At 65.9% G+C, this 56,190-nt stretch carries 54 protein-coding genes (2 of these 54 cut by a window edge); 26 read left to right on the top strand and 28 right to left on the bottom strand.

The annotated features are described in order from the left end of the window. The 8 genes from BMZ97_RS11875 to ald form a co-directional block, all read right to left on the bottom strand. Positions 1–308 carry the beginning of an ArsR/SmtB family transcription factor gene (locus BMZ97_RS11875; RefSeq protein ID WP_092169323.1) on the bottom strand. 724 nt of this gene lie to the left of the window's left edge, so the window shows 308 of its 1,032 coding nt (coding positions 1–308); it begins with the start codon at positions 306–308; the stop codon falls past the left edge of the window. Positions 309–327: 19 nt separating this feature from the next. After that, positions 328–1,863: an arabinosylfuranosidase ArfA gene (locus tag BMZ97_RS11870; RefSeq protein ID WP_092169320.1), complete on the bottom strand. Its 1,536-nt coding sequence runs from the start codon at positions 1,861–1,863 to the stop codon at positions 328–330. Beyond that, on the bottom strand, positions 1,860–2,705 hold the full coding sequence (locus BMZ97_RS11865) for an ABC transporter ATP-binding protein (protein ID WP_092169317.1): 846 nt from the start codon (positions 2,703–2,705) through the stop codon (positions 1,860–1,862). The genes BMZ97_RS11870 and BMZ97_RS11865 overlap by 4 nt, the downstream gene beginning before the upstream one ends. Beyond that, positions 2,702–3,712, bottom strand: a complete 1,011-nt coding sequence (locus BMZ97_RS11860) for an ABC transporter ATP-binding protein (RefSeq protein WP_092169314.1) — start codon at positions 3,710–3,712, stop codon at positions 2,702–2,704. The genes BMZ97_RS11865 and BMZ97_RS11860 overlap by 4 nt, the downstream gene beginning before the upstream one ends. Next, positions 3,709–4,572, bottom strand: a complete 864-nt coding sequence (locus BMZ97_RS11855) for an ABC transporter permease (RefSeq protein WP_092169311.1) — start codon at positions 4,570–4,572, stop codon at positions 3,709–3,711. The genes BMZ97_RS11860 and BMZ97_RS11855 overlap by 4 nt, the downstream gene beginning before the upstream one ends. Continuing rightward, positions 4,572–5,576, bottom strand: a complete 1,005-nt coding sequence (locus tag BMZ97_RS11850; RefSeq protein WP_092169308.1) for an ABC transporter permease — start codon at positions 5,574–5,576, stop codon at positions 4,572–4,574. The genes BMZ97_RS11855 and BMZ97_RS11850 overlap by 1 nt, the downstream gene beginning before the upstream one ends. Before the next feature lie 101 nt (positions 5,577–5,677). Next, positions 5,678–7,579 (bottom strand): ABC transporter substrate-binding protein, encoded by a 1,902-nt coding sequence (locus BMZ97_RS11845; protein WP_175525527.1) that lies wholly within the window; start codon positions 7,577–7,579, stop codon positions 5,678–5,680. Between the two features lie 363 nt (positions 7,580–7,942). Beyond that, positions 7,943–9,058 (bottom strand): alanine dehydrogenase, encoded by a 1,116-nt coding sequence (gene ald / locus BMZ97_RS11840; RefSeq protein ID WP_092169305.1) that lies wholly within the window; start codon positions 9,056–9,058, stop codon positions 7,943–7,945. A gap of 161 nt (positions 9,059–9,219) precedes the next feature. Between ald and BMZ97_RS11835 the strand changes: the two genes are divergently transcribed. Continuing rightward, positions 9,220–9,675, top strand: coding sequence for an Lrp/AsnC family transcriptional regulator (locus BMZ97_RS11835; protein ID WP_069690243.1), 456 nt, complete (start codon positions 9,220–9,222; stop codon positions 9,673–9,675). Between the two features lie 39 nt (positions 9,676–9,714). Here BMZ97_RS11835 and BMZ97_RS11830 read toward each other — a convergent pair whose 3' ends face one another. Then, on the bottom strand, positions 9,715–10,143 hold the full coding sequence (locus BMZ97_RS11830; protein WP_092169302.1) for a SufE family protein: 429 nt from the start codon (positions 10,141–10,143) through the stop codon (positions 9,715–9,717). A 244-nt stretch (positions 10,144–10,387) separates the two neighbouring features. Then, positions 10,388–10,684: a hypothetical protein gene (locus BMZ97_RS11825; protein ID WP_092169299.1), complete on the bottom strand. Its 297-nt coding sequence runs from the start codon at positions 10,682–10,684 to the stop codon at positions 10,388–10,390. 330 nt (positions 10,685–11,014) lie between these two features. On the opposite strand from BMZ97_RS11825, the gene BMZ97_RS11820 reads away from it, so the two are divergent. The 3 genes from BMZ97_RS11820 to BMZ97_RS11810 all read left to right on the top strand — a co-directional run bounded on the left by BMZ97_RS11820 (position 11,015) and on the right by BMZ97_RS11810 (position 13,826). After that, positions 11,015–12,823: a sensor histidine kinase gene (locus BMZ97_RS11820; RefSeq protein ID WP_092169296.1), complete on the top strand. Its 1,809-nt coding sequence runs from the start codon at positions 11,015–11,017 to the stop codon at positions 12,821–12,823. A gap of 13 nt (positions 12,824–12,836) precedes the next feature. Further along, positions 12,837–13,412: a hypothetical protein gene (locus BMZ97_RS11815; protein ID WP_092169293.1), complete on the top strand. Its 576-nt coding sequence runs from the start codon at positions 12,837–12,839 to the stop codon at positions 13,410–13,412. Positions 13,413–13,490: 78 nt separating this feature from the next. Then, on the top strand, positions 13,491–13,826 hold the full coding sequence (locus BMZ97_RS11810; RefSeq protein ID WP_092169290.1) for a DUF1491 family protein: 336 nt from the start codon (positions 13,491–13,493) through the stop codon (positions 13,824–13,826). A 73-nt stretch (positions 13,827–13,899) separates the two neighbouring features. On the opposite strand, the gene BMZ97_RS11805 is transcribed toward BMZ97_RS11810, so the two are convergent. Then, complete coding sequence (locus tag BMZ97_RS11805; RefSeq protein WP_092169287.1) at positions 13,900–15,033, bottom strand: hypothetical protein; 1,134 nt, start codon at positions 15,031–15,033, stop codon at positions 13,900–13,902. Positions 15,034–15,286: 253 nt separating this feature from the next. On the opposite strand from BMZ97_RS11805, the gene BMZ97_RS30715 reads away from it, so the two are divergent. Together BMZ97_RS30715 and BMZ97_RS11800 are read left to right on the top strand one after the other, a co-directional pair. Beyond that, positions 15,287–15,517 carry a hypothetical protein gene (locus BMZ97_RS30715; protein WP_139221204.1) on the top strand — a complete coding sequence of 77 codons (231 nt, stop codon included), beginning with the start codon at positions 15,287–15,289 and terminating at the stop codon, positions 15,515–15,517. A 23-nt stretch (positions 15,518–15,540) separates the two neighbouring features. Continuing rightward, complete coding sequence (locus BMZ97_RS11800) at positions 15,541–16,293, top strand: hypothetical protein (RefSeq protein WP_092169284.1); 753 nt, start codon at positions 15,541–15,543, stop codon at positions 16,291–16,293. On the opposite strand, the gene BMZ97_RS11795 is transcribed toward BMZ97_RS11800, so the two are convergent. The 3 genes from BMZ97_RS11795 to BMZ97_RS11785 form a co-directional block, all read right to left on the bottom strand. Beyond that, the gene (locus BMZ97_RS11795) at positions 16,294–16,953 is read right to left on the bottom strand and encodes a DUF1254 domain-containing protein (protein ID WP_092169281.1); all 660 of its coding nucleotides are present in this window, start codon (positions 16,951–16,953) and stop codon (positions 16,294–16,296) included. Continuing rightward, entirely contained in the window at positions 16,953–17,525 is a 573-nt protein-coding gene (locus BMZ97_RS11790; RefSeq protein WP_092169278.1) for a DUF1214 domain-containing protein, read from the bottom strand. Before BMZ97_RS11790 ends, BMZ97_RS11795 begins: the two co-directional genes overlap by 1 nt. Positions 17,526–17,623: 98 nt before the next feature. Further along, entirely contained in the window at positions 17,624–19,858 is a 2,235-nt protein-coding gene (locus BMZ97_RS11785; RefSeq protein ID WP_092169275.1) for a transglycosylase domain-containing protein, read from the bottom strand. 287 nt (positions 19,859–20,145) lie between these two features. Between BMZ97_RS11785 and BMZ97_RS11780 the strand changes: the two genes are divergently transcribed. From BMZ97_RS11780 to ppdK, 4 genes are all read left to right on the top strand, one after another. Beyond that, on the top strand, positions 20,146–20,646 hold the full coding sequence (locus BMZ97_RS11780) for a YcgN family cysteine cluster protein (protein ID WP_092169272.1): 501 nt from the start codon (positions 20,146–20,148) through the stop codon (positions 20,644–20,646). 26 nt (positions 20,647–20,672) lie between these two features. After that, positions 20,673–20,984 (top strand): hypothetical protein, encoded by a 312-nt coding sequence (locus tag BMZ97_RS11775; protein ID WP_139221203.1) that lies wholly within the window; start codon positions 20,673–20,675, stop codon positions 20,982–20,984. A 38-nt stretch (positions 20,985–21,022) separates the two neighbouring features. Next, the gene (locus tag BMZ97_RS11770; protein WP_139221202.1) at positions 21,023–21,328 is read left to right on the top strand and encodes an AbrB/MazE/SpoVT family DNA-binding domain-containing protein; all 306 of its coding nucleotides are present in this window, start codon (positions 21,023–21,025) and stop codon (positions 21,326–21,328) included. Between the two features lie 171 nt (positions 21,329–21,499). Continuing rightward, on the top strand, positions 21,500–24,184 hold the full coding sequence (gene ppdK / locus BMZ97_RS11765) for a pyruvate, phosphate dikinase (RefSeq protein WP_092169266.1): 2,685 nt from the start codon (positions 21,500–21,502) through the stop codon (positions 24,182–24,184). Between the two features lie 280 nt (positions 24,185–24,464). On the opposite strand, the gene BMZ97_RS11760 is transcribed toward ppdK, so the two are convergent. Next, a complete protein-coding gene (locus BMZ97_RS11760; RefSeq protein WP_092169263.1) occupies positions 24,465–25,445 on the bottom strand; it encodes a quinone oxidoreductase family protein in 981 nt (326 codons plus the stop codon). Positions 25,446–25,554: 109 nt separating this feature from the next. On the opposite strand from BMZ97_RS11760, the gene BMZ97_RS11755 reads away from it, so the two are divergent. The 6 genes from BMZ97_RS11755 to BMZ97_RS11725 all read left to right on the top strand — a co-directional run bounded on the left by BMZ97_RS11755 (position 25,555) and on the right by BMZ97_RS11725 (position 29,547). Then, positions 25,555–25,902, top strand: coding sequence for an ArsR/SmtB family transcription factor (locus tag BMZ97_RS11755; protein ID WP_092169260.1), 348 nt, complete (start codon positions 25,555–25,557; stop codon positions 25,900–25,902). 4 nt (positions 25,903–25,906) lie between these two features. After that, a complete protein-coding gene (locus tag BMZ97_RS11750) occupies positions 25,907–26,623 on the top strand; it encodes an HAD family hydrolase (RefSeq protein WP_092169257.1) in 717 nt (238 codons plus the stop codon). 407 nt (positions 26,624–27,030) lie between these two features. Next, positions 27,031–27,240 carry a cold-shock protein gene (locus tag BMZ97_RS11740; RefSeq protein ID WP_092169251.1) on the top strand — a complete coding sequence of 70 codons (210 nt, stop codon included), beginning with the start codon at positions 27,031–27,033 and terminating at the stop codon, positions 27,238–27,240. Between the two features lie 182 nt (positions 27,241–27,422). Beyond that, positions 27,423–28,913 (top strand): DEAD/DEAH box helicase, encoded by a 1,491-nt coding sequence (locus tag BMZ97_RS11735; RefSeq protein ID WP_092169248.1) that lies wholly within the window; start codon positions 27,423–27,425, stop codon positions 28,911–28,913. Between the two features lie 82 nt (positions 28,914–28,995). Further along, positions 28,996–29,268: a translation initiation factor IF-1 gene (gene infA, locus BMZ97_RS11730; RefSeq protein WP_069690262.1), complete on the top strand. Its 273-nt coding sequence runs from the start codon at positions 28,996–28,998 to the stop codon at positions 29,266–29,268. A gap of 9 nt (positions 29,269–29,277) precedes the next feature. Then, entirely contained in the window at positions 29,278–29,547 is a 270-nt protein-coding gene (locus tag BMZ97_RS11725) for a hypothetical protein (protein ID WP_092169245.1), read from the top strand. 409 nt (positions 29,548–29,956) lie between these two features. Here BMZ97_RS11725 and BMZ97_RS11720 read toward each other — a convergent pair whose 3' ends face one another. Beyond that, positions 29,957–30,580 carry a hypothetical protein gene (locus BMZ97_RS11720; RefSeq protein ID WP_092169242.1) on the bottom strand — a complete coding sequence of 208 codons (624 nt, stop codon included), beginning with the start codon at positions 30,578–30,580 and terminating at the stop codon, positions 29,957–29,959. Positions 30,581–31,181: 601 nt separating this feature from the next. Next, complete coding sequence (locus tag BMZ97_RS11715) at positions 31,182–32,474, bottom strand: cell wall hydrolase (protein WP_244546366.1); 1,293 nt, start codon at positions 32,472–32,474, stop codon at positions 31,182–31,184. Positions 32,475–32,736: 262 nt separating this feature from the next. Between BMZ97_RS11715 and BMZ97_RS11710 the strand changes: the two genes are divergently transcribed. Continuing rightward, on the top strand, positions 32,737–33,969 hold the full coding sequence (locus tag BMZ97_RS11710) for an MFS transporter (protein ID WP_092169239.1): 1,233 nt from the start codon (positions 32,737–32,739) through the stop codon (positions 33,967–33,969). A gap of 152 nt (positions 33,970–34,121) precedes the next feature. After that, positions 34,122–35,108, top strand: a complete 987-nt coding sequence (locus BMZ97_RS11705; protein WP_092169236.1) for an acrylyl-CoA reductase (NADPH) — start codon at positions 34,122–34,124, stop codon at positions 35,106–35,108. Between the two features lie 187 nt (positions 35,109–35,295). On the opposite strand, the gene BMZ97_RS11700 is transcribed toward BMZ97_RS11705, so the two are convergent. From BMZ97_RS11700 to BMZ97_RS11690, 3 genes are all read right to left on the bottom strand, one after another. Further along, on the bottom strand, positions 35,296–35,970 hold the full coding sequence (locus tag BMZ97_RS11700; protein ID WP_092169233.1) for a DJ-1/PfpI family protein: 675 nt from the start codon (positions 35,968–35,970) through the stop codon (positions 35,296–35,298). Positions 35,971–36,236: 266 nt separating this feature from the next. After that, positions 36,237–37,142 carry a LysR family transcriptional regulator gene (locus BMZ97_RS11695; protein WP_092169230.1) on the bottom strand — a complete coding sequence of 302 codons (906 nt, stop codon included), beginning with the start codon at positions 37,140–37,142 and terminating at the stop codon, positions 36,237–36,239. 73 nt (positions 37,143–37,215) lie between these two features. Beyond that, positions 37,216–38,193, bottom strand: coding sequence for an L-threonylcarbamoyladenylate synthase (locus BMZ97_RS11690; RefSeq protein WP_244546365.1), 978 nt, complete (start codon positions 38,191–38,193; stop codon positions 37,216–37,218). A 176-nt stretch (positions 38,194–38,369) separates the two neighbouring features. Between BMZ97_RS11690 and BMZ97_RS11685 the strand changes: the two genes are divergently transcribed. The 5 genes from BMZ97_RS11685 to BMZ97_RS11665 all read left to right on the top strand — a co-directional run bounded on the left by BMZ97_RS11685 (position 38,370) and on the right by BMZ97_RS11665 (position 43,679). Continuing rightward, positions 38,370–40,145, top strand: coding sequence for an acyl-CoA dehydrogenase (locus BMZ97_RS11685; RefSeq protein WP_092169224.1), 1,776 nt, complete (start codon positions 38,370–38,372; stop codon positions 40,143–40,145). Then, the gene (locus tag BMZ97_RS11680; protein ID WP_092169221.1) at positions 40,142–40,993 is read left to right on the top strand and encodes an SDR family NAD(P)-dependent oxidoreductase; all 852 of its coding nucleotides are present in this window, start codon (positions 40,142–40,144) and stop codon (positions 40,991–40,993) included. Before BMZ97_RS11685 ends, BMZ97_RS11680 begins: the two co-directional genes overlap by 4 nt. A 12-nt stretch (positions 40,994–41,005) precedes the next feature. After that, positions 41,006–41,866 (top strand): SDR family oxidoreductase, encoded by an 861-nt coding sequence (locus tag BMZ97_RS11675; protein ID WP_092169218.1) that lies wholly within the window; start codon positions 41,006–41,008, stop codon positions 41,864–41,866. A 112-nt stretch (positions 41,867–41,978) separates the two neighbouring features. Beyond that, positions 41,979–42,968: a magnesium transporter CorA family protein gene (locus BMZ97_RS11670; protein WP_092169215.1), complete on the top strand. Its 990-nt coding sequence runs from the start codon at positions 41,979–41,981 to the stop codon at positions 42,966–42,968. Positions 42,969–43,193: 225 nt separating this feature from the next. Continuing rightward, positions 43,194–43,679 (top strand): hypothetical protein, encoded by a 486-nt coding sequence (locus BMZ97_RS11665; protein ID WP_139221201.1) that lies wholly within the window; start codon positions 43,194–43,196, stop codon positions 43,677–43,679. Between the two features lie 588 nt (positions 43,680–44,267). Here the strand turns inward: BMZ97_RS11665 and BMZ97_RS11660 are convergent. Continuing rightward, positions 44,268–45,314, bottom strand: a complete 1,047-nt coding sequence (locus tag BMZ97_RS11660) for a cysteine synthase A (protein WP_092169209.1) — start codon at positions 45,312–45,314, stop codon at positions 44,268–44,270. Positions 45,315–45,457: 143 nt separating this feature from the next. Here BMZ97_RS11660 and BMZ97_RS11655 point away from each other — a divergent pair, with 143 nt between their 5' ends. After that, a complete protein-coding gene (locus BMZ97_RS11655; RefSeq protein WP_092169206.1) occupies positions 45,458–46,696 on the top strand; it encodes a class I SAM-dependent RNA methyltransferase in 1,239 nt (412 codons plus the stop codon). A 14-nt stretch (positions 46,697–46,710) separates the two neighbouring features. Then, complete coding sequence (locus BMZ97_RS11650; protein WP_092169203.1) at positions 46,711–48,117, top strand: FAD-binding oxidoreductase; 1,407 nt, start codon at positions 46,711–46,713, stop codon at positions 48,115–48,117. 373 nt (positions 48,118–48,490) lie between these two features. On the opposite strand, the gene BMZ97_RS11645 is transcribed toward BMZ97_RS11650, so the two are convergent. The 6 genes from BMZ97_RS11645 to BMZ97_RS11615 all read right to left on the bottom strand — a co-directional run bounded on the left by BMZ97_RS11645 (position 48,491) and on the right by BMZ97_RS11615 (position 54,938). Next, entirely contained in the window at positions 48,491–49,672 is a 1,182-nt protein-coding gene (locus tag BMZ97_RS11645) for a MalY/PatB family protein (RefSeq protein WP_092169200.1), read from the bottom strand. Between the two features lie 444 nt (positions 49,673–50,116). Next, a complete protein-coding gene (locus BMZ97_RS11640) occupies positions 50,117–51,469 on the bottom strand; it encodes a reverse transcriptase domain-containing protein (protein WP_092169198.1) in 1,353 nt (450 codons plus the stop codon). 272 nt (positions 51,470–51,741) lie between these two features. Beyond that, positions 51,742–51,984, bottom strand: coding sequence for a hypothetical protein (locus BMZ97_RS11630; protein WP_244546364.1), 243 nt, complete (start codon positions 51,982–51,984; stop codon positions 51,742–51,744). A gap of 184 nt (positions 51,985–52,168) precedes the next feature. Next, on the bottom strand, positions 52,169–52,471 hold the full coding sequence (locus BMZ97_RS11625) for a HigA family addiction module antitoxin (RefSeq protein WP_092169192.1): 303 nt from the start codon (positions 52,469–52,471) through the stop codon (positions 52,169–52,171). A gap of 32 nt (positions 52,472–52,503) precedes the next feature. Further along, positions 52,504–54,102: a gamma-glutamyltransferase family protein gene (locus tag BMZ97_RS11620; RefSeq protein WP_092169189.1), complete on the bottom strand. Its 1,599-nt coding sequence runs from the start codon at positions 54,100–54,102 to the stop codon at positions 52,504–52,506. A 71-nt stretch (positions 54,103–54,173) separates the two neighbouring features. Next, complete coding sequence (locus BMZ97_RS11615) at positions 54,174–54,938, bottom strand: SOS response-associated peptidase (protein ID WP_092169186.1); 765 nt, start codon at positions 54,936–54,938, stop codon at positions 54,174–54,176. An 89-nt stretch (positions 54,939–55,027) separates the two neighbouring features. Between BMZ97_RS11615 and BMZ97_RS11610 the strand changes: the two genes are divergently transcribed. After that, positions 55,028–55,528 (top strand): hypothetical protein, encoded by a 501-nt coding sequence (locus BMZ97_RS11610; RefSeq protein ID WP_092169182.1) that lies wholly within the window; start codon positions 55,028–55,030, stop codon positions 55,526–55,528. 292 nt (positions 55,529–55,820) lie between these two features. Here BMZ97_RS11610 and BMZ97_RS11605 read toward each other — a convergent pair whose 3' ends face one another. After that, on the bottom strand, positions 55,821–56,190 hold the 3' portion of the coding sequence (locus tag BMZ97_RS11605) for a TlyA family RNA methyltransferase (protein WP_092169179.1). 356 nt of this gene lie beyond the right edge of the window; only the last 370 of its 726 coding nucleotides appear in the window; its start codon lies beyond the right edge, outside the window — the gene reads right to left on this strand; the stop codon is at positions 55,821–55,823.

Raw genomic sequence — 56,190 nt, 5'->3', positions numbered from 1 at the left:
TGCCCTTTTGCTGCCTTGCCGAGCGAGGTCGAGATCAGCTCAGCCTCTTCGAGCACCTGGACATTGGTCGCAATCGTGGATTGCGGCAGGCCTAGCGCCTCGGCGATCTGGTTGATGTTCTTCGGTCCCTGCCGGTTGAGCAGTCTCAGGATGCGCAGCCTGACCGGGGAGGCTAAGCCGCGCAGCACCTGATATTGGCGGTCCGCGTTGACGACGAGGAAGCCAAGGTCCTGCCGGCCCTCGGCGCGCGGCGCCCTGCTGCCATTGCTGCGGCGTCCGCGATGCAGTGATGGCGGGTTCTCGTTCATCCTTGCGAGCGCCGTTCCGTCAGCTTTCGAGCCTGATCACATTCCACGAGGCCGGTTGCAATTCCAAGGTGATCTCATCCGATTTGGTCGAGACGCCCTTCAATGTCGCCGGTTTGACCTTAAGCGGCTCCTTCTTGCTGTTGACCGCCTTCAGATCGCTGTGGCGCAGCTCTGTTGCCTCGGCGACCTTGAGCTTGCCGAAGCCGCGCGCATTGACCGTGACGTCGAGACCGCCTTCCAGGTCGCGGTTGAGCAGGAAGAGCGAGACGCCCTTGTCGTCGCTGACCACCGACGCCTTCAGATAGGGCGCTTCAATCGGATAGTAGAGGTCCTGCTTGCCGCGCGGATCGAAATAGGAGGCCTGGTAGCTTTCGGATTTGACGATCGCCTTGAGCACGGTCCCGCGCCCAAGCCGGCTCATCTGCGCGAAGGGCCAGAAGATGGTCTGGCGCCAGGCCGGGCCACCGGTTTCGGTCATGATCGGCGCGATGACGTTGACGAGTTGTGCGAGGCAGGCGGTCTTCACGCGGTCGGCATGATTGAGAAGCGAGATGCAGGCGCCGCCGAAGACCAGCGCGTCCTCCATGGAGTAGATCTCCTCGAGGATCGGCGGCGCCACCGGCCACCCTTCCTTGACGCGGTCGGCCCGCACGCGCCGCGTCCGATACCACACATTCCATTCGTCGAAGCTCAGCATGATGCGCTTGTCGGAGCGGCGCCGCGCAGCAACGGCGTCCGAGATTGCGACGACCTCCTCGATGAACTGATCCATCAGGTCGGGGCTGGCGAGGAAGGCCTTGGTATCGCCGGCATAGTTGTTGAAATAGGTGTGCAGCGAGATGAACTCGACCTGATCGAAAGTGTGCTCCAGCACCTCGTCTTCCCAGCGGCCATAGGTCGGCATGTTGCGGCCAGAGGAGCCGCAGGCAGCGAGCTCGACCGACGGGTCGATCCAGCGCATCATCTTCGCCGCCTCATACGCGACGCGCCCGTATTCCGTCGCCGTCTTGTGCTCCATCTGCCAGGGGCCATCGACCTCGTTGCCGAGGCACCAAAACTTGATGTCGTGCGGCTTCTTCCAACCATGTCTGATGCGCAGATCCGACCAGGCGCTCCCGCCGGGATGGTTGCAGTATTCGACGAGGTTGCGCGCCGCGTCGCCGTCGCGCGTGCCGAGATTGACGGCGAGCATGGGCTCGATCTTCGCCGCCCGGCACCAGTCCACGAACTCGTTGGTGCCGAAGCTGTTCGGCTCAGTGGTGAACCAGGCGAGGTCGAGCCTGGCGGGGCGGTCTTTGACCGGGCCGACCCCGTCCTCCCAATTGTAGCCGGAGACGAAATTGCCGCCCGGATAGCGCATGATCGTCGGGCCGAGCTCCTTGACGAGATCGAGCACGTCCTTGCGGAAGCCGCGCTTGTCGGCGCTGGGATGGCCGGGCTCGTAGATGCCGCCATAGACGCAGCGGCCCAGATGCTCGACGAAGGCGCCGAAGAGCCGCGGATCGGTGTCGCCGATGGCGAAGGCGCGGTCGAAGGTGATGCTGGCTTTTCTCATGACGTGGCTCCAGGTGTAGCAACGGCTTTGCGAGGATGATCGGCACGGAAGGCCCCGGCGCTGTCGGGCGTGAGCACGGCGTCGCGGAGTTGGCGGGAATAGGGATGCGTCGGGGCCGAGAGCACGGCGCGCGCTGGCCCCTGCTCGACCACCACGCCCTTCTGCATGATGATCAGCCGGTCGCTGATGTAGTAGGCGGTGGCGAGGTCGTGGGTGATGTAGACGATCGACAGGCCAAGCTCGTCGCGCAGCCGGCCGAACAGGTTGACGATCGACATGCGCAGCGAGGCATCGACCATCGAGACCGGCTCGTCGGCAACGATCAGGCGCGGCTTGGCGACGAGCGCACGGGCGATGGCGACGCGCTGGAGCTGGCCGCCGGAAAGCTCGTGCGGAAACCGCCCCCTGATTTCGGCCAGCGACAGCCCGACCTGCCTGAGCGCCCCGTCGGCTTGCTCCTCGGCTGCGCTCTTGCCCGAGGCTCCGCCGAAACGTTCGGCGGTCATGAACAGATAGCGGTCGAGCTGCTTCAGCGGATTGAACGCCTCGAACGGGTTCTGGAAGATCGGCTGGACCTCGGCCATGAAGGCGCGCCGCTCATAGGTTTCGACATCGCGCCCCCCGAGCCGGACCTGGCCGGAGCTCGGCGTGTGGATGCCGAGGATCATCCGTGCCAGGGTCGACTTGCCGGAGCCCGACTCGCCGATCACGGTGAAGATCTCCGGCTTGTTCGTTTCGAGCGCGAAACTCACCTCCTTCACCGCCTCGACGCGTCGCGTCGAGAACAGCCCGCCGCGCGAGAAGCTCTTGCTGACCCGGTCGATCTCGATGAGCGCGCTCATGCCGCCATCCCCGGATTGACCACGTGACAGGCGACGCGATGGCCGGGCAGCGTCTCGACCATGGCCGGCACGGTTACTGTGCAGACGGGCATGGCGAGCGGGCAGCGCGGATGGAAGCGGCAGCCTGGCGGCGGAGCAGCGAGGCTGGGCGGCGTGCCTTCCAGACCCTCGCGCTGCTCGGTATCGCCGATACGCGGCAGACTGCCGATCAGGTGTCGCGTATAGGGATGCAGCGGGCGCGCGAAGATCTCGGGCGTCTCGCCATCCTCGACCAGCCGCCCGGCATACATGATGCCGAGACGGTCGGTCAGCGCCGCATGCACGCCCATGTCGTGCGTGATGAACAATACGCTCGAGCCCATTTCGCGCTGGATCGTGCGGATCATCCCCAGCACGTCCTTCTGTACGACCACGTCGAGCGCCGTCGTCGGCTCGTCGGCGATGATGAAATCCGGCTTGCAGATCGTCGCGAGCGCGATGGTAACGCGCTGGCGCATGCCGCCGGAGAGTTCGTGCGGATAGGCGGCAAGCACGGAAGGATCGAGCTTGACGCGCTCGAGATGCGCTGCCGCCCTGGCGTCGAACTCGGCCCTGCTGCCGCCGAGATGGCGCCAGGCGAAATCGCGGAAGCTGTATTTGATCCGCCTGAGCGGGTTCAGCACATTCATCGAGCCTTGCATGATGTAGGAGAGGTGCCGCCAGCGAATGGCGCGAACCACCTCCGGCGGCGCCCGGCCGACCGCATCCCAGCCCGGCAGGAAGGAAAAGCGGGCGGAACCACCGACCATTTCGAGCGGCGGCTTCAGCAGCCCGGCGATCGTCTTGATCAGCGTCGTCTTGCCGGAGCTGGACTCGCCCGCCAGGCCATAGATCTCGTTGCGGTTCACATCGAAGGTGACGCCGTCCACCGCCCTGACCTCGCGGTTGACGCCGAAATAATGGGTGCGAAAATGCGCCTGCAGGTCGCGGACCTGCAGCACCGGCACCGGATCGGCCGCGTCACTCATCGGCTGCCTCCCATCCGGGCCAGGCGGCTGCGCGGGTCGATGTATTCGTTCATCGAGACGGCGAGCAGGTATAGGCCGACAAAGGTCATCACCACGAGCGCGATGGGAAAGGCGATCCACCACCAGATGCCGGCGACCAGCGCCGTGTGCTGGTTGGCCCAGTAGATCATCCCGCCAATGGTCGGCGTGTTGATGTCGGTGAAGCCCAGCACGGCAAGAGTGACCTCGATGCCGATCGACCAGTTCATGTTGTTCATCGTGGTCGAGAACACGATGGGCAACACGTAAGGCAGATGCTCGCGCGCCAGGACCTCGTGTGTCTTCATCCCCGAGAAAATGCTTGTCTGGGTGAATTCGCGCGTCTTGAGGCTGAGCGCGACCGAGCGGATCAGGCGGGCGTCATAGGCCCAGCCGAGGCAGGCCATGATGGTGGCGAGCAGCGGCGTCGACATCGAATCGCGCAGCACGAAGTAGAACAGGATCAGGATCGGGAAGAGCGGGATGATGATGAAGGTGTCGTTGATCGACATCAGCACCCGGTCGATCCAGCCGCCGCTGTAGCCGGCGAGCAGCCCGACGACGAGCGCGATCACCCGTGACAGCACCGCGACCATGATGCCGAAGAAGAGCGTGTTGCGGATCGCTGCCGTGAGCTGCCAGAACACGTCCTGCCCGCGCGAGGTCGTGCCGAGCCAATAGGCGGTGGACGGCGGCAGGTCGGGCGGCACGACATAGACGTCGCCCGCCGGATAAGGTAAGACGACGGAGAGCGCCGCCATCACCACCACGATGCCGACGAGCACCAGCCCGATCCGGAATTCGAGATTGTAGCGGATGAGATCGCGCAGGATGGCCAGCATCAGCGCAGCTCCACGCGCGGGTCGATCAGCGGGTAGAGCAGGTCGATGACCAGGACGCCGACCGAGACGGCGATAATCGAGACGGTGGTGACGCCGAGCACGAGGCCGTAGTCGGCGGCATAGACCGCGTCGACGAGGAGGGTGCCGACGCCGGGATAGCCAAAGACCTTCTCGGTGATCACGGCGCCGTTGAAGATGCCGCCGAGCGACATGGCGAGGCCGGTCACCTGCGGCGCCAGCGCGTTGCGCATGACGTAGGAGCCGAGCACCCGGCGGCTGTCGAGCCCCGCGGTCTCGGCATAGACGACATAGTCCTCGGTCACGATGTTCGACACCAGCGAGCGCATGCCGAGGAACCAGCTGCCGAGGCCGATCAGGATGAGCGAGAGCGCCGGCAGGACCGAATGCCGGGCGACGCTCGAGACGAAGGGCCAGTTCCAGCTCTGCTGCAGGTTCATCGCCGACCCGCCGGTGATCGGCAGCACCGGCCAGAGGAAGCCGAAGATGATGAGCAGCATCAGCGCAACGATGTAGTAGGGGATCGGATGGACGCCCATGGCGACGACGCCCATCAGCTTCAGCGTGCGGTTACGCTGGTAGTAGCCGGCGAGCCCCCCGAGCAGATTGCCCAGCACCCAGGTGATCAGCGTCGAGACGATCAGCAGCCCCGCCGTCCAGGGCAGCGCCCGGCCGATCAGGGTCGAGACCGGCGTCGGGAAGGCGGAGAGGGAGGGGCCGAAATCGCCCCGCAGGACCCGGCTCCAGAAGGTGACATACTGTTCGGCCAGCGTCCCCTTGAGCCCGTAGAGCTCTTGCAGCGAGGAGCGCATCGCCGCGATCGCCTCAGGCGCAGTGCTGCCGAAGGAGGTCACCGCCGCGATCGATTGCTCCACGGGATCGATCGGCGAGGCATGGGTGATCACGAAGGCGAGGTTGACGCCGATGAAGACGACCACGACGAACTGGACCAGCCGTTTCGCGAAATAGGCGGAATAAGCGCTCATGCGATCCCGAAAGCTCCACCGGTCCGTGCGACGCAAGGCGTCACCGGCTGGCGATTGTCTTGGGAAGAAGGCGGGCCACCCGGCGAGGCGGCCCGGGTTTCTTAGTTGGCCGGCTTCAGGCGCACGAACATGTAGCGCGAGTTGCCCCAGTTCGTGACCGGGTTGGCGTAAGGATCATCGGCGGTCGGGTAGCCCTTCCAGTAGGTCTGATCCATCGCGGTGAAGACGTTGTAGGCCATCAGCGGGATGATCGGCATTTCGCGCGTCATCAGCTTGACGTAGTCACGGCCGAGCTCGACGCCCTTGGGATCGTCGAAGTCGATCTTGCGAATGTCCTCGATGATCTTGTCGAGTTCTGGATGAGTCCAGCGCTGCCAGTTGCGCAGCGGTTGCGACTTGCCGGGCTCGGCGACGAACTGGGAATGCCAGCTATCCATGAAATAGGACAGGTCCTGGTGCCCGCCCCAGGTCTCGACACTCCAGCCGATGAAGGCGTCGAAATCGCCGGCCGCGCGCCGCGTCAGCAGCGTGCCCTGCGCAACGTCGATGCGCGCATCGATGCCGGCCTGCTTCCATTGCTGCACGATCATCGTGCCGGCCCGCGTCATCACCGGCCGAAGGTCGCCCTCGACCATGAGCCTGACCACAAAGGGCTTGCCGTCGGGCGTCAGCCATTGGTTGCCCTGCTTGTGGAAGCCGGCGCGTGTCAGCAGTTCGCCCGCCGCGGCGACATTGGTCTTCCACCAACCGAGGCCGAAGGAATTGCCGATCACCGTCGGGTCGGAGGGGATCTGGTCGCCCATGGAGGGGCGCAGCATATCGGCGATCTGCTTGCCGACCGTCGGGTCGTAGGGCTTGACCTTGCTCTTGCCGGTATCGATCTCGAAATCCTTGAGCCAGGCCTCCATCGGCTTGTGATAGGCCTCTGGATGAATGCCGGTCGGCGGCACGGCGATCGCCGAGATGGTCGCGGCGCCGCGATAGGCTGCCATCGTCACCGCCTTGATGTCGATCATCAGCGCCAGCGCCCAGCGCACGTCGCGGTTCCTGAGGTGCTCGTTCTGGGTGTTGAAGATCACCGCCGGCAGGGTCGGGTCCGGATGGCCGTAGGGGAAGCCCTTGAACCAGGCGCGTGTGCCCTTGTTCTGCTTCGCCAGTGCAAACATCCCTTCGGGGGCGATGTCGTGGATGACGTCGAGCTCATGGTTGAGCTGGGCGATGACGCGCTTGTCGGGTGGGCCGGGGTCGATATAGGCGAGATATTTCGGTCCCGGCTTGCCGTGGCGGCCGAGCGAGCTGCGCTGCCAGTCGTCGCGCAACTGCCAGATGTACCATTTCCCGTCGGGATCGAAGGAGTGCAGCGTATAGGCGCCGAGCGAGACCGGCTTGTTGAAGTCGAACTTCGCGGGGTCCTCGACCTTGTCGAAGACATGCTTGGGCAGGATCCAGATTGCGCCCCAACGAACCGTAAAATTGGTGTGGAAGCGGGAGTTCGGCTTCTTCAGCTTGAAGATCACCGTTTCCGCATCGGGCGCCTCGACGGAGGCGACATTATTGGCCAGCACGGCCGAAAAGCGCATGTTCGGATTCTTGACCTGGATGTCGACCGTCGCCTTGACGTCTGCCGAGCTGAACTCGACGCCGTCGCTCCAGAACAGGCCGCGTCGCAGCTTGACCCGCATCTCGGTGAATTCGGCATTGTAGACCGGCTTCTCCGCGGCGAGGGAATTGTCCCAGGCACCGTCCAGGCCCTTTTCGGGATCGATGTACCAGAGCGTGTCGAGCGCCGCCTGTTGTAGCCCGTTCGACTGGCTGCCGGCGTTGATCGCCCAGATGTTGAACCAGCCCGCGTTTTTGATCGTCCCTTCCGGGTTCTCGAGGATCAGGAGTTCCTTGCGCGGAATGTTCTGCGGAATGCCCTGCGCCGCCGCGGAAGAGGGGGATAGCGGCAGCGTTGGAATCACCAGCGAAGCGACAAGCATCCAGGCGCCCAAGCGCGTCATCGTCACCTCCCTGAAGACGGGGCGTTTATCGCCCTTCATGCCCGAGAGCTTAGGGGGTGCCCAATAATGGAGCAACGATAGATGTGATTTATATCAGAAGGTTGGATATTGATATGGCAAGGCATTGATTCCGCATAAAATTCGGACATCCGTTCGATCGAGCTGCATCAGCGCGATCGAACGGGTCCGCCCCGCCGGGACAGCTTGGCTTCAGGCTTGTCGATAGTGTCCTGGCGCCCAGGACGACGCCGGGGTCGACCAACTTGTCGACCCCCTCCCTCTTCGGCTTCGAGACCGTCTTCACGCCCAACTCGCCCATCTGGAAGGGCACGCCGATCTCGCTCGCTCCTACCCAGCCAACCTTTACCCAGCCAAGACCTCTTCTGCCGACCTGTAGGGTTTCTGAAGGCTCGCCGCGACCGGAGCATTCGTGATGTTCCCGCGATGGACATTGAGGCCGGCCGCAAGGTGAGGATCGCGGCGAATGGCATCGAGGCCGTTCGAGGCCAGGGCGAGCCCGAATGGGAGAGTGGCGTTGTTCAGGGCGTAGCTCGAGGTGAGCGGAACGGCCCCCGGCATGTTCGCGACGCAATAGTGGATCACGCCATCGACCTCATAGGTCGGATCGGCATGGGTGGTCGCGTGCGAGGTCTCGAAGCAACCGCCTTGGTCGATCGCGACGTCGACGAGCACCGCGCCGCGCTTCATGCCCGACAATTGTGCTCGCGACACGAGCCTCGGCGCCGCGGCACCCGGGATGAGCACGGCCCCGATGACGACGTCGGCGGCGAATATCTCCGTCTCGATCGCGTCGAGCGTCGAGAAGCGCGTGCGCACCCGACCGCCGAACAATTCGTCGAGTTGCCGCAAGCGCGGAAGCGACCGATCCAGGATCACCACATCCGCACCCAGCCCTGCCGCCATACGCGCAGCATGCGTTCCCACGACGCCGCCTCCGATCACGACAATGCGCGCCGGGGGCACTCCGGGCACGCCGCCGATCAACATGCCACGTCCTCCTGCAGGGCGCTTGAGAGAAACCGCAGCAGCCTCGATCGCGAGCCGCCCGGCAACTTCGCTCATCGGCGCAAGAAGAGGCAGGCCGCCGAAGCGGTCCGTGACGGTCTCATAGGCTATGGCTGTAACGCCGGATGCTACCAGGCCGGCGGCCTGCGCTGGATCGGGAGCCAGATGCAGGTAGGTGAACAGGATCTGGCCTTCTCGCAGCTGCGCCCATTCGCCCGGTTGCGGCTCCTTGACCTTCACGATCATGTCGGCCTCGGCAAACACCTCGGCCGCGCTCGCCACGATGCGAGCGCCGGCGGCCTCGTAGGCAGCGTCTGACGCCGAAATGCCGGCCCCCGCTCCCGTCTCGACGATCACCGCGTGGCCGGCGGATCTGTATTCTCGCACGGCTTCTGGCGTCAGCCCGACGCGGTATTCGTGAACCTTGATTTCTTTCGGAACGCCGACACGCATAGCACCCCTCCCATTGGTTTATGGGTTCAGCATATCGCGCTTCGTCACGGCGTTTCCTGCGTTATGCGTCGATTTTTCAGTAGGCGGCGCGTGATAACGGCGTAGCATGGGCGAAAGCTGTTGCTTTCCTGCGCAGAGCTGCACTTCAGGTCCAGAATCTCATGCCCCTCGATCATCTCTCCCGCGCGTTGCTGAAGGAGCTCGTCCGAGATGGTCGCACGAGCCATGTCAAACTTGCTGAGACAATCGGGTTGTCGGCGACGGCCGTTGCGCGCCGGCAGCGCACGCTCGAAGAAGAGGGAGTCATCGTCGGCTATCACGCCCGCCTCAGTCAAAAGGCTCTCGGACTCGGGGTCACGGTCATCGTTCGGCTCGCTTTGGACAGTCAAAGCGAAGAGGCGCTCGCCGCTTTCGAGAAGGCGGTGGCACGCTGCCCGTCCGTGCTCCGGTGTTTTCTAATGTCCGGTGCCGACGACTATCTGCTGACAGTCGTTGCGAGCGATGTCGAAGATTTCGAGAATGTGCATAAATCCCAGCTTTCTCGACTGCCGCATGTTGCGCGAATTCAATCGAGCTTTGCCTTGCGGCAAATCATCGACCGGCCCGTTCTGCCGTGAGGCTGCAGGTTAGCCTTCTGAAGGTCAGCCTCTTGCAGCTCAGCCCTGAGCGGTGGCGCGCGCGTCGGCCTTGATGCGCTCCATCATGGCACGGACGCCGTTCGAGCGCTGCGGCGTGAGATGGGCGGCAAGGCCCAGGCGTTCGTAGATGGCGAAAGCGTCGGTCGCGAGGATCTCCTTCGCGGTCCGGCCGGAATGGATGGCGAGCGCCAGCGCCACCAGCCCGCGCACGATATGCGCGTCGCTGTCGCCGCTGAAATGCAGCACGCTGTCGGGGCCGGCCGGGCCCTCGCGCTGCGCCACGAGCCAGACCTGGCTGGCGCAGCCGCGGACCTTGTTGGCGTCGTTATGGTCCGCCTCGGGCAAGGGCGTCAGGCCTTTGCCGAGTTCGATCAGATAGCGATAGCGGTCGTCCCAATCGTCGAGCAGCTCGAAATTGGCGATGATCTCGTCGAGGTTGGTGCTCATGTCCACGCTGCGCAATGAGGATGCCGGCTCCCGTCGTCCAAGATGTCGTCCGGGAACATGGCAGACAGCGTCTTCGGCGCGTCACCCTGCGTCGTCAAGCGTCGGCGTGCCGCAGGCGCTCTGTGTCGGCCTATCCTAGAGCATTGCGCGAAAAAGCGGGCACCGATTTTTCGCGCAATGCTCTCAACTCTTGGAATCGATCATGTTTTTCGCATTCGGACGGTCCGTCCGAATGCGACATGATCTAACGCGAGCCGGCTTTGCTGTCCTGCTCGGAGGCTCCAGGGCGGGCGGTGGCTCCCGGCAGCGCGAGCGACAAGACGCGCTGGCGCGTATCGGGATCGAGCCCGGCGAGGATCTGCGCGGCCTCGCGGGCGGCGGTGAGGCTTTGCATAGCGCTGTGGGTGTTGATCCCTGCCGCGGATTTCGCGACGCCGCGCGCCGCATCGACGGCGCTGCTCGCCATCGACTTCCCCTCATGGACCGGCGAGTTCAGCGCAATCACGCCGATCACCGCCAGGCTGCGCAGAATATAGGCCATGCTGCGTCCCCGTTCCCGCATCTCTCCCGAACCCGCTGGCATCATAGCCTGCGAACCCGAAAGATCGCGTCATCCCGAAGCCGCGCATTTGAAGCAAATGCGTGATGCGATCTTCAGTTTCCATTCACCCTGCCAGCAACATCGTCACCGCGCGGTGCAGCTTTCCGATTTTCCACAAGCCACTGAAATTAATCATATTATTCGCCAATCTGAGGTGCCGGGCCGGCCTTGCTGCGCCGTGCCCTTAAGCCCCGCTTAAACTGACGATGGCGAGGATCACTGCAACACGGGTGAACCAGCCCTCAGAAGGTCAGGCGTTTGCGGTTTCTCATGACGATGTCTGCGATCAGGACACAGGTGGCGGCGTTGGTGCACGCATCGGTGCTGCCGAACTCGCTCGAGCGCATGCGGCATGAGCGCTTCATTCTGACGCGCCTCATGGTCGGCGCCGTCGCGCTCGGCCTGGCGCCGGCCTATCTGGCCTGGCGCGGAACCTTGGGTACGCTCGAAGCTCTCATCATGATCGCCGCCGCCCTGCCGCTGATTGCGGTCGTCACGCTCTCGCGCAGCGGCCGGCTCGACATCGCCCATTGCATCTCGGCGAGCGCGCTGGCGCTGTTCATCGCCGCGCTTGCCGGGATGACGGGCGGCGCGGGATCGCCCCTGCTGCTCTGGCTGGCGGCCGTGCCGACCGAGGCGATGTTCTTCGGCTCGCGGCCCTATGTGGCGCGCGCCAGCGCCATCGCTGCCATTGCGCTCGGCAGCGTCGTGATCTTGCAGCAGCTCGGCGCCTTCGCGGCGCCGGCGCCCTGGACCTCGGGCATGATGCCAAGCTTCGTCATGATCGCGATCCTGTACGCGATGGCGGTCGCCGTGGGCTTCCTGCACCGGCGCGATGACGAATTGCGCGAGCATCGCGCCTCCGATGCGCGCGCGCAGCTCCTGCTGGACAATGTCGGCGATCTCGTCACCTGGCACGATGCCGGCGGCTCCGTCCTGTTCGCCAATGCCGCGGCCAAGGCGCTCGCCGGAGCCGATCCGCAGGATCTGCGCGGGCGCGGCCTGTTCGAGCGGGTGCATATCGCCGACCGGCCGCTCTTCCTCAAGGCGCTGAGCGACGCAGCCCATGGCGGCGGTGTCTCCACCGCCTGCTTCCGGACGCTCTTCGTGCCGCGCGGCGGCGACGCTGACGGCAGGACGCCGGTCTCGCTCTGGCTGGAGATGCGCGCGCACCGGATCGAGGACGCAGGCGCCAGGGACGGGGTGGCGGTGGTCTGCGTGATGCGCGACATCACGGCCCGCCAGGCGCTGGAAGAGGAGCGCGCCCGCGGTCATGCCGAGGCCTTGAAGGCCAGCGACGTCAAGGGCCAGTTCCTCGCGACCGTCAGCCATGAACTGCGCACGCCGCTGAACGCCATCATCGGTTTCTCCGAGATGCTGAGCAATGATGCGCAGGAGTGGCTCGACGCTGAGAAGCGCCAGGAATACGCCAAGATCATCCATGGCTCGGGGCATCACCTGCTCGATGTCGTCAACACCTTGCTCGACATCTCCAAGATCGAGAGCGGCGCGATGACGATCGAGCAGGAGCCGATCGATATCGCCGCCGTGGCCCAGGATTGCTGTGCGCTGATGGCGTTGCGCGCCGAGACGAGCCAGGTCTCGCTGGAGCGGGTGCTGGGGCCTGATTTGCCGTCCGTTCTGGGCGATCGCCGCGCCTTGAAGCAGGTCATGATCAACCTGCTCTCCAATGCGGTGAAGTTCACGCCGGTCAATGGCCGCGTCGTGCTCGCGGTGGTTCGCGACGGCGATATGATCGACCTTTCGGTCGCCGATACCGGGATCGGTATCGCCGCTGCCGACCTGCCGAAGCTGGGCGACCCCTTTTTTCAGGCGGGTGGCAGTTATGACCGCAATTACGAAGGTACCGGCCTGGGCCTCTCCGTCGTGCGCGGCCTTGTCGGCCTTCACGGTGGTAAGCTGATGATCGAGAGCGCACCGGGGGTCGGCACGCGCGTCGCCGTCAGGTTGCCGGTCGGCGGCGTCGCCGCGAGCTCCCTGCCGGTCAAGATCACGACCTTCGCTCGCGCCCCGCGCCGCGGCCTCGACTCCAAAGAACCCGTCCGTCTGACCGCCTGATCAAGAGCCAAGCATGTCCGCAACGATAGCCGCCCGCGCCCGCTCCGGGTCCACTCTGACCGCGCCGATCAAGCGCGCCGCGCCGCCGCGCCGCAAGGCGCCCTGGCTGTCGCGGATCTGGCGGGCCGTCGGTCGCCGCCCGGGCCGCGCCTTCGTGCTGCTGGTCTTCACCGCGGTGGCGGCCGCGATCCTGGCCAATGCGATGCTGTTGCAGAAGGTGCGCCACCCCGCTCCGATCCTGTCGGCTCCGATGCAGGGACCCTATGCGCGCTCGGTTGAGCGCCGCACGGAGACGCCCGCCGCCGCCGTGACGCCCGCCGCCCAGCCCGCATCGGCTCAGGCCTCGACGCAGGGCTTCGTCCCGCCGGCCCGTCCGAGCGATCTGACGCAGCTCATCCGCGAGACCACGCAGCCGAGGCCGCCCGCCGCCGTCACCAACGTGCCGCGCACGCCCTCGGCCACGGCTGCCCCTGCGCCCGCGCCAGCGACCCGCAGTGCCTCCGTGCGCGATCCGATCGCCGATCTGATCAATGGCGGGGATATGCGGCCTCCGGCCGATATTCGCGGCGCCAAACCTTCACAGCGCTGAGCCTTCGCAATAGCCGCGGCTGGACAGGGCCGCGAAGGCGCTCTAGCCGGGACCGACATCCATTCGGGGATTTCGGACATGGCGCGCCTCACGAGCGATTTCTGGGTCTCGGCCTATCTGCGCCAGGCGGCGCATGACGGGCTGGTCGCGGTGTTGCGCCGGCGCGGCGCGAGCGAGGCCGGCGCGATTTTCGTCAAGCTCGACCGCCTCGACGGCACGGCGGCGCTCTATGGCCCTGCGCCGCAATCATTGGCTGATGACGAGGGCAACCGGCGCTTCCAGCTCATCCTCGATTCGGATCCGGCCTCGATCGAGGAGCGCGTCGCCCGCGAGCGGCGCTTCGATTCCGATCTCTGGCTGGTCGAGATCGAGAACCGGCAGGGCGACCCAAGGCTCGATCTCGTCGAAGCCTGATCGATTCCAAAAGTTCTGAGCATTGCTCCTGCGAAAAACCGGTACCCACTTTTTCGCGCAATGCTCAGGCCGATCAGCCGTTCTCGCGCCGCAGGCCGAGCTTGCGCATGACATCGGAGATGAGCGTCTGGTTCTCCGGCTTGGCGGCGCCGCTGCGATTGGGCGAATTGCTCGGATCCATCGCCGGCTGATGCCGGCCCCTGCGGCTGACGACCGGCGCACGCACGCCGGCAACCTGCATGATGATCCTGAGCGCCACAGCCGGCCTCACCAGGCGCATCAGAGCGACGAGGGCGAAGATCCGGTCGACCGAATGGGCCGCTTCGTCGCCGAGCCTGATCATGAAGCGTGTCGCGTCTTCCACGCTCGCCCCGGCCGCCGTCAACGCCAGCGCCGCGAGATCGCGCGATGTGTCGGCTTCCATCGCTTCCGCCAGGGCCTGCCCGCCGCCGACATAGCTTGCGATCGCGCCGAATGCGCCGGCGGGGTCGTCGCTGGCTGTGGCGAGCCAGCCCGCGAAGAGCTCTGGCGCGAGTTGCGGCCGCCGCTCCGCCGGGGCGAAGGAATCCAGCGCCGTCAGCGATTCGATGATCGCGGTTTTCCGTTGCGCGCCGGCCTGCAGATAAAGCGACGCCAGATCCGCGCTGGCGATATCGGGCCGCGCCAGCAGGAGCTGGGCGTAGGCGGGTTCGGTGCGCGAGCGCTCGAGTAACTGGTCGAGCACCATGCGGGGCAGGGGTGAGGCCGCATTGGCGATCAGCGCCAGATCGACCGGGCGCATGTCGCGAGCAGCCAGGATCAGGGCCGCCGTCGCGGTCAGATCCGCGCGCTCCGCGATGGCGAGCGCGATCTCGTCATCGCCCTGTTCCGCCAGGGCCTCGATTTCCGTGGCGGGGAGCGGCATGCCATGGCGCAGGAGCGCAACGACGACCGCGCCGCCGCGCGACTTCAGGGCCTGCAGCACGGATGCTGGTGCGTAACGCCAGCCGGCCAGTTTGCGCGCCAGGATCACGGCCGTGGCGTCGTCGATGGCGGGAATCAAAGCCTCCCCCATCTCGCGGAAGGCGTCGAGATCCTCCAGCGGCGGCTTGGGCAAGGACATCAGCAGATCGGCCTTCACCCGCAGCGAAACCTGGCTGAGATCGAGCCCGCCATCGCGCGCAAGGCGGGCGAGCTGGGCAAGTTCGGAGGTGATACGCGAGGGCATGAAGGGAACTCTGTGCGGAATTTCGATGGTCTCGCCACCCTAACTCACGAGGCTTTAAGAGGGTGTTAACCATGTCGAGGCCTGATGCGGACAGGAGGGCCTAAGCGTCGATGCGGGTTCTGCCCCGTATGGCTCGAAGCCCTGCTGACAACCGCGGTCCGGAGCGGGTGCTAAGGCGGGGAATCGGATTTCCGCAAGAGAGCCCGCTTCCGTTTCCAAAAGCTCAAGGCGCCAGACAAGGAGGCGCGTCACAATGGCCGATGTCATTCCGTTTGCGTCTCGTTCCAAATCTGCGTCTCCTGTCAAGGCGGTGCCGATCTCGCAGGAGAGCTCTCCGGCTCGCGGGACGGCGATGATTCTGTTCTTCACCGGCGTGCGCTACGAGCGCCAGGCCGAGGCTGCCGCGATCGACGGGCGCGTAACCCGCAAGCGCCGCGCCGCGCCGCGGGAAGGCCGTGCGAAAAGCGCCGGGCAGCCGGTGTGAGGACCGCTTGCCGAAGCCTGGCCTTGCTGTTCGCCCTGGCGGGAGGCGCCTGCACGGGCGATCTGGGACGTCCGCGCCCGAATCTCTGGAGCGATACGATTGCGCCGCAAGCCGGTTTCTGGTCGGCGACCTTTCGTGGCGAGGCGGCCTCCTATTTCAGGATGACCGATGACGAGGAGCAATTGCGCGACAGGGCCTGGCGGCTGGTCATGCCGGCGCATGAGCGCAATTTTTTCGAGCGCCAGGTCTCCGATCTCGCTCACGCGCGCATCCTGCCGGTCACGGCGCAGTCGAACGCGACGTCCGACTATTTTCGCGGCCTGACCGGCGGCTCCTATGCCTCTCAGGCCTCGCGCTATAACAGGCTCGCCGAGGATGCGAATGCCGACCGCCTGCTGGTCACGCCGTTTCGCGGCAATGCGGCGCGCGTCGTGGCGGCTGATCGCGTGCGCATGCGCGCCGTCGAAGGTTCGCCCCTGGTGCCGCCCGAGAAGGCCGACCCCGCCATGGCCCGCGTCGTCGAGAATGAGGGGCTGATCCTCTGGGTCTGCGAACGCGTATCCTTCCGGATCGAAAGCTACCGCTACGCGCTGGCGAACCTCGTGGTCGAGATGCCGTCGCGCGAGGCGATCAAGGCCGAGCGCAGCATCATGGCGCTGGAGGCGGAAGCCGGGCCGGCGTGCAAGCTGCCGCTCATCGGCGCCTTCGGCGGAGGCGGGGGCGCGCAGGAGCCTGCCGAGAGGGCGCCAAGGCCGCCGGTCGTCTACAAGGGCTGATCATTCGGCGAGCCCGCAGGCGACACCTGTCGCCAGCGCCTCGGCGTCTTCGCGATCGGACGGTTGTTTCGCCAGCACGCGGGCGACGATCAGGCCCTGCATCGTGTCGGAGACGATGCGCAATTCACGCACGGCCTCGCCCTCTTCGTCGCGCGCGGCCCGCTCGTCGCGCTGTTCCTCCGTCATCACCAGGAACTCGACCACGCCGCGGATCGCGGCGCGGTCGGTGATGGCGTAGAGCACGCCGCCGCCGCGCCGGTGCAGCGTCAGTCCGAGCGGCAATGTGCCGATGCGCGCGACGACGCGCATCGGGCCGGCGGAGAGATCGTAGCTGCAGATCGCGGTCACAGCCGCAGGATCGGCCTCGCGCGGCACCGGCAATCCGCTCTCAGTGCTGCGCGGCGAGACCAGTTCGGCATGGCCGCTCGTGCCCAGCGAGAGATAGGCGCTGGTGGCGTCGCTGTTGGAGAGGAGCGGGATCAGGAGCACCGTGACGATGTGGACGATGCCGGCGAGCACCAGCCCCGCGATGGTTCCGTAGGCGAGGCGCCGCGCGGCGCCGATGATCCGCATCGGCCAACGTCGCCGCGGTGTTGTGCCGGCCTGGCTCGGGAGAACCGGAGCCGTCTCGCGTTCCGTAGCCTGATCGAGCGTCGTCATCAGCAGCCGAGCCGGGCGATGCCGGGCAGGACATCGGGCCGCAATTCGCTGGCCTGGCTCGAAATCGGCGTGTCGTAGAGCCGCAGCCGGAGTTGGAAACGCCCGCTACCCGGCAGCGGCAGCCAGTTTCCGGTCTGCGGCTCGGCCGCCGCCGTGATGTGCAGGATGCCGCTCTCCTCGCGGACGACTTCCGCATCGGTGAAGCCGTTGCGGTCGAGCGGCAGGCGGAACGGCCGCCCATCCATGTCGCTGACACTCAATGACCAGCCGCGCGTCGTCGGCGTCACTCCCGAGACCAGATAGCGGCAACGCCCGTCGAGCGCCTGGCCGCCATCGTCGCGGCTCGCGATCAGTTCGAGGCCTTCGCCCGCGCCTAGCGGCACATGGACGCCGCGCGCCAGATAGGCGCGCATATAGGGGTCGACATCGCGCCCGCCGCCGCGCGGCCAGGCGTCCCACGGGCCGATCCTGACCATGCCGATGAGCGGCCTGCCGGCAACGGCGAAATGGGCCGTGCCGAGCCCGAGCCCGGCACCGAGTGCGATGACGTAAGCGAGATCCAGCGCGCGCACGGCCTTGCTTTCCGAACCGGCTGACGACAGGCCGGTGGTCGGAGTTGAACCAGCCCGGCCCGCCGCGTCAACCTGGGCCCAGCGACCGGCAACCTATGTCAGCGTAGGCGCGTCTCGCGCCCGGGCGAAGAGACCTCGCGGATGCCGACCTGAATGGATGTGCCGCGCGTGCGGGAGGCCTCTATCGTCTTGAACATGGAGCCGACCGCCGAGAGCACCTCGAAGGATTGCCGTGGCATATGGCCAGCGCCGGGGCCCGAAACCTGTGCAACGCGCGACGTCTCCGGGCTGCCCGCCCTAGCGATCGTCATGGCTTTGGGGTCTGTCGCGGGTGTGACGCCCGGGATCGGCTTCAGCTCGAGCCCCTGATGGGCGAACTGCATGATCTCCTTCCAGGCCATCGCCGGCAGGGAGCCGCCGGTCATGTTCGCGGTCTCGGAGCTGTCGTCATTGCCGAACCAGACCGCGCCGACGAGATTGCCGGAGAAGCCGACATACCAGGCGTCCTTGTAGCCGTTCGTGGTGCCGGTCTTGCCAGCGGTCACGACGCCGTCCAGCGCGGCGCGCCGGCCGGTGCCTTCGGTCGGCACCTTGGAGAGCATGAAGTTCATGTCCTGCGCCACCTGCGTGCTCAGGACCTGCTCGGGGGCCGGCTCATCGCGGTCGTGCCGGTAGATCTCTTCGCCTTGCGAGTTGCGGATCTCGATCGCGACATAGGGTTTTGCGCGCTTGCCACCATTGGCGAAGACCGAATAACCGGCCGCCATGTCGATCACCGTGACCTCGGCCGCGCCGATCGGCAGGGACACCGTGTCGGTCAGCGGCGTGGTCAGGCCCATGGCCCGGCCGGTCGCGATGATCTTCATCCGGCCGATGCGGGCGGCTCGGGCCTCATGCGTCTCGCCAGTCGCCTTGCCGATCGCAATCGACATCTGCACCGGGATCGTATTGATCGATTTCGCCAGCGCTACGGTCAGCGGTATCGAGCCGGCATAGGAGCGCCCGTAATTGTTCGGGCACCAGTTGCCGATGCAGATCGGGCGGTCGGTGACGATGGTGTTGGGCCGGTAAAGACCCGACGACAGCGCCGCCGCATAGACGAAGGGCTTGAAGGACGATCCCGGCTGCCGCAGGCTCGACGTCGCGCGGTTGAACTGGCTGATGCCGTAGTCGCGCCCGCCGACCATGGCCCGCACCGCCCCGTCCGGGTCCATAACGGTGGTCGCTGCCTGCTTGACCCGATAGGCGGGGCCGTTCTGGCGCAGGACCTGCTCGATCGCCTTCTCCGCCTGTCCCTGGATCGCGGGATCATGCGGCGTCTTTACGGTCAGCACCCGGTCCGAGCCGATCTTGCCCTCGTCGGCCAGGTGCTTGATCTCGTCGAAGGCCCAGTCGAGATAGTAATCCGGGTTGGAATCGCGCTTGCGGTCGACCGGCGTCGCCGGGTTGCGTTTGGCGCTGTCGATCTGGCCCGCCGTCAGGAAGCCGGCATCGACCATTGCGTTCAACACGTCGCCGGCGCGTGCGCGGGCGGCGGGCAGGTTGACATGGGGGGCGTATTTCGTCGGCGCCTTGAATAGCCCGGCCAGCATCGCGGCTTCCGCCAGCGACACGTCCTTGACTGATTTGCCGAAGTAATACTCCGCCGCCGCCGCCACGCCGAAGGTGCCGCCGCCCATATAGGCGCGGTCGAGATAGAGCTTCAGGATCTCGTTCTTGCTCAACCGGGCTTCCAGCCAGAGCGCCAGGAAGGCTTCCTTGATCTTGCGGTCGAGCGAGCGCTCATTGCTGAGGAAGAGGTTCTTGGCGAGCTGCTGCGTCAGCGAGGAGCCGCCCTGGACGACGCCGGAGGCGCGCGCATTGACCGTCATGGCCCGCAGCGTGCCGAAAATGTCGATGCCGAAATGGTCGTAGAAGCGCCGGTCCTCGGTTGCCAGAAGCGCCTTGACCAGATGGTCGGGCATCTCCTCGAGCTTCAGCGAGTCGTCATGGCGCGCGCCGCGATGGCCGAGCTCCGAGCCGTAGCGGTCGAGGAAGGTCACGGCGAAGACCTGGTTCTTCAGCGCCTCCTCGCGCCCTTCCCGGAAGGAGGGGATCGCCAGGGACAGCATCAGCAGGCTGCCGACGATGCCGATGTTCAGGCCTTCGCTGGCGAATTCGGCGGCGATGCGCTTGCCGCCGGTGGCTGTGAAGCGGTCGGCGAAGCTGCGGATGCGCTCATAGATCTCGCCGGCGCGGCGGCCTGAGCCCCAGAGGCCGGCATCGACCCATGAATCGACGCCAAGCGCGAAGCGCTTCAGACGTGTCCCCCAGCCTGCCTTCCTGAACTCCATCGCCGTTCTGGAACTCCACGAGAGAGCTGCCGTCCGAAAGATTGCGTCACCGTCCTGCCGCGACGCAATCGCCTTGGCAACGCAATCTGCGACAGCAAACACATATGCGCCGCTTTGTCTCCAGGTAAGGGAGGAAAGCGCAGCCGCGATCGTTGTCCGCAGATTTCGGGCCTGCCGGGTTCCATGCTTTTTCGGACAACTCCGCAAGGATTATCGGTGGGAGCCTCGTTTGGATGCGCGCTTGCGTCGGCTTCCCTCGCGCGGCGGGGCGGCGCATAAGCACAGGCATGACCGAAAAGCCGTCCCCGACCGAGCCCTTCTGGCGCACGACCTCGCTCGAGGAGATGAGCAAGGAGCAATGGGAATCGCTCTGCGACGGTTGCGGTCGGTGCTGCCTGATCAAGCTTGAGGATGAGGATAGCGGCGAGATCCTCGCGACCAATGTCGGCTGCCGCCTGTTCGATGCCGGCTCCTGCCGCTGCAAGGACTACCCCAACCGCTCCAGCATCGTACCCGATTGCATCACGCTGACGCCGGAAGCGGTGCGCACGCTGCGCTGGCTGCCGCCGACCTGCGCCTATCGGCTGGTCGCGACGGGGCGCGATCTGCCCTGGTGGCATCCGCTGGTCTCGGGCGATCCGCGCACCGTGGTCGAGGCGGGCGTGTCGGTGAAGGGGCGCGTCTCCGGCAGCGAGGACGAGGTCTCCGAGGACGACATGCCGGAGCGGATCGTCGCCTGGCCGCTGCGCTGGCCGCGCGCGGCGAAGAAGCGCAACGCGTCCGAATGAGGGGCGGTGCATTCTGAAGAATGCACTTGGAGAGCGATTGCTTCAGATATGGTCGCGGCCTGAGTGTGATTTTTCCTGAGAGCCTGGCCGATAACGATGCCGCTGTTTTCAAAAGCTTGAACATTGGGGAAAAACGCGCCGTCATCCCGGACAAGCGGCGAAGCCGCGCCGATCCGGGATCCATGCCGGAGCGCTTGCAGGTGAGGTTCCGGAATGGATCCCGGGTCTCCTTGCAGTCGCCCGGGATGACGGCGCGTTTCCCGAAATTCCGACCGACTGAAATCCTTGCTCACATTATCGACCTCTCAGGCCCGGCCGAGGCTTGCCATTTTGCGTGAAGTTCTAATTCTTACTTGCAAGAGTAAGGAATTCGCCGATGCGCATCACCTCCAAAGGCCAGGTGACGATCCCGGTCGATATCCGCGAGAAGGCCGGGCTCCTGCCGGATACCGAGGTCGACTTCGAGTCCGACGGCAAGGTCGAGCGGATTATGCGCGCGAAGTCTCGCGGCACGTCTCGCAGCAAGGCAGGTCGCGGCGACAAGCTGATCGCGCATATGCGTGGCCGGGGCGATGTCGCGATGAGCACAGCAGCCATCATGGTCCTGACACGCGATCCGGCGCGCTATCGCTCCTATTTCCCGACCGTGCCGCTCGTGACACCGGACGCATCGATGTCATAACGGCCCGCTTTGGCCTTGCCGCGACAGTCCGCTCATTGATTGTTCAGCTGCTTTTCGGCATGACCACGCCGTCCCCGCCGAACGGTCGCTTGCTGGCGCCCGCGGCGCTTCGCTGGAAACTTTTGGATCGCCGTCGCGTTGCCGCGGTGGCTGGATGAAGAGGCATTGGTGATGGCAGGCGGTAAATGGGTCTACACCTTCGGCGACGGCAAGGCCGAAGGCGAGGCGGGTATGAAGAACCTGCTCGGCGGCAAGGGCGCCAATCTCGCCGAGATGAGCAATCTGGGCCTGCCGGTGCCTCCGGGCTTCACCATCACCACCGAGGTCTGCACCTGGTATTACGATAACGGCAAGCAGTTCCCCTCCGAACTCGACGGGCAGGCCAAGGCGGCGCTGGCCGAGATGGCGCGGTTGACCGGCAAGGTCTTCGGCGACCCCGCCAACCCGCTGCTGGTCTCGGTGCGTTCGGGCGCGCGCGCCTCGATGCCGGGCATGATGGATACGGTGCTGAATCTCGGCCTGAACGACGTCACCGTCGAGGCCGTCGCCAAGGCCTCGGGCGATGCCCGCTTCGCCTGGGACAGCTATCGCCGCTTCGTCACCATGTATTCCAACGTCGTGCTCGACGTGGATCACGGCCATTTCGAGGAGGCGCTCGAGGACTATAAGGAGCGCAAGGGCCTGCATCTCGACACCGATCTGAGCGCCGAGGATTGGAAGGTGCTGGTCGGCAAGTACAAGGACATCGTCAAGAAGGCGCTGGGCTCGGAGTTCCCGCAGGATCCGGTGGCCCAGCTCTGGGGCGCGGTCGGCGCGGTCTTCTCCTCCTGGATGAATGCGCGTGCGATCAAATATCGCGAGCTCAACAACATCCCGGCCGCCTGGGGCACCGCGGTCAACGTCCAGTCGATGGTCTTCGGCAATATGGGCGACACCTCGGCGACCGGCGTCGCCTTCACCCGCAACCCCTCGACCGGCGAGAACGCGCTCTATGGCGAGTTCCTGATCAACGCCCAGGGCGAGGATGTCGTCGCCGGCATCCGCACGCCGCAGGACATCACGGAGGTCGCCCGCAAGGAGGCCGGCTCCGACAAGCCTTCGATGGAGAAGGCGATGCCCGAGGCCTATGCCGAGCTCGTGCGCATCTACGGCATCCTGGAGCGGCACTACCGCGACATGCAGGACATGGAGTTCACCATCCAGGAGGGCAAGCTCTGGATGCTGCAGACCCGTTCCGGCAAGCGCACGGCCAAGGCAGCGCTGCGGATCGCGGTCGAACTCGCCAAGGAAGGGCTGATCACGGAAGAGGAGGCGGTCGGCCGCATCGAGCCCGGCGCGCTCGACCAGCTGCTGCACCCGATGATCGATCCCAAGGCCGAGCGCCGCATCCTGACGACCGGCCTGCCGGCTTCGCCGGGCGCGGCCGCCGGCGAGATCGTCTTCAACTCCGACGATGCCGAAGCGGCGAAGAAGGCCGGCCGCAAGGTCATCCTCGTGCGCGTCGAGACGAGCCCTGAGGATATTCACGGCATGCACGCGGCCGAGGGCATCCTGACAACGCGCGGCGGCATGACCTCGCATGCGGCGGTCGTGGCGCGCGGCATGGGCAAGCCCTGCGTCTCCGGCGCCGGCCAGATCCGCGTCGACTACGCCAAGGGCACGCTGACGGTCGGTGCAACAACACTGAAGGCCGGTGATTTCATCACCATCGACGGTGCGGCCGGCCAGGTCATGCTCGGCGAGATCAAGATGCAGAAGCCCGAGCTCTCCGGCGAGTTCGGCACGCTAATGGGCTGGGCCGACAAGGTCCGCCGCCTCAAGGTTCGCGCCAATGCCGAGACGCCCGACGATGCCCGCACCGCGCGCGATTTCGGCGCCGAGGGCATCGGGCTCTGCCGCACCGAGCACATGTTCTTCGACGAGGACCGCATCCAGCCGATGCGCGAGATGATCCTGGCCCATGACGATGCCGGGCGGCGCACCGCTTTGGCAAAGCTCCTGCCGATGCAGCGGCAGGATTTCGTCTCGCTGTTCACGATCATGCACGGCCTGCCGGTGACGATCCGCCTGCTCGATCCGCCGCTGCACGAATTCCTGCCGCATGGCGAGGCCGAGATCGCCGCCGTCGCCAAGGCGCTCGGCGTCACGCCCGAGGCGCTGAAGCACCGCGCCGCCGAGCTGCATGAATTCAACCCGATGCTCGGCTTCCGTGGCGTGCGTCTGGCCATCGCCTATCCCGAGATCGCCGAGATGCAGGCCCGCGCCATCTTCGAGGCGGCGGTGATCGCCGCCAAGGAGACAGGCAAGCCGGTGATCCCGGAGGTGATGGTGCCGCTCGTCATGGGCGTGGCCGAGTTCGACCTCGTCAAGGCGCGTATCGACGCCATGGCGAAGGCGGTGATCACCGAGAGCGGCGTCGCTCTGACCTATCAGGTCGGCACCATGATCGAATTGCCGCGCGCCGCGCTGCGCGCCGAGGAGATCGCCAAAAGCGCCGAGTTCTTCTCCTTCGGCACCAACGACCTGACCCAGACCACGCTCGGCATCAGCCGCGACGATGCCGGCTCCTTCCTTGGCTCCTATACGGCCAAGGGCATCCTCGCCAACGACCCCTTCGTCACCATCGACCAGGAGGGCGTCGGCGAATTGGTGAAGCTTGCGACCGAGCGCGGCCGCAAGGCGCGCCCCGACATCAAGCTCGGCATCTGCGGCGAGCATGGCGGCGATCCCGCCTCGATCGGCTTCTGCGAGAGCGTCGGTCTCGACTATGTCTCCTGCTCGCCCTTCCGCGTGCCGATCGCGCGGCTTGCCGCCGCGCAGGCGGCGCTCGGCGCGGTCCGGGCCAAGGAAGGCTGAGGCGGAGCGTTTTCGAGCGAAGTGGGGACCGGTTCGCGTGAAGAAAACGCGTTCAAACAACGATCTAGCGTTCCGATAACTTCACATTCGGACCTAAGCGCTGCGTCATTCCGGACAAGCCGCGTTAGCGGCGCCGATCCGGAATCCATCGTAGAACTCTGTACCTTACGATGGATTCCGGGTCTCCGCTTCGCTCCGCCCGGGATGACGGCGTCTTTTGTTCGAAGCAAGAAGCCGCAGCGAGCAGGCGAAACGACCGAGATTCCCGGCGGCACTCCGCTCAGGGCGTGATCAGGATCGCGCCCTTCACGCTGCGCGCCTCCGCTGCTTCATGCACCGCGACGATCTCGTCCAGGGTGAAGCGCGCGCCGATATCGACCGTCACATGGCCCTTGGCGATGGCGTCGAACAGGTCGGCGGCATTGGCGCGGAAGCTCGCGGCATCGGCATTATGCGGAAAGATCGAGGGCCGGGTCAGGAACAGGCAGCCCTTCTTGTTGAGCAGATCCGGGTCGATCGCGGGCGCCGCGCCCGAGGCCGCGCCATAGCTGACGACGAGGCCGAAGGGCGCGGCGCAGTCGAGCGACTGCAGCAAAGTGTCCTTGCCGACGGCGTCGTAGACCACGCGCGCCTTGCGCCCGCCTGTCGCCTCCAGGAAGGCGGCGGGCCAGGCAGGATCGTTGAGGTCGATCACCGCCTTGCATCCGGCGGCCAGTGCCGCCTCGCGCTTCTCCGGCGAGCCGGTCGTGCCGATCACGGTCGCGCCGAGCGCGCTCGCCCAGCGCGACAGGATCTGGCCGACGCCGCCGGCGGCGGAATGGACCAGCAGCAGATCGCCGGGCTGGACCGCATGGGTCTTGCGCAGCAGGTACTGGGCGGTCAGCCCCTTGAACAGCAGGGTCGCTGCCGCCTCGTCGCTGACCGCGTCGGGCAGCGCGACCAGCTTGTCGGCCGGCACGTTGCGCCGGTCGGCGTAGGCGCCGACGCCGGCATTGATATAGGCGACCCGGTCGCCGGGCTTGATGCCGGTGACGTCGGGGCCGAGCGCCTCGACCACGCCGGCCGCCTCGAAGCCGAGGCCCGTCGGCAGCGGCAGCGGATAGATGCCCTTGCGCTGGTAGATGTCGATGAAGTTGAAGCCGATCGCGGTCTGGCGCAGGCGGACCTCGCCTTGCACTGGTGGCGGCAGCGTCTGCACCTCGACGGACAAGACGTCCGGCGGTCCGAATTCGCTGATGATGGCGGCGCGTCTTGTGGTCATGCGGCGTTGGCTCCAATGATATGAGCGCAATGACGCATGGATTAAGGTATGATGCAAGACGTACCTATGGCGAAGTGCGCCTTGAGCAAGACATGCCTGGAGCGAATTGATGCCTGACGACAGCGGCCATCCCGCGCCGGAGGAAATGGAGATCGGGGCGATCTTCGCCGCGCTCGCCGACCCGATCCGCCGCAAGGTCGTGCTCGCGCTCGCGGCCCGGCCGGATACGATCCGCCATTGCAGCTCCTTCGACCTGCCGGTGACGAAGGCGACGCGCACGCATCATTTCCGCGTGCTCAGGGAATCGGGCCTGATCCGCCAGGTCGATCTCGGCAACAGCCGCACGAACGCGCTGCGCCTTGCCGAATTGCAGCGGCGCTTTCCCGGACTGGTCGATCTTTTGATGGCGGAAGCCGCCGCGGCGTCTGGGCTCGTCGAAGCCGAGCCGGTATCGTGAGACCATGCAACGCAGTCTCACCACCATCGGCTTCGATGCCGACGACACGCTCTGGCAGAATGAGCAGTTCTTCAAGCTGACCGAGGCGCGCTTCGTCGCGCTGCTCGGCGAGCATGGCGAGGCGGCCGAGATTTCCGGCCGGCTGCTGGAGGCGGAGCGCCGCAACCTCGCCTTCTACGGTTTCGGCATCAAGGGCTTCGTGCTCTCGATGATCGAGACCGCGATCGAGGTCACGAAAGGCCAGGTGCCGGCTGCGGTCATCGGCGAGATCCTCGCCGCCGGCCGCGAGATGGCGGCCCATCCCGTCGAGACGCTGCCACATGCGCGCGAGACGCTCGAGGTGCTCTCCGACGAGTACAAGCTCGTCCTGATCACCAAGGGCGATCTCTTCGACCAGGAGCGCAAGCTCGCGCAATCGGGCCTCGGCGACTTCTTTGACGCAATCGAGATCGTCAGCGACAAGACGGTCGCGACCTATCAGCGGATTTTTGCGCGCCATGGCGACGGCGCCGAGCGGGCGATGATGGTCGGCAATTCCCTGAAGTCGGACATCTGGCCGGCGCTTGAGGCCGGAGCCTGGGCTGTACATGTTCCCCATGAACTGACCTGGGCGCTGGAGCACGCGCAGGAGCCGCAAGGGCAGGCCCGCTACGGCACACTCGCCGATCTCGGCGGTCTGGCCGCCCTCATTGCAGAACTCGCGGAAGCTGACCTGCGCTGACGCCTTAGTTTTCGCTGTCGGTGCTCGGCGGTGGGGCTGCATCCGCCTTGCTCAGGCTGCTGAAGCGGCAGCTCTCGGCCTTGCAGAGGCTCAGCTCGCGCCTGGCTGATCCGGCTGTGGCAGTGTTGGCGGCGATGCTCGCCAGATCGGGGAGGGCCGGTGGTCGCTCCGTGCTTCCGTCCTCCACTCAGAGTTGAGCGCTGGACCCGGCTTGCAAATTATGCTAGCCCAACCCACGTAAGACGAGATGCGGCCGGGTTCTGGCCAATCCTCCGCGCGGGCTTCCCCCGGTCGGCGGGCACGATTCAGATCCACCACTCATCGCTACAAGGCCATGGCGAGGCGTCCGCGCGTCGAGCCCTGGGTCTCATCGAATACGCGGATCTGAAACGTAAGGACTACCGTCTATGAACAAGGGCACCGTCAAGTGGTTCAACACCACCAAGGGCTATGGCTTCATCACCCCTGAGAACGGCGGACAGGACATCTTCGTCCACATCAGCGCCGTCGAGCGCGCTGGCCTGCGCGAGCTCCAGGAAGGTCAGGTCGTCTCCTACGAGCTGATCGCCGATCGCAAGACCGGCAAGTCCTCGGCCGGCAACCTCTCCGTCGGCTGATACCAGACTATGACGGCCGGGTGGGCGCTTGCGCCCGCCCGGTTCGCAAACGACACCTTCCGGCGCTGTGGCTTAGCGGTTCGCCGGCAGGAAAGAGCCAATACTCATGGCCGGGCGCAATCCGGCGGCACAGCCGATACCCACATGTGCCCCTTGCGCCGCGGCGTCCAGAAAGACTTGTTTTGACACAATTTACCGACCTCGGCCTCGCCGAGCAGCTGCTCAAGGCGCTCGCGGCCGAAGGTTACACCACGCCCACGCCGATTCAGGCGCAGGCTATCCCCCCGATTCTCCAGGGTCGCGACCTCCTCGGCGCCGCGCAGACCGGAACCGGCAAGACGGCGGCCTTCGCGCTGCCGCTGCTGCACCGTCTGCTCAACCAGCCGCGCCGGATGCAGCCGCGCTCGGTGCGCGCGCTGATTCTCTCGCCGACCCGCGAACTCGCGGCGCAGATCGAGACCTCGATCCGCGCCTACGCCAACTTCACCACGGTGAAGTCGACCGTCGTCTTCGGCGGCGTGCCCGTCGGCAAGCAGATCCGCGCGCTCGGCCAACATGTCGACATCCTCGTCGCGACGCCCGGCCGCCTGCTCGACCTCGTCGATCAGCGCGCCGTCTCGCTGCGTGAAATCGAATATCTCGTCCTCGACGAGGCCGACCAGATGCTTGATCTGGGCTTCATCCACGCGCTGCGCCGGATCGCCACCCTGATCCCGGCCAAGCGCCAGACGCTGCTGTTCTCGGCGACCATGCCCAAGCCGATCCGCGACATCGCGGGCGCCTACCTCACCGATCCGGTCGAGGTTTCGGTCGCGCCCGTCGCGACCACGGCCGAGAAGATCGACCAGCGCGTCATCTTCACCGATGCTGGCCACAAGCCGACGCTGCTGGCGAAGACGCTCAGCGTTCCCGAAATGGAGCGCGCCATCGTCTTCACCCGCACCAAGCACGGCGCCGACAAGGTCGTCCGCCAGCTCGAGGTCGCCGGCATCAAGTCGGCCGCGATCCACGGCAACAAGAGCCAGGGCCAGCGCGAGCGGGCTCTCGGCTCTTTCCGTGACGGTGAATTGCGCATCCTAGTCGCGACCGACATCGCCGCGCGCGGCATCGACGTCGACGGCATCAGCCATGTCGTGAATTTCGACCTGCCGAACGTGGCCGAGACCTATGTCCACCGCATCGGCCGCACCGCGCGCGCCGGCGCGTCCGGCGTCGCGATCGCGTTCTGCACGCCCGAAGAGCGCGGCGATCTTGCCGCGATCGAAAAGCTGACCCGCGTCGCCATCACCCCGATCGGCGAGGTTCCCTATTGGGACGGCCGTACGCCGAAGAAGCCGGCCCAGAACCAGGGTCGCGGTGGACGCAGCGGACAGAATGGCGGCGGCGGACGCGACCATGGCCGGCCCTCGGGCCAGCGCCAGGGCGCCAAGCCTTCCCATGCGGGCAACTCTGCCCATGCTGCCAAGCCTGCCCATGCGGGTCAGCGTCAGGAGCCGCGCAGCGATGCAGCTCGCACCGATGCACCGCGCAACGACCGGCCGCAGCAGCGCAGCGAACAGCCTGCGCAGCGAAAAGACGGTGGTTCCGCCAAGGAAGGGCTTGGCGGCGTCGCGTTCTTGCAGCAAAGAACAGATCAACGACGCACCAACGGCGCCCGGCGGCGCGCGAACTGACGCAGCGACGCCAGAGCAGGGTGGGGCGGCCTGACGGGCCGCCCATGACCCCCGCGCCTACGGGCACACGAAGGACGACAGTATGGCTAAAGAAGAACTGCTCGAATTCGACGGAACGGTGGTCGAAGTGCTGCCCGACGGCAATTATCGGGTGAAGCTCGACAACGAACACGTGATCCTGGCTTATGCGGCCGGCAAGATGAAGAAGAACCGCATCCGCACCATCGCGGGCGACCGCGTCGTGGTCGAGATGTCGCCTTACGATCTTGATCGCGGCCGCATCAACTTCCGCCAGAAGACGGCCGGCCCCGGTCCGGGCGCTCCGCCGCGCAATCAGAACTTCCGTCGGCGCTGACCGGGCACGATGCGCTTCACGCGGGTCGAGTTCGTTTTCATAGCTCTCGGCGCGGCGCTCGGCGCCATCGTCGCATTCGCTGCCAAGGCGGGCTGGGTCGGGGCGTCCTCGGCTCTCCCGCCTTTCGTCTTGGTGCTGCTGGGCCTAGGTGTCGTCGAACTCGGCGTCGGCCTGGCGACCAAGAGCTCGCCGGGAAGCCTGATCGCCATGCCCGCGCGCATGCTGGCCTTCGTGGTCGGCGTCGGCGTGCTGGCCCTGCTCAATGGCGGGCTGGGCTGAGAGGGCGCCGTCTTCCGGCTCTCACTCTTTGATCTGAGCCGAAGCACCCGAAACCCAGGCCACTGAAGCTAACCGGAAGGCGCTGCAACCGCGGCGCCTTTTTTGCGTTCAGGGAAGCTGCCTTGGCTCGGAACCACCGCGTCATCCTGGACAAGCGGCGAAGCCGCGCAGGGATCCATCATAGGGCATCGACGGCGCCCTATGATGGATCCCGGCGCTCCGCTTCGCTACGGCCGGGATGACGGCGCGGTTCCGAGCATCAATCGCCTTGCTCCAGCTCCAGCAGATCACCACGCAGCAGCGCAATGCCCCGCCCAGGCATCACCGCACAAAAAAAGACCCCGGCCTGGGCCGGGGCTTTGAAGTGGTCTTTTCCGTGATGAAGAAGTCTACCTAGAACCTAAAAAACTCAGTAGCCGGCGCGCTCCCAGCGCTGTGAGCCGGGGCTCACGAGGACGCTGCGCTGCCGGGTCTCGTATTGCGCGGGCCGCGTCTCATGGACGACCTGCGTCGGCCGCACCATCACCTTGCGCTGGCGCTGGGTGTAGACGGCGGGGATGGTCTCGTAATCGACGGTGGCAGGCGCGACCTCGACGGTGCGCTGCTGGTAGCCGTACTGCGCGGGAACCTCGACCCAGCAGCCCGTGGTGTTGCCATAGGCGTCGCGGGTCACTTCCCAGCGCCTGCTGGCGGGCGAGATCATCACCTTCTCGGAGACGCTCGAATACTGTGCCGGGCGATGATGCGGGATCTGGCGGGGCGGTTCGATCATCACCGTCTCGGTGACGTAGTCATACTGCGCCGGGATGACGTGCGACTGCGTCTGCTCCGGGCGGATGAGATAGCTCTCGCTCACCGTGTCGTAGACCGGCGGCGTCTGCACGAGGTTGTAGCAGGCCGAGCCGCGGCAGGAGGGCGCCGGGCGGCAGGAGTGGCCGGCGCAATCGCCCGCTTGGGCGGCTTGCGCGCCAAATACTTGCGCGCCGAGCAGCAGAACCGCGCTGAATGCCGAAGTAACGAAAGCCTGACGCATCTGTCCGAACCCACCAGCCCTGCGGCATCACCGTGCCGCTTGTGGGATCAGAAAGCCTGCTGAGCGTGATGAACGCAAGGTAAACGCTAAAACAAGGTAAAATTAACCAAGTCGGGCAGGCCGGCCGCGTTCATGGGTGTTGAAATGGCGTGAAGCGGATCGCTCGAATGCGAGGGATTGCGGGCTTGCTTGTGGATAGCGCGGGCTCTCGGATCGCGCCGATCTGTGAGCGGAAGTGCGTCATGGTCGGGCTTGGCCGATGAGCGGCTCTTCTCTCGCGAGCAAGGTGACGCGAAACGCCGGATCAAGGGCGCGGGGAACCCTCTCCTGTAAGGAGAGGGCAGGGTGAGGTGTCGGCCGTTCGACCAGCTGGGCTCGGCAATGCAGCGGGCGGGTCTCGGCTATCGCGTCCAGGGGCCTACACCTCACCCCTGCCCCTCTCCTTACAGGAGAGGGGTTCCCCGCGCTTGTCCCCTCCGTCTCAGCCCGCTGGAAAGCTTGCGATGAGTGGAGTTTTTCAATTAGGCGCTCGCGGCGAACCGGATCGTCGCGAGGCAAGCCCGAGAATGAAGCCCTTCGGTCGATTCAGGACGAGCAACCCTCAAGTCTGCCCAGGCCGCAGCTGGTAAAAAACGTGCTGGCCGATCGTGTCCATCTTCTTCAGCTTCTTCGCCCAGTACGGCCGCACATAGTTGGCGTGATAATGCGTGGAGCCGCCGACATCTGGCAGATAGGTCGTGCCTTCATAGACCTCGCGGGCGATGCGGACGGCGTCGTGCCAGGGCGCGGGCTCGGTGATGCGCAGCGATTTGCCTTCGCAGGCGAAGGTGAACTGGCAGGCGAGATAGCGGCTGGCGTTCTGGTAGACCACGCCGCAGACATTGTCGGGATAAAGCCCGCTCTTGACCCGGTTGAGCACGACCTGCGCCACCGCGGCGCGGCCCTCATTCGATTCCGAGCGCGCCTCGAAATAGACCGCCTCCGCCAGGCAGCGCTGCTGGCGCGCCATCTCGTTCGGAGCGATCAGCCCGGCATAGCTGATCTGCGGGCCGGGATCGCCCTTGCCGATGGTGCTGGTCGCGGCCGGCGCCTTGGCGACGAGGTTGGGCCGGGTCAGCGCCGCAGGCGGCGCGGGTGTGACCGGCGTGGCGAGCGTCGCGACATTGTAATGCACTGATGGCGTCGAGGAACTGCTGGCGGCGCGCCCGGGCACGGAGGGTGTCGAGCCGTCGATGCTTTCCAGATGCAATTCGGCCTGGCGCGGCGAGGTGATCAGGCGGTGCTGCGAGCTCGGTGAGGCATCCGCCATCGCCGGGTCGGTCAGCCCTTCCTCGTTCGCCGACGGCTCGAACCCGATCTGCGGCCCGTCGACGGCTTCCGCCGCGCGCTGGGCGTCGAGCGAGAAGCCGCCCGAGATCAGGCGGGGCTGGGTGTCGCCGAAGACGACGCGTTCGAGCTCGCCCGCCGGCAGCGCCGAGAGGCCTGGCCGCAGGCCGGGCAGCGGGTCGCCCTTGGCGGTGCGGTCGACCTCCGGGAAGCCCGAGACCGAATGTTTCATGTCGTCGCGCGGCTGGCGCGGATCGATCGCGACGAGCCGCTCGGGATCGTCGAAGGAGAGATGCGCCTGTCGGATGGCCGAGGACAGGGCAAGGCCGGGCAGCCGGAAGGCGCTGCCCGCGACAAGCATCGAGGGGCCTTCCTCGAGCGCCGAATCGAAAGCGGGCGCGGCGCGCTGGATCGATGAGTAGGGCAGGGAGTCGGGGCCGTAATTCTGGCCGGCCGAGGCGGTGAAGGAAACCAGAACGCCAGCCGAAAGCGCCCATGGCGCCACCGTGGCCAGGGCCCATTTCACCCCGAGCGAACCGATCCGCCTCGTACGCCTGCGCAAACGCACCTGACCTGCTACTCCACATGACCGGGAAGACAGCGCGCATTCGCGCCATGCCGTTATCACCCCGGTAGGGTTGAGCAGCGGTTAATGAGAGCCGCAATGTTCGGATTTTGCCGGTTCGCTCATGCAAGGCTGTGATGCGCAACGCCACGAAAAGGCATTGTTGCGCCGCCGGGATCGAGGTTAGCGTGCAGCCACACGATCACTAGAGCCATGCTCTGAACCTTTAGACGCGCCTGTTCGCAGGGGCCGCCGGAGACCGACCATGAGTGCAGCCCCCGCGCGCAGCTATGCTCCGGAGGTCATCGTCGCCGCCGGCTGCCTGATCGCCCTGATCACCTTCGGCCCGCGTGCCAGCGCCGGCCTGTTCCAGATTCCGATGACGCTGGAATTCGGCTGGGGCCGCGACACCTTCAGCATCGCAATCGCGATCCAGAACCTGCTCTGGGGCCTGGGTGCACCCTTCGCCGGAGCCGTGGCCGACCGTTTCGGCACCGTGCGCGTGCTCTGCTTCGGCGCCGTGCTCTACGCGCTCGGCCTCGTCGTGATGGCCTATGCCGCCACGCCGCTGACCCTGCATCTGGGCGCCGGCGTGCTGATCGGCTTTGGCCTCTCGGCCTGTTCCTTCAACCTCGTGCTCGCCGCCTTCGGCAAGCTCCTGCCGGAAGCCTGGCGGCCGATGGCCTTTGGCGCCGGCACGGCGGCGGGCTCTTTCGGCCAGTTCCTGTTCCCGCCGATCGGCAACATCCTGATCGAGCAGATCGGCTGGCATCAGGCGCTCGTCGTCTTCGCCGGCTCGGTTTTGCTGGTGATGCCCTTCGCCTTCATGCTGGCGACGCGCAAGGACGGCGTTACCCAGCCCAGCGCGACTGCGAATCTGCCGGGACAGTCGATCAAGCAGGCGCTGACGGAGGCCTTCAAGCACCGCTCCTATGTCTTGCTCGTGCTCGGCTTCTTCACCTGCGGCTTCCAGCTCGCCTTCATCACCGCCCATATGCCGGCCTATCTCAAGGATGTCGGCATGGCGGCCTGGGTCGGCGGCTGGACGCTGGCCGTGATCGGGCTCGCCAACGCGGTCGGCTCGCTCTGCTCGGGCTGGCTCTCGACGCGCATGCCCAAGCGCCATCTGCTGGCCTGGATCTATCTCGGCCGTTCGGTCGCGATCGCCGCCTTCATCCTGCTGCCGCCGAGCCCCGCGACTGCGCTGGCCTTTGGCGCGGTCATCGGCCTGTTCTGGCTCTCCACCATCCCGCCGACCTCCTCGCTGGTCATGCTGATGTTCGGCACGAAATACATGGCGATGCTCTATGGCTTCGCCTTCTTCTCGCATCAGGTCGGCGGCTTCCTCGGCGTGCTGCTCGGCGGCGTGCTCTACGAGGCGACCGGCTCCTACCAGATCGTTTGGTGGCTCTCGATCGCGCTCGGCATCGCCTCGGCGCTGATCAACCTGCCGATCATCGAAAAGGCCGTCGAGCGGCCGCTGGCGCAGCCGGCGTGAGGTCGGCCCTGGCTAAAGGCGTACCGCTGACCGCTTGCGGCCAGCGGTCATTACCGTCATTGCGAGCGAAGCGAAGCAATCCAGGAGCGGCCGCGCTCTACGCCCCCTGGATTGCTTCGCTTCGCTCGCAATGACGTCACCGGAGACGCCGCATGACCACGTTCAAGGCCCTTGTCGCGACCAAGGGCGAGACCGGGCCCAACCTCGCCTTCACCGATTTCGCCGAGAGCGATCTGATGGAGGGCGATGTCACCGTCCGCGTCACCCATTCCACGGTGAACTACAAGGACGGCCTCGCCATCACCGGCAAGGCCCCGGTGGTGCGGCGCTGGCCGATGATCCCCGGCATCGACTTTGCCGGCCGTGTCGAGACCTCCGACCATCCCAATTTCAAGCCGGGCGACCTCGTCATCCTGAATGGCTGGGGCACGGGCGAGACGCATCTGGGCGCCTATGCCCAGAAGAGCCGGGTCAAGGGCGATTGGCTGGTGCCGCTCCCGCCCGGCATGAACCCGGGTGAGGCGATGGCGATCGGCACTGCCGGCTACACCGCGATGCTCTGCGTGCTGGCGCTGGAGAAGCATGGCCTGAAACCGGCAGACGGTCCGGTCGTGGTGACGGGCGCTGCCGGTGGCGTCGGCTCGGTCGCGACCGCGCTGCTTGCCAAGGCCGGCTGGCATGTCATCGCCTCGACCGGCAGGCCCGAGGAGGCGGATTATCTGAAGAGCCTGGGCGCGGCCGAGATCATCGACCGCAACGAACTCTCCGCGCCCGGCCGCCCGCTCGGCAAGGAGCGCTGGATTGCCGGTGTCGACGCTGTCGGTTCGCAAACCCTCGCCAATCTGCTGTCGATGACCAGATATGGCGGCGCCATCGCCGCTTGCGGGTTGGCGCAGGGCATGGACCTGCCGACATCCGTCATGCCCTTCATCCTGCGCGGCGTCGCTTTGCTCGGTGTCGATTCGGTGATGTGCCCGAAACCGCGCCGGCTCGAGGCTTGGGCAAGGCTGGCAACCGACCTCGACCGCGACGCGCTGGCGAAGATCACCACGACGATCCCGCTGGAGAGCGTGATCGAAACGGGTAAGGCGATCATCGAGGGCAAGGTGCGCGGGCGGGTCGTGGTCGAGGTGGGGTGAAAGCCTAGGCATTAACCGTCATTGCGAGCGCAGCGAAGCAATCCAGGGGGACGTCGAGCTCTGTCGCTCCTGGATTGCTTCGTCGCTTTGCTCCTCGCAATGACGGTGTGGTTCAGGTCAAAACCACCCTCCGGAGCGTTGCCCGCGCGAGAAACCGGCACCCGCATTTTCGTAGCAAGGCTCTGGATCAGCCCAGGGCGGCAGCGGCGCGCCGCGCGATCTGTTCGCGCTCGCTCTGGAACTTCGCCGCGTCCTGCGTCACGGCGGCGACCAGATCGCCCGACGCGCTCGCCGGCGAGCCGCCGGGGAAGGGTGGCTGCGGGTCGTATTCCATCTGGAGCTGGACCTTGCGGGCGCGCTCCTCGCCGAAGATATCGGCCATCAGGCTGAGCGCGAAATCGATGCCCGAGGTCACGCCCGCACCGGTGACGCGGTTGCGGTCGCGAACGACGCGCTCCGCCACCGGCTCGACGCCGAACAAGCCGAGCTGCGGCAGCGAGAGCCAATGGCAGGTGGCGCGGTAGCCCCTGAGCAGGCCGGCCGCGCCCAGGACCAGCGAGCCGGTGCAGACCGAGGTGACATAGCGCGCCGAGGCGGCCTGCCGGCGCAGGAAGGCGAGCGTCTCCTCATCCTCCATCAGCGCGGCCTGGCCGGGGCCGCCGGGCACGAACAGGATGTCGGCCTGCGGGCAGGCCGCGAAGGTCGTGCTCGGCAGGATCGCCAGGCCGCCGCCGTCCTTGACCGGGTCGGCCGTCTTCCAGACCAGATGCAGTTCGAGCTCGCGGAAACGGGTGAAGACCTCGAAGGGGCCGGTCAGATCGAGCTGGGTCAGGCGGGGATAGAGCAGCATCACGACATGCATGGGGGCGTCTCCGGAAGGGGATGAGAAGGCCCAGGCGCGCGGCAGCGAGGCTCGCGCTCCCCGGTGGTGGCCCACCTTGCAGCGCAAGAGCCGGATGATTCCAGATGAGATCACTGTGTGATCCCATCTGGAATCTGAATCCGTCTCTCATCTAAGAGTTAGAGCAGGATGCGAAAAACCGGTTTCCACTTTTTCGCATCCTGCTCTTGCGCGAGCGACGCCAAGTTAAAACGGCCAGTGATCGGGCGCAAACGAAACCGCGCTCCTCAGCCCATCCCCTCGATCAGCCCGCGTTTCTTGGCCAGTTCATTGCCGCAGAAATCCATGAAGGCGCGCACCCTTGGCGCGTGCCGGATGTCGGGATGGGTCAGGATCCACAGGCCGGTGGAGAATTCCGGGTCGGGCGGCATCAAGCGGACCAGGCCCGGCCGCTGGTCGGCGATGAAGCAGGGCAGGGGGCCGATGCCGAGGCCCTGCTCGACCGCCTCGGTCATGCCCAGCACGGCCGAGCTCCTCAGCGCGATCCGCTCGGGCGCGACCCGCTCGCGGACATAACGGGCAGCCTTCACATAGCCGAGCTGGTCGCCGAGCGCGACCCAGTCGCGCTGGAAGAGCGCTTTCGGATCGGCCTCCTCTGCCGGCGTCAGCCCGTCTTCGGCGCGGCCGTAGATCGCCCAGTTCAGGGTCGCGAGCCGGCGCCCGACCAGGGTCTCGCCCGGCGAGTCATTGGCGCGGATCGCGACATCGGCATCGCGCTTCGACAGGTTCAGCGTCTGGTTGCCGACGACGATGTCGAGGCGGATCAGCGGATGCGCCAGGCGGAAGGCGGCGAAGATCGGCAGCAGGACGTTGAGATAGAGCGTGTCGGTCGTGGTCACGCGCACCTCGCCGGAGGGCGCGACATCGCGCCCGGCCAGGCGCAGGCCGAAGGCGGTGACGTCCTCGTCCATGCGGTTGGCCAACGCCGCCATCTCGGTGCCGGCGACGGTCGCGACATAGCCGGTCTTGCGGCGCTCGAACAAAGGCAGGCCGAGCTGCTCCTCGATCTGGCCGAGGCGGCGAAAAACCGTGGAGTGGTTGACGCCGAGCGCGTTCGCCGCGCCCGTCAGCCCGTCATGGTCGGCGATCGCCTTGATCAGGCGGAAATCGTCCCAGGCGAGATTGGAATTCATTGGCGGCCTGTCCCATTGGAGCCGGGAACTCAAGCTGATATCTTGCAGAATTGCAAGATGGCGCTTGCCGACTTCAGCGCGGCGCGGCGGCTCGCCGCAAGCGGTCGTTGATTGCCTCGCCCAGCCCATGCATCGGGATCGCCGCGACGGCGATGGTCGCCGGCGCGGCCATGTCGAGCTGGCGCAGATAGCCGAAGAGGTTCGCTGCAGCCTCCAGGAGATCGCCAGTCGGGCTGAGATTGAGCTGGAGCGTCGCAGGCGACAGCGTGGTCGGCTCAGGCCCGAAGCCGAGCCAGGCCTCGCCGTCGCGCGGCCCTTCCGCGTCGAGCCTGACGCCGGCTGCCGGGGCGTAATGCGAGGCCAGCAGACCCGGCGAGATCGGCGCGACCCCGGATTCGCCGGCAAGCACGAGCGAGCGTCCGATCACGCCCTCGATCGCGGCGCTCGGCACGCCGCCGGGACGCAGCAGGCGCGGCGCGCCATCGAGGCAGGCGACGATCGTCGATTCGACGCCGACTTTGGTCGGGCCGGCATCGAGCACCGCATCGATGCGCCCGTCGAGATCGGCCAGCACGTGCGCTGCGCTGGTGGCGCTGACCCGGCCGGAGCGGTTGGCGGAGGGGGCGGCGATCGGCCGCCCCGCTGCTTGCAGGATCGCCCGCGCTACGGGGTGGGACGGCACGCGCAGCGCCACCGTCGCAAGCCCCGCCCGCGCCAGCTCGCTGACACTGCAGCCGCTTGAGACCGGCACCACCAGCGTCAGGGGCCCCGGCCAGAAGGCGCGCGCCAGCGCCAACGCGTTGGCGTCGAACAGGCCCTGCCGCTGGGCGGCAGCGAGGTCGGGCAGATGCGCGATCAGCGGGTTGAAGCTCGGCCGCTCCTTGGCCGCGTAGATGCCGGCGACCGCCGTGCCTGAGGTTGCGTCCGCCGCCAGCCCGTAGACCGTCTCCGTCGGCAGCGCGACGAGCTTGCCCGCGCGCAGCAATGCGGCGGCGGAGGCGATGCCGGCCTTGCTGTCGTCCAGCCGCTGCGTGACGCGTTGATCGGGCACGATTGACCTCTGATGGTTTAGATATAAACTATATTCGCAACAGGCTACGGATGTGGACGCGTGACGAAGCTCGCGCGTGGCGTCGGGGATAGTTCCTCGCTAACATCGCGGCAACGTCAAAAGCAGACCCTCATCCGCCGATCAGGCAGGATATGCGGGCTTCCAGGGAGAATTTCATGAGCTACCGCGCCCCGGTCGAGGACATCATCGCCACCTTGCGCCATGTCGCCGGCCTCGACGGGCTGATCGCGGAGGGGCTCGCGCCGGAGCTCGACGGCGGCCTCACCGATGCCGTGCTGGAGGAGGCGGCGAAATTCGCCGGAGACGTGATCGCCCCGCTCAACCGGATCGGCGACACCCATGGCTCGACCCTGAAGGACGGCGTCGTCACCACGCCGCCGGGCTGGAAGGAAGCCTACAAGGCCTGGGCCGAGGCCGGCTGGAACGCACTTCCGGGCCCGGAGATCTATGGCGGCCAGGCCCTGCCAACGCTGCTGCAATCGGCCTGCACCGAGATGTGGAACTCGGCCTCACTCGCTTTCGCGCTCGGGCCGCTGCTGACGATCGGCGCGATCGAGGCCGTTCACGCCCATGGCTCGGAGCATCTCAAGAAGACCTATCTGGCCAAGCTCGTCTCAGGCGAGTGGATGGGCACGATGAACCTGACCGAGCCGCAGGCGGGCTCCGATCTGAATGCGCTGCGCTCCAAGGCCGAGCGCGCCGGCGACGGCACCTACCGCATCACCGGCCAGAAGATCTTCATCACCTATGGCGAGCACGGGATGACGGAGAACATCATCCATCTCGTCCTCGCGCGCCTGCCCGACGCCCCTCCCGGCACGCGCGGCATCTCGCTTTTCCTGGTGCCGAAATACCTCGTCAATGCCGACGGAACGCTCGGCGCCCATAACGACCTGCGCTGCTCCGGCATCGAGCACAAGCTCGGCATCCACGCCTCGCCGACCTGCTCCATGGCCTATGGCGACAATGGCGGCGCGATCGGCTGGCTGATCGGCGAGGAGAATCGCGGCCTCGCCTGCATGTTCACGATGATGAACAACGCCCGCCTCAACGTCGCGCTGCAGGGCGTCGCCATTGCCGAGCGCGCCTATCAGCAGGCGCTCGCCTTCGCCGGGGAGCGCCGCCAGGGCACGGCGCTCGACGCGCCCAAAGGCTCGGCCATGAGCCCTATCATCGTGCATCCCGATGTGCGCCGCATGCTCATGGACATGCGCGCCAAGACGCAAGCCGCCCGCGCCATCTCATACATGGTCGCCGCCGCGCTCGACCGCAGCCATCGCGAGACCGACGAGGCCAGGCGCAAGGCCGCCAGCGAGCGCGCCGCGATCCTCACCCCCGTCGCCAAGGCCTATGCCACCGATATCGGCATCGATGTCGCTTCGACCGGCGTGCAGATCCATGGCGGCATGGGCTTCATCGAGGAGACCGGCGCAGCCCAGCATCTGCGCGACGCCCGCATCTGCACGATCTATGAGGGCACCAACGGCATCCAGGCGATCGACCTCGTGCTGCGCAAGCTGCCACTTTCCGGCGGCGAGGCGGTCAAGGCGCTGATCAGCGAGATGCGCGGCGTGGTCGGCAAGGTCGAGGGCGCCAACACGCCGGGCTTCGGCCATACCGCAGCCCGCCTGAAGGCCGCCATCGATTCCCTGGAGCGCGCCACCGACTGGATGCTGGCGACGATGGGCGCCAAGCCGAGCGAGGCGCTCGCCGGCGCGACGCCCTATCTCAAGCTCTTCGCCTTGGCGCAGGGCGGCACCGGCCTCGCCAGGAAGGCGCTCGCCATGCGCGCCGAGGACAATGGCGCGGCGGCGCTCGCCACGGCCCGTTTCTTCGCCGAGCATGTCGTCACCGAGGCCCCGGCGCTGGAACTCGCGGTGACGGAAGGCGCCGGCGCGGTCGCGGACGCCGACGCGGTCTTCGCGGCGTGAGCGAAGCCCCGCGCGCGCTCGCAGGCCGCATCTGCCTCGTCGCGGGCGCCTCGCGCGGGCTTGGGCGCGGCATTGCCAAAGCGCTGGGCGAAGCCGGCGCGACCGTCATCGTCACCGGGCGTTCGAGCGAGGCGGGTCCCCGCACCGACCAGCGTCAGGAGACCTTCGAGGATACGGCGCGCGAGGTCGAGGCCGCCGGCGGCAAGGGTCATCCCTATCGCTGCGACCACACGCAGGAGCGCGAGGTCGATATGCTGGTCTCCTGGGCCTTGCGCCGCTTCGGCCGGCTCGATTGCGTCGTCGATGCCGTCTGGGGCGGCAATGAGGGCTATGATGGCGAGCGCTATCCCGATGGCTCGCAATTCGGCGCGCCGTTCTGGCGCAGGCCGGCGGCAAGGCTCGGCCAGAATTTCGAGAGCGGCGTCTATGCGCAGTTGCTGCTGGCGCGGGCGGTCGCGCCCGCCATGGTGCAGATGCGCAATGGCCTGATCGTTACGGTCAGCTTCGATACGGCCGGCGGCTATCTCGGCGATGTCTTCTACGATCTCGCCAAGACGGCCATGAACCGCCTGACCCTGGCGATGGCTGAGGAGCTCAAGCCTTTCGGCGTCACGGCGCTTGGGCTGTCTCCCGGCCATGTCCTGACCGAGCGCGTCACCGATGCCGGCATGGCGGAGGAGACGACCGAGAGCCCGCTTTATGCCGGCCGCGCGGTCGCGGCGCTTGCCGCGGATCCCGATGTCGCCCGCCATGCCGGCCAGGTGCTGCATGTCGCCGATCTCGCTCGCGCCTATGGCTTCACCGATAGGGACGGCACGCAGCCGGGCCGCTTCACCATTCCAGCCTGAGGGAGGTCAGTCATGTCGCTCAAGAACAAGACGCTGTTCATCACCGGCGGCTCGCGCGGCATCGGGCTCGCCATAGCGCTCAAGGCCGCGCGCGACGGCGCCAATGTCACCATTGCCGCCAAGACGGCCGAGCCGCATCCCAAGCTCGCGGGCACGATCTATACCGCCGCCGCCGAGATCGAGGCGGCCGGCGGGCAATGCCTGCCGCTGATGGTCGATGTCCGCGACGAGGCGAGCGTGGCCGGGGCCATCGCCAAGACGGCAGAGCGCTTCGGCGGCATCGACATCGTCGTGAACAATGCCAGCGCGATCTCGCTGACCAACACTCAGATGACCGACATGAAGCGCTTCGATCTGATGCAGCAGATCAACACGCGCGGCACCTTCATGGTTTCGAAATACGCGATTCCCCATCTGGAGAAGGCGGAAAACCCGCATATCCTGATGCTCTCGCCGCCGCTCGACCTGGCGATGCGCTGGTTCGCGCCGCATCTGGCCTATTCGATCGCCAAATACGGCATGAGCCTGTGCGTGCTCGGCCTCGCCGGCGAGCTCGCGCCGAAGGGCATCGCCGTCAACGCGCTCTGGCCGCGCACGACGATCGCGACCGCGGCGGTGCAGAACCTGCTCGGCGGCGACAAGATGGTGCAGGCGAGCCGCACGCCGGAGATCCTCGCCGACGCCGCCCATCTGATCTTCGGCAAGCCGGCGCGCGAATTCTCCGGCCAGTTCCTGATCGACGACAGCTTCCTGGCAGCTGAGGGCGTCACCGACTTCACGCCCTATCGCGTCGATCCCTCCGTGCCCTTGATGCCGGACTTCTTCGTGCCGGCCGCGAGCCGGCCGCCCGAGGGCGTTAAGGGCGGGATGTGAGGCGGGATCTGAGGGGACGCGCGCGGGCTGTCATCGGTTTGACATAACGGAGCGCTTGGGGTTCTTGCGGCGCAGCGAAGGGCTTGCTCGCCGCAGCTGAAAGTCGCCTGCCATGCTCCTGATCCACAATATCTGCGCCGACCACGGCGACCGCCTGGTTCACCGTACATTGACGGCGGACGAGCCGATCCCGAAGGGCGCGGTCTGGATCGATCTGCTCAAGCCGACCTCGCTCGAGGACAAGAAGATCGAGGCTCATCTCGGCATCTCGATCCCGACGCGCGAGGAGATGCACGACCTCGAGCCCTCCGAGATCATCTATACCGAAAACGGCGCGCATTACATGACGGCGCGGGTCATCTGCCAGTCGGAGACCGAGGTCCCCAAGCTCGCCGACGTCACCTTCATCCTGACCGAGGCGGCGCTGGTCACGGTGCGCTATGATGAGCCCGGTGCCTTCGGCATCTTCCTCAACCGCGCGACCAAGCCGGATGGCTGCGGCATGGAGCCCGCTGCCGTGCTGGAAGGGCTGATCGAAGCGATCGTCGATCGCGCCGCCGAGGTCCTGCGCGGCGTCGGCGACAGGATCGACGCCCGCTCGCGGCAGATCTTCGACGGCAAGAGCTCGGACGTCGAGCAGGGCGGCGCCTATCAGGCCGTGATCCAGAAGATCGGGCAATACGAGCACCTCATCTCCAATGTGCGCGAGAGCATGGTCTCGGTGGAGCGCGTGCTTTTGTTTCTCTCTGCCAATTTCAAGCGTTCCAAGAAATCGGCCAGCGCGATCACGCCGGAATGGCGCTCAGTGATCCGCGACGTCCAGGCGATCGAGGAACACGCGACCTTCATCTCCAGCAAGCTGCAATTCATGCTCGATGCGACGCTCGGCCTCGTCGGGCTGGAGCAGAACAAAATCATCAAGCTGTTCTCGGTCGTCGCGGTGGTGCTGATGCCGCCGACCCTGATCGCCTCGATCTACGGCATGAACTTCAAGGCGATGCCGGAGCTCGAATGGGCTCATGGCTACCCGATGGCGCTGGCGATGATGGTCGTCTTCGCCATCCTGCCCTACCTGTTCTTCCGCTGGAAGAAGTGGCTGTAGTCGCATTGCTGATACGCGAACGTGGTGGTTCCGAGCCGTTTATGCTCGGAACCACCCGCGTCATCCCGGGCCTCCGCGTAGCCAACACAGCCGTCTCGGCAGCATCCTTTCGAAGATTCGTGTTGACGCCGGCCAGGCGTGAGCTTGTGTCCACGCGTTTGCATGGCAAGCGTTGCCGCAGCTTCGCGCGCTGTGGCGGAAGCCAAGAACGATTCGGACGAGTCCATGAGAATGCTTCTGGCCGCGGCTGCTCTGTTGAGCCTGCTCGCGACGAACGCCTTTGCCCGCAATTTCGCGGTCCCGGACAAGGATCCGGCCGTGACGATCACGGTGCCCGATAGCTGGGAGACCGAGGCGATCTCCTATGGCTATTCCGCCCAGTCTCCGGACAAGGACGTCTTCTTCTCCGTCGAGTTCGCCAGCGCCCGTGATGTGGGCAAGATGATCGACAACAACGCGGCCTGGATGAAGGAAAACAACATCAAGGATGTGCCGGCCAAGAAGGTGGAAACGCCCTTCAACGGCATGCCGGCGACGATCTTCCAGTTCGAGACGAGCGACGACAACGGCCCGACCACCGTCGAGCTCATCCTGCTGCCGGCCGGCAAGAACCGCGTGATCATGCTGACGCTCTGGGGCTCGGACGCGGAACGCACCAAGCATGGCGCGGCGATCGATACGATCATGAGCAGCGTCAAGGCGATCCAGTAATCAGGCGCTGGCGGGCAGGTTGCGGGGCCGGAGAGCGCGCCGCATTCTGTCGTCATCCTGGGCGGCCGCAGGCCGTCCCGGGATCCATCGGAGGGTGCCCCATCACGAGATGGTCGGGCTTGACTCACGACTGTCCGGTTCGCCGCGAGCGCCCGATCGAAAAGCTCCGTTCATCGCAGGCTTTCCAGCGGGCGGGGAGGAATGAGACAGGCGCGGGGAACCCCTCTCCCGTGTGGGAGAGGGGCAGGGGTGAGGGCAGGCCAGACAACCAGAGCGCGCAAGCGGCTGCGCATCGTCTCCTGCGCTTTCAGGATGAAGCCGGCGCTGCGGCACAGTAGCGCCCCTAGCAATCAGCGGCAGGCCCTCATCCCTGCCCTTCTCCCATCCGGGAGAAGGGTTCCCCGCGCCCTTCATCCGGCACTTCGCTTCATCTCGCCCACGAGGGAAGAGCCGTGCGTGATCCGCTCAGGGCCAAAACCCCAACCGGACAGCCTCGGGGCAAGCCCGACCATGACGCGCCTGGAGTCCCGGCGCTCCGCTTCGCTTCGGCCAGGATAACGGAGCAGTTCCAAGGAGCGCCGCTGGGCGCTATCCCAGCACGCGCGCCATCACGGCCTTCAGACCCGCATCGCCCCGCTCCAGCCAGGCCGGCGTCGGCAGGCCCTTCGAGCGCAGGAAATCGGGGTTGAACAGCTTCGACTGATAGCGCGTGCCGTAATCGCAGAGGATGGTCACGATGGTGTGTCCAGGTCCCATCTGCTTAGCCAGCCGGATCGCGCCGGCGACATTGATGCCCGACGAGCCGCCCAGGCACAGGCCCTCATGTTCGAGCAGGTCGAAGACGACAGGCACCGCTTCGCTGTCGGGGATCTGGAAGGAGACGTCGATCGGCGCGCCCTCCAGGTTTTTGGTGATCCGGCCCTGGCCGATGCCCTCGGTGATCGAGGATCCCTCAGATTTGAGCGTGCCGGTGGTGTAGAAGGAATGCAGCGCCGCCCCGAATGGGTCGGCGAGGCCGATCGTGACCTTCGGGTTGAAGCCCTTCAGCGCGATGCCGACGCCCGCCAGCGTGCCGCCCGAGCCGACGGCGCAGATGAAGCCGTCGACCTTGCCCTCAGTCTGCGCCCAGATCTCCGGGCCGGTCGTCTCGATATGGCCCTGGCGGTTGGCGGTATTGTCGAACTGGTTCGCCCAGATCGCGCCATTGGGCTCGGTCCTCGCCAGCTCTTCGGCGAGGCGGCCCGAGACCTTCACATAGTTGTTGGGGTTGACGTAGCCGACGGCCGGCACCTCGACCAGCGTCGCGCCGGCCAGCCGCAGCATGTCCTTCTTTTCCTGGCTCTGCGTTTCCGGGATCACGATCACCGAGCGGTAGCCGAGCGCATTGCCGACAAGCGCGATGCCGATGCCGGTATTGCCGGCGGTGCCCTCGACGATGACGCCGCCCGGCCGCAATGTGCCGCGCCGTTCCGCGTCGCGGATGATGGCGAGCGCCGCGCGATCCTTGACCGACTGGCCGGGGTTCATGAATTCGGCCTTGCCGAGGATGGTGCAGCCGGTCTCGGCCGAGGCGCGCTTCAGTTTGATCAGCGGCGTATTGCCGATGGCCTCGATGACGCCGTCGCGGATGCTCATGTCGCGATTTCCCTGTTTGCCTCCGACCTGATAGGCGAAAGCGATGCTCAGGTCACCACGGGCCGGCTCGCTCGGACAAGGTTGGAAGAATGCTCGCCGGAAGGAAGCCGCAGGAGAAGGAAAGCGCTGCAGGAGGGCTGGCGATGAATGAAACTCTTCTCATCGACCATCTCGGCCAGAAGGGCGATGGCGTGGCCAAGACGGCCAATGGGCCGGTTTTCGTGCCCTATGCGCTGCCGGGCGAGACCGTGCGCGTGGTTCGCGACGGCGATCGCGGCCAGCTCGTCGAGATCATTGCGCCGGCTGCATCCCGCATCGCCGCGATCTGCCCGCTCTTCACCCGCTGCGGCGGCTGCGCTGCCCAGCATATGGATGAGGGCCTCTACAAGGCCTGGAAGCGCCAGCAGGTCGTCACCACGCTGCAGCGTGCCGGCGTGACAGTGCCGGTCGCCGAGCTGGTCGATGCCCATGGCGCAGGCCGCCGCCGCGTCACCTTCCATGCCAGGCGCGAGGGACCCGGCATGATGGTCGGCTTCATGGCGGCGCGCAGCCATGATCTCGTCGCGGTCGAGGCCTGCCCGGTCCTGGCGCCCGGCCTGGCGTGGGCTCCGGCTGTCGCGCAATTGCTGGCGAACCGGCTCGGCGGCTCCAACAAGCCGCTCGATTTGCAGATCACCGCCTCGGATGCCGGGCTCGATGTCGATATTCGCGGCCATGGCCCGGCCGGCGACAAGCTCCGGCTTTCACTGACGGAGGCGGCTGAGCGGCTCGATCTGGCCAGGCTGTCGATGCATGGCGAGATCATCGTCGAACGCCGTTCCCCGCTCCAGAAAATGGGCAAGGCGATGGTGGCGCCGGCTCCCGGCGGCTTCCTGCAGGCGACCACTTTGGGTGAGGAGACGATTGCGGCGCTGGTCGTCGCCGCTCTGCCCAAGGCCAAGCGCGTCGCCGATCTCTTTGCCGGTTGCGGCCCTTTCAGCTTCCGCCTCGCAGGGAAGGCGCAGGTCCATGCCGTCGAGAGCGAGAAGGCGGCGATCCTGGCCCTGACGCGCGCGGCCGGTGCGACGCAAGGCCTCAAGCAGATCACTTCGGAAACCCGCGATCTGTTCCGGCGCCCCTTGCTGGAGCATGAGCTGAACGCCTTCGACGCGGTGGTGCTCGATCCGCCGCGCGCCGGTGCGGAGGCGCAGGCGAGGCGGCTCGCGGCCTCGAAGGTTGCCAGCGTCGTCTATGTCTCCTGCGATGTCGGCAGCTTTGCCCGCGACGCCGCGATCCTGATCGCGGGGGGATATGCGCTGGAGGGCGTCACGCCCATCGACCAGTTCCGCTATTCAGCCCATATCGAACTCGTCGGCCTGTTCAGGCGCGCCGGCAAGCGTTGAAGCCTGGAGACCTCATGAGCAGCGAAATCCTGGATCAGATGTCGGCGATCGTCGGCGCGAAGAACGTCATCACCGACGCTGACGCAATGGTGCCTTATCTCAAGGAATGGCGCGATCTGTTCCGTGGCAAGGCGCAGGCCATCGTCCGGCCCGCCTCGACCGAAGAGGTCGTGGCGCTGGTCAAGCTTGCGGCCGCTACGGGCACGACGCTCGTGCCCCAGGGCGGCAATACCGGCCTCGTCGGCGGGCAGATCCCGGTGGCGGAGGGCCGCGAGATCATCCTCTCGCTGCAGCGCATGGATAAGATCCGCGCCGTCGACCCCGACAGCGACACCATGACCGTCGAGGCCGGGCTGACGCTGCAGAAGGCGCAAGAAGCGGCCGAGGCGGCGGGCCGGCTCTTCCCGCTCTCGCTGGCGTCCGAAGGCAGCTGCACCATCGGCGGCAATCTCTCGACCAATGCTGGCGGCACGGCGGTGCTGGCCTATGGCAATGCCCGCGAGCTCTGCATGGGGCTCGAGGTCGTGCTCGCCGATGGCCGGGTCTGGAACGGCCTGCGCCAGCTCCGCAAGGACAACACCGGCTACGACCTGAAGAACCTCTTCATCGGGGCGGAAGGCACGCTCGGCATCATCACGGCTGCCGTCTTGAAGCTCTTCCCGCTGCCCGCCGCACGCGCCACGGCCTTCCTCGCCGTGCCCTCGCCCGATGAGGCGCTGGCGCTGCTCAACGCTGCCAAGGCCGGGGCCGGTGGCACGCTGACGACCTTCGAGATCCTCTCGCGCACCGGGCTCGAATTCGTGCTGCGCCATGCCTCCGGCGCGCGCGACCCGCTCTCCGAGCCCTCGCCCTGGTATGTGCTGATGGAGGTCTGCGCCCAGTCGGCCAGCGGGCTCGACGAGGCGGTCGAGGCCTTCCTCGGCGATGCGCTGGAAAAGGGGCTGGTCACCGACGCCGCGCTCGCCGGCTCGCTCAACCAGCGCAATGATTTCTGGAAGCTGCGCGAGATGCTCTCCGAGGTGCAGACCTACGAGGGCGGCTCGATCAAGCACGACGTCTCGGTGCCGCTGCATGCGGTGCCGGCCTTCATCGCCCGCGCCTCCGAGGCCGTTGTGGCGATGGTCCCCGGCTGCCGCCCGGTGCCCTTCGGCCATATGGGCGACGGCAATATCCACTTCAACGTCAGCCAGCCGGTGGGCGCCGACAAGGCCGCTTTCCTCTCCGGCTGGAGCGAGATGAACCAGGCCGTCCACGCCATCGTCAGCGAGATGCATGGCTCGATTTCGGCCGAACACGGCATCGGCCGCCTCAAGCGCGACCTGCTGCCGGGCGTCAAGGACCCGGTCGAACTCGCCTTGATGAAGACGCTGAAGGCGACGCTGGATCCGCAGGGGATCCTGAACCCGGGGGCTGTGGTTTAAGGGCGCCGGCGAACCCTTTCCGTCATGCTCGGGCTTGACCCGAGCATCTCGGGCCGGAAGCCCTTTCTTACCGAGACAAGCGCGGGGAACCCTCTCCTGTAAGGAGAGGGCAGGGTGAGGTGTCGGCCGTTTGACGCTTGGCCGCGACCTGACTGCCGCTCCATCGTCATTGCGAGCGCAGCGAAGCAATCCAGAGGACGTAGGGCGAGTCCTCGCTGGATTGCTTCGCTGCGCTCGCAATGACGGCAAGGTCGTCACCCAACTGGTCCAGGGGCCTACACCCCACCCCTGCCCCTCTCCTTACAGGAGAGGGGTTCCCCGAGCCCTTCTCGGCACGATTGTGGCATGCCTTTCCTGGCCCTCGACCACCCCGCTATTGCAAATCGGCAAAAGCGTCCTGCAGACGTTCGACGGCTTCAGCGACGACGGCGCGCGGGGTTGCGAGGTTGAAGCGCAGGTAATTATCGCCGCCCAGTCCAAAGCTCGCGCCGTGATTGGCGGCGATCCGGGCCTGCTTCTCGACGCGGGCGATAAATTCGGCCGGGGCCATGCCGGTCCCGCTGAAATCGACCCAGCCGAGATAGGTCGCTTCCAGCGCCATCGAGCTCAGGCCGGGAACGGCGCTGACGCCCTCGTCGAAGAGGCGCCGGTTGCCGTCGAGATAGGCCACCAGCGCGTCGACCCAGGCAGCGCCCTCGGGGCTGTAGGCGGCCGTCGCCATAGCCATGCCGAAGGAGTTGGGCGAGATGCCGAGCGCGTTCATCCGCGCCTGGAAGGGGCCGCGCAGCGCCTCATCGGGGATGATGACGTTGCCGATATGGCTGCCGGCGATGTTGAAGGTCTTGGTCGTCGCCGTCATCATCACCAGCCGGTCGAGGATGTCGGGCGCAGCGAGCGGCATCGCCGTATGGCGCTGCCCGGGCATGACCAGATCGTGGTGGATCTCGTCGGAGACGAGGATGAGGTCGTGGCGCTTGCAGAAATCGGCGATGGCGCGCAATTCGTCCGCTGTCCAGACGCGCCCGCCCGGATTATGCGGCGAGCACAGGATCAGCATGCGCTCGCTGCCGGTCATGCGCGCATCCCAGCCGGGGATGTCGAGGACATAGCGCCCATCCGCGAGCGCGAGCGGGCATTCGACCACGCGCCGGCCGGCAGCAGTGATGATGCGGGCGAAGGCGTGGTAGACCGGCGTCATCAGCACGATGCCGTCGCCGGGCTTGGTAAAGGCCTCGACGCAGAGCGCGGTGCCGTTGACAAGGCCATGGGTGGTGAAGATCGCCTGCGGCTCGACCTCCCAGCCATGGCGGTTTTTCATCCACCAGCGGATGGCGTCGCGATAGCTCCGGTCATCGCCGAAATAGCCGTAGACGCCGTGGCCGGCCATCGCCTCGACCGCCGCCTGCACGCAGGCCGGTGGCTGGAAATCCATATCGGCCACCCACATGGCGATACCGTCGGCGGCTGGGACGCCGAAATTTGCCTCCATCATGTCCCATTTCGCCGAATGCGTGCCGCGGCGGTCGATCAGCAAGTCGAAATTCGGCGTGGTCATGATGGATCCCGGAGAAGAATTTGTTCGGATTGGCTGTGTTGACGATTATAAAATTCTACGCAGGCGATGATGTGTAGGCAGTTTATCTAGATGCCGCGTGCGGTGTCACTGCCTCCTGGCTGAAATGAGCGGGGCGGGGGCATGTCGGCGACGCAGGGCTTCGAGCGGCAGTTTTGACGGGAACCGCGACGCCTTCTTCCCTTCTCCCGGACGGGAGAAGGTGGCGCGGAGCGCCGGATGAGGGTGTGCCCTTTCAGTAGAAGGCGCTGCGGCATGGTCGCGCGTCCAAAACCAGCGGCAGGCCCTCACTCTTGCGCTAGCCTACGCTCGCTCTGGAGCCAGCTACAGTCGACATTGTGCCGAAGTGCGCGCCGGGCCCAAGAGGAAATGGTACTTGAATAGATGATTGGCGGCGGCTTTTTTGTTCGATGATGATGTCAATATTTATTTGGCTGTCGCAGATTTAGATCTGTTTCTTGCCTTATCTGTAAGAAATAGGGTGGATGTTGCTGGTATTCCAAGGATCATCATTTGTCTTGGGGTGTCAATGTCGGCTAGTTTTCGAGATATAAAACCTTGATAGCCGGAGACGTGGTTGGTGATTTGATCATCAACATGACGGAACGGCTGATCTTCATTGCAGAACGCGAATGATTTTTGCCACCCGTATATCTTGTCTCCAAGTTGGTGCAGGACTGCACTCTGTGACATTCTTGAATCGAGCCGCTTTCCAGTCTTGAGTGCATCATTGATTGCGGACTTGGAAGCGGAGAGAGATGAAGCAACGCCACTTATGAGTTTGTCGATTGACGCCTTGCTCGGCACGCACCGCCTTGGCTGAATTGTGCACCCAAGGAAATTGATCGCTTTGTCGCATTCTCCCCTTGCCGCTTTATCAGATCCGTTAGCGGGTGAATATAGTCCAAAACCAAAGCCCTCAAGTCTCGATTTTGCGAGCGTAATAGCGGACTCTAAGTCGGTTTCATTTTCGGAGACTATTAGGATATCGTCAATATATCGAACGGCGGTGACGCCGGTGTTGTTGAGTTCGTGGTCCATTTCGTAAAGTAATACATTTCCTGCGAATGCTGATAAGGATGAACCTTGCGCTACGCCAATGCCGCCCTTGGGAAACAGATCCGCGTAGCCTTTTAGTTCGTCCGCGTTCGCGAGGTGGACTGCAAGAGCTTGTTCAAAGAGGTCTGCCAGGGCATCGTCGCGCGTCTCTCTACGAACGAAGTCAACGACGTTCCGCGTGGGAATTTTAGTAAAAAATGCTTTTATATCAGATTGGTAAAAGTATTTTGCTCCCGTGTCGATCGCGCCCATGATTTTCTCAATGGCAGGACGTACTCCACCGTAAGGGTAGATCAAGCCGCCGACGCCGAATTCAGACCTATTCACATTATTGATCTTGCCAAGACGGTCGTCTCGTTTTGTTTCGAATCGAGAGTCGACATCTCGCAAGTCGCGTGCTTCTCTCGGCTGAAGAATCTGAAGTATAGCGCGTTGCACGACGCGGTTTTTTAGGGTTGCAATCGCAATGGGGCGGGGGTCTTTACCCTGCGCTTCCCTCTTCCGTTTATCCTTAAGAACGCCGTCAACGGGATCGAATATAAATCGATTTTCGCGAAGCTGTGTGATTATTCTACGAAGATGTTTTTGATGGGCGTGCTCGAATTCAGAAGCCATGCCCCGGATATCTTGGTTGCCGGAAGTAAGCGCGCTGCGCTTCACATGCCGCCAAGCGGAAAAGATATTCCGTTCACTTCTGACCTCTTGAAACAGCTCAGCCATCAATTCTCCGCTCGGGCCCCCCGCGCATACTGGTCCCGACCGTTGACAGGCACCCATCCTCTTCGCACGGCAGGGCCGCGACAACAGACACCTCGGCAGAAACTGCCACCTTGGCGATGGCACCTTGGCGCGCGATCCGCATGGACATGTCCAGCTTCACGTCAGACGCCATGGCAACCATGGACGCTACGGCGAGTACGCAAGCGCACATGCCGGAAGGCCAGCTCAGGCGAGCTGGTTTTTCGGGGCGACTTCACACATTCCTCCACCTTTCACCCTAACAGGTTTTTGGCGACGTCAAGCGCTTTCCGCCCCGGCCTCGCCCGCCGCTTGAAATGCCAATCTGCTGCTTGGGGGCCGTCATTTGACGGTGCATTCACAGCTTCCTGGTCAACGGTCAGGTTCGGCATATCCTCTTCGCACGGCAGGGCCGCGACAACAGACACCTCGGCAGAAACTGCCACCTTGGCGATGGCACCTTGGCGCGCGATCCGCATGGACATGTCCAGCTTCACGTCAGACGCCATGGCAACCATGGACACGCGAGGTATAGTATGTACGGTGCATTCTTGGTTCAAGATGATGTGGGTACTTTCTTGGGGCATGGCCGTCCGGTGAACACCTTCGGCCGCCATCCGGACCGGTCGCGCAGTGGCGCTCAACTCTCGTCATCGGCTCCACGCCTGCATGTCGACCACCTCAAGCCGCCGCTGCGACCCGCTCCACCTTGATGTCCTTCTCAAGCGCCCGCGCCTTTGCGAGGTCGTGCGCGGCCTGCATCCGCAGCATCGTGTCGGCGTGCAGGCCGAAAGCCTTCTCGAAGCGGATCGCCATTTCGGCCGACAGGCCGGCATGGCCGTTCAGCAGATTGCTCATGGCCTGACGGGTCACGCCCAGCTTCTCGGCCGCGACAGTGACGCTGAGGCCATGCGGCTCGACGATCTCGGTCCTGAGCCATTCGCCGGGATGGACGGCAAAGCTCGGGTGAAGCTTGATGGCCATCAGTGATAATCCCCCAGATCGTGCGACCATAACTAGGTCGCCACCACATACCCATCCCGCCGCGGATCGGCCGCCCCGGTTAGCACACCCGTCGCGGGATCGCGCGCGACCGCCTGCATGCCGCCGCAGCGCATCGTCCAGCCGACATCGAAAGCCTCGATCGCGTGGCCGCGCCGCTGGAGTTCGGCGATCGTCTCCGGCGCGATGCGGTTCTCGGCCTGGATGAAGCGGCCGTCCCAGAGCCTGGCGCGCGGCGCCTCGATCGCCTCCTGCAAGGGCAGGGCGAAGTCGAGATATTGCACCATCGCCTGCACTTGCGTCTGCATGATGCCGTAGCTGCCGGGCGTGCCGAGCGCGAGTACCGGCTTGCCGTCCCGCGTCGAGATGCTCGGCGACATGCACATCGGCAGTTCCGAGCCGGCTTTCGAGCGGTTGGGGCTGCCGGTCTGGACATCGGCCCAGTAGAGGAAGTTGTTGAGGCAAAGCCCGGTGCCGGGCACCACGATGCCGCTGCCGAAGGGCGCGCCCAGGCTGTTGGTGATGCAGATCAGATTGCCCTCGGCGTCGCCGACCGAAAACGAAGTGGTGTGGGCCGGATCCTCGCCCTCCTGCGGCGTCCATTGTTCGGTCGGGCCGGTTATCGGTTTGCCGTCGCGTGCGCGCGCCCGCAACTGTTCGACGAAGGCGTCCGAGAGGATCTCGGTGAGCTTGTCCGGCGAGGGATTGTTGTGGGCGATGCGGATGCCGGCCGCGAGCCGGATGGCGCGATAGACCAGGTCGAGATGCTCCGGCCCGTCCTGGGGCAGGCTACCGATCTCGAAGCCTTCAAGAATGCGCAGGGACAAAAGGAACTGGAAGGCCTCGCAGGTCGGCGGTGGCACATGGATGTCCAGGCCGCGATAGGAGGCGCTCAGCGGCTCGCGCCAGCGCGGGGCGACAGCGGCGAGATCGGCCATCGTCATCGTGCCGCCAAGCGAGGCGAGATGCGCAACGATGCGCTCGCCGAGCGCGCCGCGATAGAGATGCTCGGGGCCGTTCGCCGCGATCTCGGAGAGGGTGCGCGCGAGGTCGGGCTGGCGCAGCAGCGTGCCGAGCTTCACCGGGGCGCCATCGGGCAGATAGGCCTGGGCGAAGGCCGGATAGAGCTCGGGCCAGGCCTCGAGCATCGGCGCCTGCTCGTTGAATTCGGCGACGCCGAACTCGGCGAGCGGGAAGCCGCCCTCGGCAAGCGCGATCGCGGGCGCCAGGATATCGCCGAGCGGTTTGCGGCCATATCTGCCGGCGATCTCGCACCAGCCGGCGAGATTGCCCGGCATGGCGACGGAGAGCGCGCCGCGTGCGAGATCGGAGCGCTTGCTGAAGCGTTCGGCCGGGAAGCTCGCCTGGATCGGCGGCACGAAATCGAGCACCCGGATGCGATTCTCGGCCGCGATCCACATCGTCGCCGAGCCCATGCCGAACAGGCTCGACATGAAGGGCTCGACCACGTTGAGCGCGGCTGCCGTCGCGGCGATGGCATCAAAAGCGTTGCCGCCCTGGGCGAGCAGGCGCGCGCCGGCCTGCGCCGCCAAGGGATGGGCGGCGGCGACCATGCCGTGGCGGGAGCTCATCGTCGGGCGGCGGCCATGCATAGGCGTCATCCTCGCTTCGTCATTGCCGGAATCCTGCTCCGGCTCCAGGCGATCAGACCACAATTCGCGCTTCAGAACAGGCTGCCTTGCCCCTCGTTTTCGGGGTTGCGGGTCGCCTTGCGCGCATGGCGCGCGGGAGCAGGAGCAGGCGCGACGGCCGAGGCGTCGAACGGCTCCTGGATCTGCGGCCCGTCATTGACGACCTTGTTCACGGCGGTGCCGATGCGCACCATCTCCAGCAGGTCCTCGGGCGGAGGCTTGAGTAGCGTCGCGGCCTCGTCGGGCGTGGCGGCGGGGTCGAGCCAGGCGTCGTAATCGCGGGGATCGAGGATCACCGGGCAGCGGTCATGGATCGCCGACATCAAGCCATTGGCCGGGCCGTTAACCAGGGCGACGGTATCGATCTCCGAGCCGTCGGGCGAATGCCAGGTCTCCCAGAGTGCGGCGAAGGCGAACAGGCCGCGATCGGGTCGACGGAACAGGAAGGCGTGGTTCTCCGATTGGCGGCCCTGACTGGTGCGGTGCCATTCATAGAAGCCGTCGGCCGGCATCAGGCAGCGTCGGCGGATGAAGGCCGCGCGGAAGGAGGGTTTTTCGCGCGCGCTTTCGCCCCGAACATTGATCACCAGCGGGAAGCTCTTCACATCCTTGACCCAGCCGGGGATGAAGCCCCAGCGCATCAGGATGAACTGGCGCACGCCCCCGTCCAGCCGCACTACGGGCACGGGCTGCGTCGGCGCGATGTTGTAGCGCGGCGGGAAGTTCGGCCGCTCGCCATAGGCGAAGAGCTTCTGCATCGCCTCGGGGGGCAGGGTGATGGCGTAGCGTCCGCACATGAGGTGACAGATGTGGCGAGTGCGGCGGGCGCGATCAACACTTTATTTGTCTTTGAACACGCATAGTCCCCGCATTCTCGGGGCTCTTGATGACCGTCTCTGCGATGCGAGCGCCGGCTGCTGCCGAGGATGACCTGCCGGACATAGCGGCCGAACCCCATCTGTCGACCGACTATCTCAACCGCTACGGCGAAGCACTGATGCTGATCGAGATGGCGCCGATGGATTTCGATATCCTCGACGATCTCAAGGATTGGCGCGTCGTCGATTATCGCGGGCATTTCGAGGCGTCGCAATTGCGCTGCGCCGCTTCGGCGCTCCAGGCCTATGAGGCTCTCGATCCCGCGCGCAGACAGGCCTTCGAAGAGCTCTGCCGCGCCATGAGCCGGCTGATCGCGACGGTGACCGCGCTGCTGGGAGATCTGAGGGACGAACGGGAAGCGCCGGTGGTTGTCGAGGTCGCCAGCGAAGCGCTGCGCAGCCTGATCGGCCGCGCGACCCGGTTCATCAACGCCAACGGGCAGATCGATCTCGGCGGCATCTCGGCGCGCGGCCTGCAGAGCGAGATCGACGGGCTGTTCGGGCGCTGACCCGTCCCTGCTGCGCGACCCCTGGATTGCTTCGGCATGCTCGCAATGGCGGTTCGAGCCGTATCGACGGTGTGCCGGAGCTTGCTGTCTTTGCTCGGAAACACGCCGTCATCCTGGGCGTAGCGAAGCGTAGGCCCGGGATCCATCGTAGGGAACTGCGCTCTACGATGGATCCCGGAGCTGCGCCGCTGCGCGGCTTGTCCAGGATGACGGCGTGTTTCCGAGCATAAGCAGTATACTCTATCACGCGTTTTCTTCACGCGGACTGGTATCCACTTCGCGCGAAAACGCTCTAGCCGCGCTTGGCGCCGATCAGGAATTCGCGGTTGCCGTCGCCCCCCTCGATCGGGGAGGGGCTAAGCCCCAGGATCGTGAAGCCGAGCGCTTCCAGCGTGGCGGTGATCTCGGCGCAGACGCGCTCATGCACGGCCTCGTCACGCACGACGCCCTTCTTCAGCGCGGCCCGGCCGGCCTCGAATTGCGGTTTGATCAAGGCTGCGATCCCGGCCTCGGGCGCTAGCAGTGCCGCGACCGCGGGCAGGACGAGCTTGAGCGAGATGAAGCTGACATCGATTGCCGCCAGTGAAGGCGGTTCGGGCAGCTCCGAGGGCGCGAGCTTGCGCACATCCTGCCCCTCCAGGCTGCGCACGCGCGGATGCTCG

The sequence above is a fragment of the Allobosea sp. OK403 genome, assembly GCF_900113835.1.
In the GTDB taxonomy this organism is placed as follows: Bacteria; Pseudomonadota; Alphaproteobacteria; order Rhizobiales; family Beijerinckiaceae; genus Allobosea.
This window is presented reverse-complemented; position numbering and strand designations above follow the sequence as displayed.

Coding starts and splice junctions, on each gene's coding strand:
- BMZ97_RS11870 (WP_092169320.1), bottom strand. CDS start 1,863: ATGAGAAAAGCCAGCATCACCTTCGACCGCGCCTTCGCCATCGGCGAC.
- BMZ97_RS11865 (WP_092169317.1), bottom strand. CDS start 2,705: ATGAGCGCGCTCATCGAGATCGACCGGGTCAGCAAGAGCTTCTCGCGC.
- BMZ97_RS11860 (WP_092169314.1), bottom strand. CDS start 3,712: ATGAGTGACGCGGCCGATCCGGTGCCGGTGCTGCAGGTCCGCGACCTG.
- BMZ97_RS11855 (WP_092169311.1), bottom strand. CDS start 4,572: ATGCTGGCCATCCTGCGCGATCTCATCCGCTACAATCTCGAATTCCGG.
- BMZ97_RS11850 (WP_092169308.1), bottom strand. CDS start 5,576: ATGAGCGCTTATTCCGCCTATTTCGCGAAACGGCTGGTCCAGTTCGTC.
- BMZ97_RS11845 (WP_175525527.1), bottom strand. CDS start 7,579: ATGACGCGCTTGGGCGCCTGGATGCTTGTCGCTTCGCTGGTGATTCCA.
- ald (WP_092169305.1), bottom strand. CDS start 9,058: ATGCGTGTCGGCGTTCCGAAAGAAATCAAGGTTCACGAATACCGCGTC.
- BMZ97_RS11835 (WP_069690243.1), top strand. CDS start 9,220: ATGCCCCTCGATCATCTCTCCCGCGCGTTGCTGAAGGAGCTCGTCCGA.
- BMZ97_RS11830 (WP_092169302.1), bottom strand. CDS start 10,143: ATGAGCACCAACCTCGACGAGATCATCGCCAATTTCGAGCTGCTCGAC.
- BMZ97_RS11825 (WP_092169299.1), bottom strand. CDS start 10,684: ATGGCCTATATTCTGCGCAGCCTGGCGGTGATCGGCGTGATTGCGCTG.
- BMZ97_RS11820 (WP_092169296.1), top strand. CDS start 11,015: ATGACGATGTCTGCGATCAGGACACAGGTGGCGGCGTTGGTGCACGCA.
- BMZ97_RS11815 (WP_092169293.1), top strand. CDS start 12,837: ATGTCCGCAACGATAGCCGCCCGCGCCCGCTCCGGGTCCACTCTGACC.
- BMZ97_RS11810 (WP_092169290.1), top strand. CDS start 13,491: ATGGCGCGCCTCACGAGCGATTTCTGGGTCTCGGCCTATCTGCGCCAG.
- BMZ97_RS11805 (WP_092169287.1), bottom strand. CDS start 15,033: ATGCCCTCGCGTATCACCTCCGAACTTGCCCAGCTCGCCCGCCTTGCG.
- BMZ97_RS30715 (WP_139221204.1), top strand. CDS start 15,287: ATGGCCGATGTCATTCCGTTTGCGTCTCGTTCCAAATCTGCGTCTCCT.
- BMZ97_RS11795 (WP_092169281.1), bottom strand. CDS start 16,953: ATGACGACGCTCGATCAGGCTACGGAACGCGAGACGGCTCCGGTTCTC.
- BMZ97_RS11785 (WP_092169275.1), bottom strand. CDS start 19,858: ATGGAGTTCAGGAAGGCAGGCTGGGGGACACGTCTGAAGCGCTTCGCG.
- BMZ97_RS11780 (WP_092169272.1), top strand. CDS start 20,146: ATGACCGAAAAGCCGTCCCCGACCGAGCCCTTCTGGCGCACGACCTCG.
- BMZ97_RS11770 (WP_139221202.1), top strand. CDS start 21,023: ATGCGCATCACCTCCAAAGGCCAGGTGACGATCCCGGTCGATATCCGC.
- ppdK (WP_092169266.1), top strand. CDS start 21,500: ATGGCAGGCGGTAAATGGGTCTACACCTTCGGCGACGGCAAGGCCGAA.
- BMZ97_RS11760 (WP_092169263.1), bottom strand. CDS start 25,445: ATGACCACAAGACGCGCCGCCATCATCAGCGAATTCGGACCGCCGGAC.
- BMZ97_RS11755 (WP_092169260.1), top strand. CDS start 25,555: ATGCCTGACGACAGCGGCCATCCCGCGCCGGAGGAAATGGAGATCGGG.
- BMZ97_RS11750 (WP_092169257.1), top strand. CDS start 25,907: ATGCAACGCAGTCTCACCACCATCGGCTTCGATGCCGACGACACGCTC.
- BMZ97_RS11740 (WP_092169251.1), top strand. CDS start 27,031: ATGAACAAGGGCACCGTCAAGTGGTTCAACACCACCAAGGGCTATGGC.
- infA (WP_069690262.1), top strand. CDS start 28,996: ATGGCTAAAGAAGAACTGCTCGAATTCGACGGAACGGTGGTCGAAGTG.
- BMZ97_RS11725 (WP_092169245.1), top strand. CDS start 29,278: ATGCGCTTCACGCGGGTCGAGTTCGTTTTCATAGCTCTCGGCGCGGCG.
- BMZ97_RS11720 (WP_092169242.1), bottom strand. CDS start 30,580: ATGCGTCAGGCTTTCGTTACTTCGGCATTCAGCGCGGTTCTGCTGCTC.
- BMZ97_RS11710 (WP_092169239.1), top strand. CDS start 32,737: ATGAGTGCAGCCCCCGCGCGCAGCTATGCTCCGGAGGTCATCGTCGCC.
- BMZ97_RS11705 (WP_092169236.1), top strand. CDS start 34,122: ATGACCACGTTCAAGGCCCTTGTCGCGACCAAGGGCGAGACCGGGCCC.
- BMZ97_RS11700 (WP_092169233.1), bottom strand. CDS start 35,970: ATGCATGTCGTGATGCTGCTCTATCCCCGCCTGACCCAGCTCGATCTG.
- BMZ97_RS11695 (WP_092169230.1), bottom strand. CDS start 37,142: ATGAATTCCAATCTCGCCTGGGACGATTTCCGCCTGATCAAGGCGATC.
- BMZ97_RS11685 (WP_092169224.1), top strand. CDS start 38,370: ATGAGCTACCGCGCCCCGGTCGAGGACATCATCGCCACCTTGCGCCAT.
- BMZ97_RS11675 (WP_092169218.1), top strand. CDS start 41,006: ATGTCGCTCAAGAACAAGACGCTGTTCATCACCGGCGGCTCGCGCGGC.
- BMZ97_RS11670 (WP_092169215.1), top strand. CDS start 41,979: ATGCTCCTGATCCACAATATCTGCGCCGACCACGGCGACCGCCTGGTT.
- BMZ97_RS11665 (WP_139221201.1), top strand. CDS start 43,194: ATGAGAATGCTTCTGGCCGCGGCTGCTCTGTTGAGCCTGCTCGCGACG.
- BMZ97_RS11660 (WP_092169209.1), bottom strand. CDS start 45,314: ATGAGCATCCGCGACGGCGTCATCGAGGCCATCGGCAATACGCCGCTG.
- BMZ97_RS11655 (WP_092169206.1), top strand. CDS start 45,458: ATGAATGAAACTCTTCTCATCGACCATCTCGGCCAGAAGGGCGATGGC.
- BMZ97_RS11650 (WP_092169203.1), top strand. CDS start 46,711: ATGAGCAGCGAAATCCTGGATCAGATGTCGGCGATCGTCGGCGCGAAG.
- BMZ97_RS11645 (WP_092169200.1), bottom strand. CDS start 49,672: ATGACCACGCCGAATTTCGACTTGCTGATCGACCGCCGCGGCACGCAT.
- BMZ97_RS11640 (WP_092169198.1), bottom strand. CDS start 51,469: ATGGCTGAGCTGTTTCAAGAGGTCAGAAGTGAACGGAATATCTTTTCC.
- BMZ97_RS11625 (WP_092169192.1), bottom strand. CDS start 52,471: ATGGCCATCAAGCTTCACCCGAGCTTTGCCGTCCATCCCGGCGAATGG.
- BMZ97_RS11620 (WP_092169189.1), bottom strand. CDS start 54,102: ATGCATGGCCGCCGCCCGACGATGAGCTCCCGCCACGGCATGGTCGCC.
- BMZ97_RS11615 (WP_092169186.1), bottom strand. CDS start 54,938: ATGTGCGGACGCTACGCCATCACCCTGCCCCCCGAGGCGATGCAGAAG.
- BMZ97_RS11610 (WP_092169182.1), top strand. CDS start 55,028: ATGACCGTCTCTGCGATGCGAGCGCCGGCTGCTGCCGAGGATGACCTG.